A 55,769-nucleotide genomic window follows, 5' to 3' on the forward strand; every position below is an offset into this window, starting at 1 on the left:
CTCTCATCTTCGGTGTCTGGTGTCTGGTCGTCGTCGCCGTGGCTCACATGGTACCCGTACCAAGACCGGCCACAGGGGAGTTTTTCAACGGCCTGTTAGGGCTTGCAACGTGGGGTTTTTGGTTTTTCGCAGGCGCGGTCTGTGCAACACCGGATGTGCCGACCGAAGCGGATTTCTTTGGCGAGGTTCCCACCGTTCTGACGGTCAGCCGCCTGGCCCAGCCGTTGCAGGACACGCCCGGCGCGGTGACGGTGCTGGACCGCGAGTGGATCCGTCGTTCCGGGGCGCGCACCCTTGCCGAGTTGCTGCGGCTGGTGCCAGGGTATCTGGTCTCGGGCTACAACGGGGCCAATCCGGTGGCCGCCTATCATGCGCCGGTTGATGAACTGGGCACTCGCAATCTGGTGTTGATCGATGGGCGATCGGTTTACTCTTCCACTTACCTCGGGGGCACCTTGCATGGCATGTACGTGCTATCGCTGGAAGAGATCGAGCGCATCGAGGTGCTGCGAGGATCGAATTCGGCCGCTTTCGGGGCCAATGCCTTGTTCGGTGTCATCAACGTCATCACCCGCCACCCGCAAGACACGATGGGGGGAACGGTCTCACTGACCGCTGGCGAGTATGGGATCCGCGATGTGTATGTCCGGCACGGCTGGGGGGACGCGCAGGCCAGTCACCGGCTGTCGGTGGCACAGCGGCACGATCACGGCTATCGATTCGTCAACGATGATACCCGTCTCAACACCGTCAAGTGGCGCAGCGACTGGCGGCTCAGCGCCGAGCACGACCTCATGTTGGCAGCCGGGTACGCCGACAGCCGAACCGGAGATGGGGTGCCGGCGGATTTCGACAATCCTGAGCGCGATGTGCAGCGGCGTTCGGCCTACCTGCTGGCGCGCTGGGTGTTCCAACCCTCGATCGATGAGTCTTGGCAGGGCACGTTCAGTTGGAGCGAGGAGCGCGCCACCGACCGCTTCATCTATCAGCGACCGGGTTTGCAGGGCGTGGTCATCGATTTCGGCAATCAGGAGCGGCGCCTGCATGCAGAGATTCAGCACCAGTTCCGGGCGGGCCAGCACTGGCGCTGGGTCTGGGGGGTGGGCCTCAACGAAGACAGTGCCCTATCGCCGCCCCTGTTTTTCCGCGATTCGCGCCTGGCACAGCGGGATTGGCGTCTGTTTGTGAACGCCGAATGGGCGTTGGCCCCAGACTGGGTGCTCAATGCCGGCTTGTTCACCGGGCGGCACAGCCATACCGGCAGCTATGCCACGCCGCGGTTCATGATCAATCACCACATCACGCCGGACCATACGGTGCGTTTCGGACTGGCCTCTGCACAACGGGCCCCCACGCTGTTTGAGCAGTTTGCGGATGTGCGCTACTTCCGCCCCGATGGCTCTTTCCTGACACGCACTTTCGTCTCCAGCGGGCAGGTGCGCCCTGAACGACTCGTCAGTCGTGAAATCAGCTACTTGGGGCGTTTCCCTGCCCTCAACCTCGTGTGGGACGCACGCCTGTACGACGAGCGTTTCGACCGCGAGATTGACTCCTTTTCGCTGGGTGGTCTGCAGCGCGACTTCATCAATGGCCAAGGTTTTCGCACACAAGGCCTGGAATATCAGCTGCGCTGGCAACCCATGGCGGGTACCCATTTGTTGTGGAATCACAACCTGAACCGCTTTCGCTGGGACGACCCAGCCAAGGTCGGCCAGCGCACGCCGCCCCGGCAGTTCTGGACGCTGGGGTGGATGCAGGAATTGCCACACGACTGGTCATTGGCATTGTGGGCCTACGGGCGGGACGAAATGGCCTGGCGTCGCGCCAACAGTGCACTGGACGCGGATTACCGCATCGATCTTCGCATTGCCCGCGCCTTGCGCTGGGGCACGACACGTGCCGAATGGTCCTTGACGGTGCAATCGCTCAATGGCGACCGGCAGGAGTTCTTGTCCTCGCGCCCTTCGACGTTTCCGCGGCGTGCGTTCACACCTTGCATGTGGAGTTCTGAGGTGCCTCGACTGAGCCGACGTCGCTGGCTGGCTTGGCCGCTGGCGGGAGGTCTGCTCTTGGGCGGGCCCGCGGTGGGATGGGGGCAGCCCGCGCGGGTGCGGGTGTGGGCGGCTGAGCGCACAGGGGCCACGGGTGAGGTGCTGGAACACCTGGGGCGGCTGTGGGATGGGGGGCAGCCTTGGGAGGTGTCCACCGACAGCCCCACGCCTTTGCCGGCAGGGGAGGTGCGCCTGCACCTGACGCTGGGGGTTCGCCCACTGGCGGAACTGGCTGTGCAGGTGCAGCGCCAGCCCACTGCCTGGTCTGTGCCTGTGCTGGCCGCCCTATTGCCTGAGGCGGCCTATGTGGCCGTGGGACGCTCCTTGCCTGTCGGTTCTTCGGCCATCTGGCTCGATCAACCGCCCGAGCGCTTTCTGGCTCTGATTCAGCGCGTCATGCCACGCCGCCGCCGGGTTGGCGTGCTGTTGGGGCCAGCCTCGGCACCGCTCGAACCGGCGCTGGACCGAGCAGCAGCCGAACGTCAGCTGGTCCTGGTCAAGGCACGTGTGCAAGAAGAAGCCGCGAACTTGTTCCCGTTGCTGCGCAACGTGCTGTCCGAATCCGAAGTGTTGTTGGCCTTGCCCGATCCGATGATTTACAACGCGGCCACTTTGCAAAACATCTTGATCGCCACCTATCGGCAGCGTATTCCGATGGTCAGCTATGCCGAATCCCACGTCCGGGCTGGTGCCACTTTCAGTCTGCACACCACCCCGCTGCAGGTGGCTCGCCAGGTGGCCGCTGCCGTTCAGGGGTGGTGGGCGCAAGGCCAGTTGCCAGCGCCCGCCCGCGCAGCCAGCGGCGCGGTCGCAGTCAACGATCAGGTGGCCAGATCCCTGGGCCTTGATGTGCCCGATGTCGAGGCCCTGCAGCGGGCCCTGGCAGGAGAGATCCGATGAAACGTTTGCCGCAGGCGCTGGGCATACGGGCACGGCTGTGGTTGGCAGCGGCCCTGCCGGCCGTGCTGGTCACGCTCGCCTTGCTCTGGCTGTTCATGGACCGTCATGAGCGTAACTTGGCTGAAGCGGTCGCGGACCGGGTCCGCGCCAATGCCCTGCAGATGGCCAGTGCAGCTGAGTTCGGCCTGTTCGTGGGAGATCGCCAGAACCTGCAGCGGCAGGTCAATCAGCTGTTCGAGTCCGCGCCCGAACTGTTGGGGGTGGCGGTGATCCCGGCCGATGGCCAGTACCGGGTCGTGGCCGGGAAATTGCCGGCCCAACTGCCGCCCTTCAGCGACGAGGTGATCACCGAATTCGGGGATGTGTTGACCGTTTCCGTGCCCGTGCATTACACGGCCATCCAGATGGACGACCCCTTTGCCCTGACGCCTGCTTTGCGTGCTGGCATGGCGCCAAGGGGCTTGGCCGGGCAGGTGGTGGTGATCTATGACCTGGACAAATTGCGCGGGCAGCGGCGGGACCTCCTGATCTGGGCCGTGCTGGTCACTGCGGGCGCATTGGGGCTGGCCTCGATCCTGTCTGCCTTGATGGCGTCCAGCGTCACTCGGCCCATGGCGAGCGTGTCCAAAGTGGTCGAGCAGATCGGGTTGGGTCATCTGCACGAGCGTGCCGACGTGGAGGCGGCGGGGCCTCTGGCCTCCTTGTCCCGGGGCATCAATGCCATGGCCTCGCGGATAGCGATGACACAGGAAGACCTACGCCAGCAGGTGGCCGCTGCCACCCGGGAACTGCGCCTGCAGAAAGAAGCCGCTGAGCAAGCTGCCCGCATCGATGCATTGACGGGCGTGGCCAGCCGTCGCGCATTCACGGAACGCGCTGAGCTGGAGATTCAGCGTGCGCTGCGATACAGCCAGCCCCTGTCGGTGGTGATGGTGGACTTGGACCGCTTCAAGCGTGTCAACGACACCTATGGCCATGCCGTGGGTGATGCGGTACTGGTGAGTTTTGCCCAGGCGCTGATGCACGAGGTGCGGGAAGTGGACATGGTGGGGCGGCTGGGGGGCGAAGAATTTGCCGTCCTGCTGCCGGGGATTGAGGGGCAGGAGGCGGTCCGGGTGGCCGAACGCATGCGGCAAGCGGTGGAGGCGCGGGCGTTGACCGTAGGCGGGCAGGCATTGCATTTCACCGCCAGTTTCGGGGTGGCGGACTTCGATGGGGTGGACGTGAATCTGCCCGGCTTGCTGGCGCGTGCCGACAGCGCCCTCTATCAGGCCAAGCACACCGGACGCAACCGCGTGGTGTACGCCGACGACACCCTGCCCGCGTTCGAGGATACCCGGCCGGCCTGACGCCGCTCCTGCGGTTCAGGAGGTTCAACCCAGACGGGCGCGGTGGCGCTCGATCTGCGCCTGCACCTGGGCCGGCGCGGTGCCGCCCAGGGTGTTGCGGGCCTGCAGCGAGCCGCGCAGGCTCAGCACGTCGTACACGTCTTTCTCGATCAGGGGGTGGAAGCCCTGCAGCACCGCCAGCGGCAGCTCCGACAGGTCGCAGGCATGGCTGGTGGCGGCCTTGACGGCGTGGGCCACCGTCTCGTGCGCGTCGCGGAACGGCACACCCTTCTTGACCAGGTAGTCGGCCAGGTCGGTGGCGGTGGCGTAGCCGCGCCGCGCCGCGGCCTCCATCGCCTCGCGGTTTACCGTCAGGCCCCCCGAGCGCTGCCCGGTGGCCGGGTCGCGCTCGCCGCCGATCATGTCGGTGAAGATGCGCAGCGTGTCCTTGAGCGTGTCCGCCGTGTCGAACAGCGGCTCCTTGTCTTCCTGGTTGTCTTTGTTGTAGGCCAGCGGCTGGCCCTTCATCAGCGTCAGCAGCCCCATCAGGTGGCCGACGACGCGGCCGGTCTTGCCGCGCGCCAGCTCCGGCACGTCGGGGTTCTTCTTTTGCGGCATGATGGAGCTGCCGGTGGTGAAGCGGTCGGCGATGCGGATGAAGCCGAAGTTCTGGCTCATCCACAGGATCAGCTCCTCGCTCAGGCGGCTGACGTGCACCATGATCAGCGCGGCAGCGGCGCTGAATTCGATGGCGAAGTCGCGGTCGCTGACCGCATCCAGGCTGTTGAGGCACAGCTGCGGCTCGCCGCGCTCATCGACCATGCCGAGCGTGCGCGCCACGCGCGCGCGGTCCAGCGGGTAGGTGGTGCCGGCCAGCGCCGCGCTGCCCAGCGGCAGGCGGTTGGTGCGGCGGCGCACGTCGGCCAGCCGCTCCTCGTCGCGCGCGAACATTTCCACATACGCCAGCAGGTGGTGCGCGAAGCTGACCGGCTGCGCCACCTGCAGGTGCGTGAAGCCCGGCAGGATCACGTCCACGTGCCGCGCGGCCACCTCCACCAGCGCCGTCTGCAGCTCGCGCAGCAGGGCGGCGATGGCGTCGATCTCGTCGCGCAGCCACAGGCGCACGTCGGTGGCGACCTGGTCGTTGCGGCTGCGGCCGGTGTGCAGCCGCTTGCCGGCGTCGCCGACCAGCTGCGTCAGCCGCGCCTCGATGTTGAGGTGCACGTCCTCCAGATCGAGTTTCCACTCGAACTGGCCGGACTCGATCTCCGCGCGAATCTGCGCCATGCCGCGCTGGATGTCGGCCCAGTCCTGCGCGCTGATGATGCCCTGCGCCGCGAGCATCTCGGCGTGCGCCAGACTGCCCTGGATGTCGGCCTGCCACAGTCGCTGGTCGAAGAAGACGCTGGCGGTGTAGCGCTTGACCAGCTCGCTCATCGGCTCGGAAAACAGGGCGGACCAGGCTTGGGATTTGGTGTCGAGTTGGTTCGATGACATGGGAGCGGGCGCGACAGCGACGCGAAAATTTGGAAGAATGCCAAAAGGCGCCACATTTTACGTGGCCGCCTTCTGGAAGGCGGGAGTGAAGACGATGCGGATTCTGCTGGTGGATGACGAGCCCTTGGCCCGGGCCCGGCTGCGCAGTCTGCTGGACGAATGCGACTGGCCCGCGCCGGCCCGTCCTCAGGTGGAGGAGGCCGCGCACGCCGTGCAGGCCATGGAGCGCTTGCAGCACGGGCACTGGGATGTGCTGCTGCTGGATATCCACATGCCGGGTGTGGATGGCCTGAGCCTGGCCCGCCTGCTGCGCCAACACGACGATCCGCCTGCCGTGGTGTTCGTGACGGCGCATGCCGAGCACGCCCTGGAGGCCTTCGACGTGGAGGCGGTGGACTATCTCACCAAGCCGGTGCGCCGCGAGCGCTTGCAGCAGGCGCTGGAAAAAGTGGCGCGGCGCCGCTTGCCGCCCGCTGCGGATGCGGCACCCACCCCAGCGCCCGACTTTCTGCTGATCCACGACCGTGGCCGCACCGAGCGCGTCCCGCTGGATGCCATCATTTACCTCAAGGCCGAACTCAAGTACGTGACCGTGCGCACGCGTGAGCGCACCTACATCTACGACGGCTCTTTGCACGAGCTGGAGCAGGCGCACCCCCAACGTTGGCTGCGCATCCACCGCAACGCACTGGTGGCGCGCCGCTGCATCCGCTCCCTGGAAAAAGGGCATGACGCGGGTGACGATCCGGAAGGCTGGCGCTTGCGGCTCGACGGCGTGGAAGAGGCGCTGGCCGTCTCGCGCCGGCAACTGCCCCTGGTGCGTGAGGCGCTGGCCGGGGGGGCATGCTAGCATCAATGGTTTTCTCGATCGATGCGTCGCCGCTGGCGGCGCTCTGCCCATCGCATGTCTGAACCGTCTACGCGCCTCTTCCAGCCCCCCCTGACCATCGCCACCCGCGAAAGCCGCCTGGCCCTCTGGCAGGCCGAGCACGTGAAGGCGTTGCTGCAGGCACGGGGGCATGCCGTGAGCCTGCTGGGCATGACCACCCGGGGCGATCAAATCCTGGACCGCACCCTCAGCAAGGTGGGCGGCAAAGGGTTGTTCGTCAAGGAACTGGAGGTGGCGCTGGAGGAAGGCCGCGCCGATCTGGCGGTTCATTCGCTCAAAGACGTGCCGATGGAACTGCCCCCCGGCTTCGTGCTGGCGTGCGTGATGCCGCGTGAAGATCCACGGGACGCCTGGGTGTCGCCCCGTTGCGCCGACCTGGCGGCGTTGCCGCCCGAGGCGGTGGTGGGCACGTCCAGCCTGCGCCGCATGGTGCTGCTGCGTGAGGCGCTGGACCGGCTGGACCGCCAGGATGTGCGCATTGAGCCTTTGCGCGGCAACCTCGATACCCGCCTGCGCAAGCTCGACGAAGGCCAGTATCACGCCATCGTGCTGGCGGCCGCCGGGCTCAAGCGCCTAAAGCTGGAGGGGCGCATCCGCAAAATCTTTTCGCCCCAGGAAATGCTGCCGGCTGCCGGGCAAGGCGCCTTGGGCATCGAGGTGCGCGCCGAGCGGGCCGAGGTGATCGAAGCCTTGGCGCCGCTGGCCGACCGGGCCACCTGGTGGGCCGTGGCGGCCGAGCGCGCTGTCTCGCGCGCCATGGGCGGCAGTTGCTCCATGCCATTGGCGGCGTTTGCCACCTGGGTGGAGGCGCCCGACGGTGGCAGCGGCGTCCTGCGGCTCGATGCCGCTTGGGGGCACCCCGAGGGCCGCGGGCCGGTGCTGCGGGCCGATGGGCAGGCGCCGGTGGCCTCGCTGGACGATGCGGATGCCTTGGGCACCGCCGTCGCCCACGCCTTGCAACGGGCCGGGGCCCCGGAGGGCGGCCTGTCTGCATGACGCCGACGGTCATCGTCACCCGGCCGGCCCGGGAAGCTTCTCCATGGGTGGCCGCGCTGCAGGCGGCGGGCTGGGCCGTGGCGGCTTTGCCTTTGATCGAGATCGCTGCGGCGCCCGATCCACAGGCGTTGCGTCGCGCCCAGGCTTCGGCCGGGCAGCACGACGCCTGGATGTTCGTCAGCGCGCAGGCCGTTCATGCGTTCCTCACCCCGGCCTTGGCCCGGCTGGCGCCCCGGTGCTGGGCCCCGGGGCCGGGCACGGCCAAAGCATTGCGCGAAGCGGGTGTGCCGCCCGAGCGCATCGATCAACCCGATGCGGCGGCCGAGCAGTTCGACTCCGAAGCGCTGTGGCAGGCCGTCGCGCCTCAAGTGCAGCCCGGCCATCGCCTACTGATCGTCCGAGGGCAGTCGGCCGATGGACAGACCGGTCGCGACTGGCTGTCCGCCCGTTGCCAGGCGGCAGGTGGCCAGATCGAAACCTGCATCGCCTACCGGCGCCAACCCCCGGTGTGGGACGCGGCCACCCGAGGGCGCGTGGCCACGTGGGCCATGGAAGGCGCGGTCTGGCTGCTCAGCAGCAGCGAAGCCGTCGCGCATTTGGACGCCCTGTGCCCGGGCCAGTCTTGGGGCCGTGCCCGTGCGCTCGTGACGCATCCTCGCATCGAAATGTCAGCCCGCCGCATGGGATTTGGCGAAATAATCACCACACGGCCTGCGCTTGCCGATGTGCTGCGGGCCCTTGAAACCTATCGCTGATCATGTCCGAACCGGAAAAAGACCTCGCCTCCTCTTCTGCGCCCGTGGCCTCCGGCGGTGGTGCGCCAGCGGCTGCTGATGCGCCGCCGGTTGCCGCCACCGGCGAGCCGGCGCGCCGCCCGGCCCGGTGGTTGGCTTGGGCCGTCTGGCTGGCGCTGGCGCTGGCGGTCGTGGCGCTGGCATGGACGGCCTCGGTGGCGCAGCGCCTGAGCAAGACCCAGGAGGAGATGGCCCGGCGCAGCGCCGATACCCTGGCCGAGGCCGCCGCCGCGCGCACCTTGGCCCAGCATGCCGAGTCCCTGTCCAAAGAGCTCGTTGCCCGTCTGGGCGTGGCCGAACTGCGTCTGTCGGAGGTGTCGCTGCAGCGCAGCCAACTGGAAGAGTTGATGCTGTCGGTCTCGCGCTCGCGCGACGACAGCCTGGTGCAGGATCTGGAAGCGGCGCTGCGCTTGGCTGTGCAGCAAAGCCAATTGACCGGCAGCGCCCAGCCGTTGATTTCGGCCCTCCAAGGCGCGGAGCAGCGCATCGAACGCGCCGCCCAGCCCCGCCTCAATCCGGTGCAACGCGCGATCGCGCGCGACATCGAACGCCTGCGTGCGGCCGAGTTGGCCGATGTGCCGGCTTTGGCCCTGCGGCTCGACGAACTGCTGCGCCAGGTCGATGAGTGGCCGCTGCGCAATGCGCCTTTGGTGTTGAGCGAGCCGGCCTCCACCCGCGCTGAACCGCCTGCTCCTGCAGAGGCGCCGTCACCCGCCGCTGAAGCCAAATCCACGCCCGCCGAACCCGAAGCCCCCGGCGGCATGCTGGCGCGTGGCTGGCAGCGTTTCGACGCCTGGCGCAGGGCGGCCTGGGACAGATGGTGGGCCCATGTGCGCGAGGGCACGGCCGATCTCATCCGCGTCAGCCGGATCGACCAGCCCGAAGCGGCGTTGCTGGCGCCCGAACAGTCTTTCTTCCTGCGCGAGAACCTCAAACTCACCCTGCTCAATGCCCGGCTGGCCTTGCTGGGGCGCCAGTTCGAGACCGCGCGCGCCGATGTCCGCAAAGCCAGCGAGTTGGTGCGGCGTTACTTCGATGAGCAGGCCGTCTCGACCCGGTTGGCCTTGCAAACACTCGCCCAGCTCGAAGCCGACATGCGCCAGGACACGCTGCCCCGGCCCGACGAAACCCTGGCCGCGCTGGCGGTGGCGGCCAGCGGACGCTGAAGGAAAGCGCTCCCATGAGAACCGTGTTCTGGTTTTTGTTTCTGGCCGCGCTGGCGGTGGCCCTGGCCTTGCTGGTCGGTGACAACGCCGCCACCGTCACCGTGTTTTGGCACCCCTGGCGGCTCGACATGTCGCTCAATCTGGTGCTGTTTGCCATCGTGGCCGGCTTTGCCCTCATGTACCTCACCCTGCGCGGGCTGGCGCTGCTGCGCGGGCTGCCCCAGCAGGCCCAGCGCTGGCGCGCGCACCAGCAGGAGCGGGCCGTGTATGTGTCCTTGCTCGATGCGGTGACTTACCAGCTTGCCGGCCGTTTCGTGCGGGCGCAGGCCGCTGCCCGGCACGCCCTGCAGGTGCTCGAAGGGCTGCCGGCCGACGGTGGTATGCCCCGGCGTGCCCAGTGGCTGGTGTTGGCCCGGCTGCTGCAGGCTGAAAGCGCTCAGGCCCTGGGCAACCCCGCGCAGCGCGACCAGGCCATCGAGGCCTTGGTCGCGGTCCAGGACGCTGACGCCGCCGCTGCCCGAGAAGGGGCCATGTTGCGTGCCGCGGCTTGGGCCATCAAAGGCCGTGATGCAGCCGCCGCCCGGCAATGGTTGGAGCAACTGCCACAGGGGGCTGCCCGGCGCATACAGGCCGTGCGTCTGCGCCTGAAGCTGGCCCAGCTGGAGCACAATGCCCGCGACGCCATCGACATGGTGCGCCTGCTGACCAAGCACAAGGCGTTTTCGCCGGCCGTGGCCGACAGCTTGCTCAAAGGCCTGCTCAGTGATGCCCTGCAGCAAGCCCATGATCTGGACCAGCTCAGCGCAGTGTGGCGCTCGCTCGATGCGCGTGAGCGCCAGGAGCCCCGGTTGGCCTTGCAGTTCTTACAGCGTTGGCAGGCCCTGGAGCCTGTGACCCCGCCCGACAGCGCGGTTTCGCCCGCCGATGCCGCGGACGAGGCGGGCGCCGATCCGCAAGTGACCGCCGCGCCGCTGGACAAGCCCGTGACCGAGGCTTTGGAGGCGGTCTGGCAAGGCTATGCCGGGCTGTCGGACCGGCAGCGCCGCGCCTGCTTGCTGCTGCTGGAGGCCTACCTGCCTCGGCTGGACGCCCCATGGCTGCCGCGGATCGAAGCCGCCCAGCAAGCCCAGCCCACAGACGCCGGGCTGCAATATCTGGCGGGGCAGGCCTTCATGCAGCGCCAGCTCTGGGGCAAGGCCGCCCGGTTGCTGGCGCAGGCCACTTCGGGGCTGCACGACGCGGAACTGCGGCGCCGCGCTTGGTGCTCGCTGGCCCAGTTGGCCGAGCAGCGGGGTGACGAGCAGGCCGCCCAACAGGCCTGGAAGCGCGCGGCACAGAGCTGATGGCAGGCCGTCGGGTGACGGCGCTCTTCTCAGCGGGGATTGCGCATCTTTTCCAGTCGGCGCCTGCGCTCCCAGCGCACCCGCAGCATCCACAACCCGTGGATCAGGAAATACGCCAGCACACCCGCCACCGTGGCCACGATGGCCAACCCGACGATCAGCGGTTTGCCGACTTTGCCCAACTGGTGCCACGCGTACTGGATCCGGTCCACCATGCTGAACTCACCTGCCAGTTGCTTGTCGCGCGCTTTCTTTTCAATCAGCCGCTCGATCTCGTCCGCCGTGGGTTCTTCCTCCAGCAGCACGAATTTGCCCAGCCGGTAGGCCCCGTAATAGACGGGCCCGAAAGTCACCGGGTTCGTGACCAGGGTGCTGGCCACCGCCACCGGCAAATTGGCCCGCAGAATCACGGCCATGGTGGCTGAAAACGGGATTTGTGCCACCGGGATCAGCAGCCCGAAAAACACCCCCAGCGCCAGCCCCATGGCAATGCCCTTGCGGCTCATGTGCCACAGCCGCGGGTGGTTCAGCCAAGGGCCCAGCCAGCGCAGCCAGCGGTTGCTGTGCAGGCTGTCTTTGGTGGGCAGGAGTTTTTTCAACCGTTCGAGCATGATGTCCGTCGCAGACGCTTCGCGCACGGGTATTCATGCGCAACCCTCAATTGTCGCCGATCGGTGCCTTGCCAACGGGGGACTGTGGCGCCGTAGCCGCTATGCTTGACGCCATGCAGTTGCCAGACATTTTGTTTACACAGGGCTTCGGTACGCGGCGCGTATGCCTCGGGCTGGTGCAGCAGGGGCGGGTCAGCGTCGGCGGGCCCGCTCAGGTGTGCGCCGATCCCTCGGCCGTTTTCGAGCCCGAGGGGCTGGTGTTTTACGTGGAGGGGCAGCGTTGGGAGTATCGGCATCGCGCCTATTTGATGCTGTACAAGCCCGCGGGTTTCGAGTGTTCGCAGCGGCCCAGCGCCTGGCCCAGCGTCTACACCTTATTGCCCGCGCCGTTGCGCCAGCGGCCGGGGGGCGCGGCCAGTGGCGTGCAGGCGGTCGGCCGACTCGATCAGGACACCACCGGCTTGTTGCTGCTGTCCGACGACGGCGCTTTCATCCACCGGCTGTCCTCGCCTCGGCACCATGTGCCCAAGGTGTATGAGGTGACGTGCCGACACCCGGTCAGCGAACCCCAGGTGCAGCGGTTGTTGGCCGGGGTGGTGCTGGATGACGATCCCCGGCCGGTGCGGGCCGATGCCTGCGAGGCGGTGGGCAGCCACGGTCTGCGGCTGACGCTCACGCAGGGCAAATATCACCAGGTCAAGCGCATGGTGGCGGCCGTGAGCAACCGGGTGGAGGCGCTGCACCGCAGCCGAATCGGGCCCATCACCCTGCCGGCCGATCTGGCGCCTGGGCAATGGCGCTGGCTGGAGCCGGAGCAAGTCCAGGCGCTCATGGCAAAGGGCTGAGGAAGCGGGCCAGGGCTTCGGTGAGGGCGGTGGGTTGATCCCGATGCGGGCTGTGACCGCAGTCGTCCAGCACGAGCCGCTGGGCGTGGGGCGCAGCCGCTTCGATGGCGTCGAGCTGAGCGAGCGTGCCGTATTCGTCCTGCAATCCTTGCACGAGCAGCAAAGGCGCGGTGATGGCGCGGCATTCGGGGCGAATGTCGAAAGCGCGAAATGCAGCCGACAGCCACACGTCATTCCACTGCCAGAAGGCGCAGTCCACCGCTTCATGGTGGCGCGCCAAGCGCTCGCGCAGCCCGCCGTGCAGGTAGGCCTGCCGGGCTTGTTCGATGGAGCGGATGGCAACCTCTTCCACGAACACATGGGGCGCCATCGCCACGCAGGCCGTCACCGGGTGCCGGGCGGCATGCAGCAAGGCGATGGTGGCGCCATCGGAATGGCCGATGAGCACGGGGCGCTGGACGCCCAGGGCATCGAGCAGCGCGGGCAGGGTGTGCTGGGCTTCGCGGTGCATGTAGTCCGGCCCGTGCCGGCCGCTGCCACGCACGTCGGCAATGGGCGCGGAGCGGCCATAGCCACGCCGCGCATACACCCAGCCCGCGCGTCCGGTGGCCCGGCACAACTCGGCCGGCCAGTAGCGCTGTCGCTGCCCCCACATCGACACCGATCCCAGCCCCTCGTGCAGAAAGACCAGAGGTGCCAGATCGGCGGCGCCCGGCAGGCGCAGCACCTCCAGCGCTTGGCCGTGAACCGTGACGTGGGTGCTGGCAGGCAAGTCGTCCATGTGCCGATGTTACGACGCTTGTCTTGCCAAACCTGTATCCTTGGCGTCATGCGAAGGCTTGTCGATTCCTCATGGCGGGCGGTGGCTTACTGTCTCCATCCCAAAGTGGTGGCGCTGTCTGTGCTGCCGCTGGTGCTGATGGTGGCCGCGTCGTTCTTGCTGGGCTACTTGTTCTGGGACGCCGCCGTCAGCGCCATGCTGCGCTGGCTGGAGGGCTGGGCCCCTTTCGTCTGGGCCATGCAGTGGATGACCACCCTGGGCTTGCCCGAGGTCAAGACCCTGCTGGCGCCGCTGTTCGTGCTGGTGCTCGTCACGCCCTTGATCGTGTTGCTGGCCCTGCTGTTGGTGGCGTTGCTGATGACGCCCGCCATCGTCGATCTGGTGGCCCAGCGACGCTTTCCCGATCTGCAGCGGCTGCGTGGGGGCAACTTCTGGGGCAGTGTGGTTTGGTCGCTGTGGTCCACCGTGCTGGCGTTGCTGGCGCTCGTGGCCTCCATCCCGTTGTGGCTCATCCCGCCGCTGGTGCTGATTCTGCCGCCGCTGATCTGGGGTTGGCTGACCTATCGCGTGTTTGCCTTCGATGCCCTGGCCGAGCATGCCAGCGTGGCCGAACGCCGCGAACTGATCGGGCAACACCGCTGGGCGTTGCTGGGCATGGGGGTGCTGTGTGGTTATCTGGGCGCGGCGCCGAGCCTGCTGTGGGCGTCCGGGGCGGTGTTCATTGCCCTGGCGCCTTTGCTGGTGCCGCTGGCGGTGTGGATTTATGCGCTGATGTTTGCGTTTGCCGCTTTGTGGTTTACCCACTACCTGTTGGCCGCGTTGGCAGATTTGCGCCGCCAGCGTCAGACCGACGAGACCGTTGTCCCGCCCCCTGAGCCAGCGCCGCCACGGGCCGTGCCGGGCGAAGTCATCGATGTGACTGCCAAAGAAATTCCATGACCAACCAGACTTCCATGCCACGTTTTGGCCTCCTCATCGTCGGTGACGAGATCCTGTCGGGCAAGCGGCAGGACAAGCACATGCCCAAAGTCATCGAACTGCTCGGCCAGCGCGGGCTGGCGCTGTCGTGGGCCCGCTACGTGGGCGATGACCGTGCCGCCATCACCGCCGCCTTGCGCGAAGCGTTTGCCGGAGGCGACGTGGTGTTTTCGTGCGGTGGCATCGGCGCCACGCCCGACGACCACACCCGCCAGTGCGCGGCGGCGGCCTTGGGCGTGGAACTGGCGCTGCACCCGCAGGCGCGTCAGCTCATCGAAGAACGCATGCAAGACGTGGCCCGCGAGCAGGGGCAGGTCTATGACCCGCAGCGCCCCGATAACGTGCACCGCTTGAACATGGGCGTGTTCCCGGTGGGCGCGCGCATCATTCCCAACCCTTATAACAAGATACCCGGCTTTTCCTGTGATGGGCCAGGCGGCGGCACGGTCCATTTCGTTCCCGGCTTTCCGGTGATGGCCTGGCCAATGATCGAATGGGTGCTGGACACGGGTTATGCCGCACACTTCCGCCGTGTGGACTGGAAGGAACGATCGGTCATTGTGTTTGGCGCCATGGAAGCGGCGTTGACGCCCCTGATGGAACGCATCGAGTCCGGCCATCCCGGGGTCAAGGTGTTCAGCCTGCCCAGCGTCGATCATCCGACCTACGGCCGTCACATCGAACTCGGCGTCAAAGGGGAGGATGCCTTGGTGCAGCCCGCCTACGCGGCCTTGCTGGAGGGCTTGCGTGCCCAACAAGCCTCCCTGGGCCCTGAATTGGTGCGCTGAAGCTTTTTCGACCAATATGCACCAATAAAGTGCAATTTGGTGCCATTTTGGGGCATCATGGTGGTGCGTGCTGGGCCCTTCCTTGGGGAGTCGGGCTGGCACGGTTGCTGCTACAAATCAGCCGTCCGATTTTTTACCCCCTCGACACAGGAGATTCCAGATGGCCAAAACCGTCGCCGACGTGATGAACATGGTGAAAGAAAACGACGTCAAGTTCGTCGATTTCCGCTTCACCGATACCCGTGGCAAAGAGCAGCACGTGACCGTTCCCGTGTCTGCATTCAGCGAAGACAAGTTCACCTCCGGTCACGCCTTCGATGGTTCCTCGATCGCTGGCTGGAAAGGCATCGAGGCCTCGGACATGCTGCTGATGCCCGACCCAGCCACGGCCAACATCGACCCGTTCTTCGAGGAAACGACCATCTTCATCCAGTGCGATGTGGTCGAGCCCAGCGACGGCAAGGCCTACGACCGCGATCCGCGCTCGATCGCCAAGCGCGCCGAGGCCTACCTGAAGTCTTCCGGACTGGGCGACACCGCCTACTTCGGCCCCGAGCCGGAGTTCTTCCTGTTCGACGGTGTGCGCTGGAGCACCGAGCCGGGCCGTGGCTTCTACGAGATCGAGGAATACGAAGCCCCTTGGAACAGTGGTGCCAAGTTTGAAAACGGCAACCGCGGCCACCGTCCGCGCACCAAGGGTGGCTACTTCCCCGTGCCCCCGGTGGACAGCACGCACGACATGCGCGCCGAGATGGTGCTGATCCTGGAGTCGCTGGGCATCCCGGTGGAGGTGTTCCACCACGAGGTCGCCGGCGCCGGCCAGTGCGAGATCGGCACCAAGTTCAGCACGCTGGTCGAGCGTGCCGACTGGACGCAGGTGCTCAAGTACGTCATCTGGAACGTGGCCAACAGCTACGGCAAGACGGCCACCTTCATGCCCAAGCCCTACCACGGCGACAACGGCAGCGGCATGCACGTGCACCAGTCGGTCTGGAAGGACGGCAAGAACCTGTTCGCCGGTGACGGCTACGCGGGCCTGAGCGATTTCGCCCTGTACTACATCGGCGGCATCATCAAGCACGCCCGCGCGCTCAACGCCATCACCAACCCGACCACCAACAGCTACAAGCGCCTGGTGCCGCACTTCGAGGCCCCGGTCAAGCTCGCCTACTCGGCCAAGAACCGCTCGGCGTCCATCCGCATCCCGTACGTGGCCAATCCGAAGGCGCGCCGCGTCGAGGCCCGCTTCCCGGACCCGATGGCCAACCCGTACCTGTGCTTCGCGGCGCTGCTGATGGCCGGTCTGGACGGCGTGGAGAACAAGATCCACCCGGGCGAGGCCGCCACCAAGGACCTCTACCACCTGCCGCCGGAGGAGGACAAGCTGGTGCCCACCGTGTGCCACAGCCTCGACCAAGCGCTGGATTACCTGGACAAAGACCGCGCCTTCCTGACCAAGGGCGGCGTCTTCACCGATTCGATGATCGACGCTTACATCGATCTGAAGATGCAGGAAGTCACCCGCGCCCGCATCGAGGTCACGCCGACCGAGTTCGACATGTACTTCAGCCTCTGATCTGCCCAGGGGGATGTCATCCAAGGACGGCCGGCGTGCCGTCCTTTTTTTCTTGGCTTACCCGACGGGCTTTTCGGCGATACTGGATGTTCCTGACCGTTGAATCATCCCGTATTTAGTCAGCGATGCCACGCATGTCATTTCCTCTCCTGCTGTCCTGGTTGGCGTCCGTTGCCGTGATGCTGGGGGTTGGATCCGCCCATGCTCAGGGAACGATTTGGCGCTGTGGCAACGAGTACACCAACCACCCGGGCCCACAGCCCGAAGCGCGAGGGTGCCGGGTCGTGGAAGGGGGCAACCTCACGGTGGTGGAAAGCGGTCGTGCGGCTGGCAATGCCGCATCGCCCTCGACGGTGCGGCCATCGGCCAGCTCGCCGTCGGCCAGTGCCACCGGGGCACGCAACGGCAATGAGCGCGTGGGCCGGGCTGAGCAGCAGGCCCGGGATCGCGATGCCCGCCTGATTCTGGAAACCGAATTGCGTCGTGCTCGCGAAAGGCTGGCCGAACTGGAGGTCGAATACAACCAGGGTCAACCGGTTCGGCTTTCCAGCGAACGGGGCGACGAGGCGCGTTACCGCGACCGGACCGATGAGTTGCAGCGCCGCGTGGAACGGGCGCGGGGCGATGTGGCCGCCATCGAGCGGGAACTGGAACGCCTGCCGGCGCCGCGTTGAGGGAACAGCCGGTGATGGTGCGCAGGTCAACGGGTGCGACACAGCAACGCTTCCAGGCGCTGGACATGCTGGCCACGCTGGTTTCGGTGGTCGATGACGACGGTCGCCTGTTGTTTGCCAACAATGCGCTGGAAGACGCCATCGGTCTGTCGCGCCGCAGCCTGCTCGGCGTGCCGCTGACCGACTGGTTCACGGCCCCCGAGCTGTTGCAGAACGCGCTGCAGGGCTCGCATGGCCACGAGTACGCGGTGATCCGCTACGACGCTTTCCTCAAGCGCCTGAACAACGAGCCCTTGCCGGTTCATGTGGTGGTGGCCAAGAGCGATGCGCCGGGTGAGGTGGTGGTGGAGATGCTGCCGCTGGAGCAGCAGACCCGCCAGGAGCGCGAAGAGCGCCTGATCGATCAGGCCCAGGCCAACAAAGAGTTGATTCGCAATCTGGCGCACGAGATCAAAAACCCGCTGGGCGGGATTCGCGGGGCCGCGCAGTTGCTGCAGATGGAGCTGGAATCGCGCGAGTTGGTGGAATTCGCCCAAGTCATCATCCACGAGGCGGATCGGCTGCAATCGCTGGTCGATCGCCTGCTGGCGCCGCACCGGCGGGCACAGGTGGTGGGCGACGTGAACATCCACGAAGTCTGCGAGCGCGTGCGCTCGCTCATCCTGGCCGAATTTCCCAAGGGCCTGAAGGTGGTGCGCGATTACGACATCTCCATCCCCGAATTTCGGGGGGATCGCGAGCAACTCATCCAGGCCGTGCTCAACATTGCCCACAACGCGGCTCAGGCCCTCAAGGAGCGCATTGCGGCGGGAGACGCCGAAATCGTTTTCCGTACCCGGGTGCTGCGGCAGGTGACGTTTGGGCGCCAGCGTTACCGGCTGGCACTGGAATTGCATGTGATCGACAACGGGCCCGGCGTGCCCGAAGAGATCAAGGACCGCATCTTTTACCCGCTGGTGTCGGGGCGCGATGGCGGTTCCGGCCTGGGGCTGACTTTGGCGCAGACCTTCGTGCAGCAGCACCACGGCCTGATCGAATGCGACAGCGTGCCGGGCCGAACCGACTTCAAGCTCTTGATCCCGTTGCCTTGAGACGTGGCGGCGGGCGGGGGAGACGTCACAAGGAAAGAGGAAACGCTCGCATGAAACCCATCTGGATCGTGGATGATGACCAGTCCATCCGGTTCGTCCTGGAAAAAGCCCTGTTGCGCGAGAGTTTGCCCACCCGCAGCTTCACCAACCCGCGCGAAGTGCTCGACGCCCTGGCCGACGCCAGCGACGAAGGCCCCCAAGTGCTGGTCAGCGACATCCGCATGCCGGGCGGCTCGGGGCTGGAACTGCTGGAGAAGGTCAAGAAGCAGATGCCGGGGTTGCCCGTCATCATCATGACGGCGTTTTCCGACTTGGACAGCGCCGTGGCCGCCTTTCAGGGCGGGGCGTTCGAGTACCTGCCCAAGCCGTTCGATTTGCCCAAGGCGGTGGAACTGATCCGGCGCGCGGTGGAAGAGAGCCAGCGCGAGGAGGTGGCCGAGGAACGGTTGAGCGCCGCGCCCGAAATTCTGGGGCAAGCGCCGGCCATGCAAGATGTGTTTCGCGCCATCGGCCGCTTGAGCCAGAGCAATGTGACGGTGCTCATCACGGGCGAGAGCGGCTCGGGCAAAGAACTGGTGGCCCGGGCGCTGCACAAGCACTCGCCCCGGGCCAAGGGACCGTTCGTGGCCATCAACACCGCCGCCATCCCGAAGGATTTGCTGGAATCCGAACTGTTCGGGCATGAGCGGGGGGCCTTCACCGGGGCCCAGACCATGCGCCGCGGGCGCTTCGAGCAGGCCGAGGGCGGCACGCTGTTTCTCGACGAAATCGGCGACATGCCGTTCGATTTGCAGACGCGGCTGCTGCGTGTGCTCTCCGATGGGCATTTCTACCGCGTGGGGGGGCACAGCGCCGTCAAGGCCAACGTGCGGGTGATCGCCGCCACCCACCAGAACCTGGAGCAGCGCGTCAAGGAGGGGGTGTTCCGCGAGGACTTGTTTCACCGGCTCAACGTGATTCGCCTGCGTCTGCCCGCTTTGCGCGAGCGGCGGGAGGACGTGCCCCTGCTGACCCGGTTTTTCCTGCAACAGAGCGCCAAGCAACTCGACGTGGAGCCCAAGCGCATTTCGGATGCGGCGCTGAAGGTGTTGTGCGCATTCGACTTTCCGGGCAACGTGCGCCAACTGGAGAACATCTGCCATTGGCTGACGGTGATGGCGCCGGCCCAGTCCATCGAAGTGAAGGACTTGCCCCCGGAGGTGCTGGGGGCGCCGGGGGCGGCCGCGAGTGCCAGCGCCGTGGCCCCGGCGCGGGCCGAGACGATGGCTTCGTCCGGCGCGTCATTGGTGTCGGCCATGCCGGTCCAGGTGTCTGGGTTGGCCGCCGAAGCCCCGCCGCCAGCGCCAGCCGGTAGCTGGGAGCAGGCGTTGCGGGCCGAGGCCCTGGCGCTGCTGACCGCTGGCCGCACCGATGTCTGGGACGAGCTCACCCGCCGGTTTGAAACCAGCCTGATTCAGACGGCGCTGGCCTGTACCCGTGGCCGCCGCATCGAGGCCGCGCAGAAGCTGGGTATTGGCCGCAATACCATCACCCGCAAGATCCAGGAGCTGAACCTGGAGTGAGGCGCAGGTTCAGTCCAGGGTCAGCACCACGGGGGCGTGATCGCTGGGCTGGGGGTTCTTGCGCGGGGCGCGGTCGATGGTGCAGGCCGATGCCCGCGCGCGCAGCGCATCGCTGATGAGGATGTGGTCGATGCGCAGCCCGCGGTTCTTCTGAAAACCCAGCATGCGATAGTCCCACCAACTGAAGGTCTTGGGCGGCTGGGGGAACAGGCGGTGGGCGTCGTGCAGCCCCAGCGCGATGAGGGCTTGCAAGTGGGCGCGCTCCTCGCTCGTGCAATGGATGGTTTCGCGCAGGCCCTCCGGGTCCCAGACGTCGGCGTCGTCGAATGTGATGTTGAAGTCACCCATGAGCGCCAGCCGCGGATGGCGGCGCAGTTCATCGGCCAGCCAGCCGCGCAGGGCGTCGAGCCAGCGCATCTTGTAAGCGAATTTGTCGCTGCCCGGGGCCTGGCCGTTGGGGAAGTAGGCCCCGATCACGCGCAGCGCTGTCTCGCCTTCGCCGTAGGTGGCCGCAATCAAGCGGGCCTGCTCGTCGGCGAAGCCGGGGATGTTGCGCACCACGTCTTGGGCCGGGGTGCGCGAGACCAGCGCCACGCCGTTGTAGGTTTTCTGGCCGAACCAGGTGGCATGGTAGCCGGCCTGTTCGAATGCCGCCGCGGGGAATTTGTCGTCGGTGAGCTTGAGCTCTTGCAGGGCGAGTACGTCCACCGGGCCGTCTTGCGCCTGTCGGTCCAGCCACGCCAGGACTTGGGGCAGCCGCACGCCGAGTGAATTGATGTTCCAGGTTGCCAGTTTCATGCGCACAATGTAAGCGATTCCTCATTCGCCTTGGTTGGCCCCGTCACGCTGCTTCCCATTGACCATGCCATCGCCTCAAACCGTGCTGCCTGATTTCCGCAACCTGGGGGTGCTGCTGCGGGTGCTGCTGTTGGCCGAAGGGCTGCGGCTGCTGGTGTGGTGGATACAGGCGCCGGGTGGGTCTGTGGGGTGGAGCGGCTATCTGGAGCAGGCCCTGCTTTACGAGCCCGCCTTGTTGAGCACGGTGCTGTTGCTCTTTGTGCTGCAGCCTTGGCTGGCCCGCGTGTCGTATGGGCGCGGGGTGGTGGCCGTGCTCGCGCTGGCGGCTTTGTCGGCCGTGGCCTGGCAAGGCGTGCTGGCCTGGAGCCTGGGGGAGCGCCTGGGGCCGGCGGCGTGGCACAGCGCGACGGTTGCAGCCATCGTGGCGGCTGCCGTGCTGTTTTATTTCAACTGGCGCCACCATCGCCTCTCGCCCGCGCTGGCCGAGGCCCGGGTGACGGCGCTGCAATCCCGCATTCGGCCCCACTTCCTGTTCAACAGCCTCAACAGCGCGATGGCCCTGCTGCGCACCCAGCCGCGCCAGGCCGAGGCGGTGCTGCAGGATTTGGCCGACTTGTATCGCGCTTTGTTGTCGGACGCCCGGGCGCTGGTGCCACTGGCTCAGGAGTTGCAACTGGCCAAAGCGTATGTGGACATCGAGGCCGTGCGCCTGGGCAGCCGGCTGCGGATGCATTGGTTGATCGCCCACGCGCCCCAGGATGCGCTGGTGCCGCCACTGCTCTTGCAGCCGCTGCTGGAAAACGCCGTGCGCTACGGCGTGGAGCCTGCCGCCGACGGGGCGGACGTGACGCTGGAGATTTACGCCGAAGACGACCGACTCGTGATTTTCGTGCGCAACGATCTGCCGCCCGAGCACAGCCCGCCCGTCCCCAACGGCAACCACATGGCGCTGAGCAACATCCGCGAACGGCTGGAACTGCATTTCGATGCCGAAGCGCAACTCAAGCGCCACACCACCGAGCGCGAGCATGTGGTGACGGTGCGGCTGCCGCGTCGAAAGGCGTGAGGGCGCCGGCGGTTCAGGCCGCCGTGCGTTCTTCGACCACCACCTCCCCGCGCAGCGAGTGCGGCAGGGCCTGGGTGATGCGCACGTCCAGCATCTGGCCGATCAGGCGGGCGCCGTGGGGGCCGCCGTCGAAGTTGACGATGCGGTTGCATTCGGTGCGGCCCATGAGTTCCTGCGGGTTTTTCTTCGAGGGCCCGGTGACCAGGATGCGCTGCACCGTGCCGACACGGGTGGCGCTGATGCGTTGCACGTTCTCCTCGATGGTGGCTTGCAGGTGCTGCAGGCGCTGCAGCTTGACCTCGTGCGGGGTGTCGTCGTGCAGGTTGGCGGCGGGGGTGCCGGGCCGCGGGCTGAAAATGAAGCTGAACGAGGCGTCGTAGCCCACGTCGGTCACCAGCTTCATGAGTTTTTGGAAGTCTTCGTCCGTCTCGCCCGGGAAGCCGACGATGAAATCGCTGCTCAGCGAGAGCTCGGGCCGGATGGCGCGCAGCTTGCGGATGGTGCTTTTGTATTCCATCGCTGTGTAGCCGCGCTTCATGGCCATGAGGATTTTGTCGCTGCCGTGCTGCACCGGCAGATGCAGGTGGCTGACCAGCTTGGGGATCTTGGCGTAGGCTTCGATCAGGCGCGGGGTGAATTCGTTGGGGTGGCTGGTGGTGTAGCGGATGCGCTCGATGCCGGGGATGTCGCCCACGTATTCGAGCAGCAGGGCGAAGTCGGCGATCTCGTCGGAGTCGCCCATCTTGCCGCGGTAGGCATTGACGTTCTGGCCCAGCAGCGTGACTTCCTTGACGCCCTGGTCGGCCAGGCCGGCCACTTCCACCAGCACGTCCTCGAACGGGCGGCTGAATTCCTCGCCACGGGTGTAGGGCACCACACAGTAGCTGCAATATTTGCTGCAGCCTTCCATGATGGACACGAAGGCGCTGGCGCCCTCCACCTTGGCCGGGGGCAGGTGGTCGAACTTTTCGATTTCGGGGAAGCGGATGTCCACCTGCGGGCGGGCCTGGCGCTGGCGTTCTTCCAGCAGCTGCGGCAGGCGGTGCAGGGTTTGCGGGCCGAACACCACGTCCACGAACGGGGCGCGCTTGATGATTTCTTCGCCTTCCTGGCTGGCCACGCAGCCGCCCACGCCGATGAGCACGCCTTTTTGTTTCAGGTGCTTGACGCGTCCCAGGTCGCTGAACACCTTTTCCTGGGCTTTTTCGCGCACCGAGCAGGTGTTGAACAGGATGAGGTCGGCTTGCTCGGGGTCGTCGGTGGGTTCGTAGCCTTGCGCGGCTGCCAGGACGTCGGCCATTTTGTCCGAGTCGTACTCGTTCATCTGGCAGCCGAAGGTTTTGATGAAGACTTTTTTGCTCATGGGGTGCAGCGGTGCTGGTGTAAAGCCAGGGGCTGTGGGGAAGTGGAAAACCTTTGATTTTAAAGGGTTGGCTGGTTGGGTGGGGCTGCTCTACACTTGTCAGATATCCATGCATCACAGGGAGAACATCATGACCGCACTGGCCGCCATGAAACGCTTCATCACGCCCCAGGAATACCTGGAAGGCGAACTGCGCAGCGAAGTCCGCCATGAGTATGTGGACGGGCAGGTGTACGCCATGGTGGGGGCGAGTGACCGGCATGGGCTGATCGTGAACGCGGTGGCTTTTGCCCTGACGCCCAAAGCGCGACAGCACGGCTGCCAGCTGTTCACGTCGGACATGAAGGTGCGCTTGGACTTTGCCGGGCAGGAGGTGTACTACTACCCCGACTTGCTGCTGTGTTGCGATGACACAGACCGCGCGACCTACTTTCGCGAACGCCCCTGCCTGATCGTGGAGGTGTTGTCGGAAAGTACCGAACGCATCGACCGGCGGGAAAAGTGGCTGGCCTACCAGCAGTTGCCCAGCCTGCAGGCTTACCTGTTGGTGGCGCAGGACCGGCGGCAGGTCGAAGTGTTTCGCCGCGCGAGCGGCTGGCGCCACGAGCTGCACACCGAAGGCGCCATTGGGCTGCCCTGTGTGGATGCCGCTTTGTCGTTGGACGAGATCTACATCGACGTGTCGGACTGAGCGTGCTTGGGGCGCCGCGGCCTCAGGCGATCTGCAGGGACAGGGTGCGCGCGATGTGCGCGGCCAGCCGGGCACCGGTGCGGGCGGTTTGGCCGTCCCGGTCCAGCGCCGGATTGAGCTCTGCGATGTCGGCTGCCACCACTTTGCCGCTCATGAGCACCGTGTCCATCAGCGGGATCAGCCAGGGCAGGGGCACGCCCAGCGTCGCCGGGGCGCTCACGCCCGGGGCTTGGTGCGCCGGCAGTACGTCCAGGCAGATGGTGAGATAGACCGCATCGCACGCGGCCAAGTCCGCTTGCATCGCTGCGCGGGCGGCGGCCACATCGGTCTCGGTTTGCAAGGCTTCGTCCAGCCGGTAGCGCACTCCCAGCGCGTGCGCCCGGTCGAACAGCGCTTGGGTGTTGGCGTAGCGGCTGATGCCCAGCACGTGGTAGTCAAAAGGGCGGCCCTGGGCTTGGCACCATTGCGCGATTTGCCGAAACGGCGTGCCTGAGTTGGCCTGGGCCGCGTGACGCAGGTCGAAGTGCGCGTCGAAATTGACGATGAGCAGTCGCTGCCGCTTGAGCTCGGCCTGCACGATGCCCTGGAACGTGCCCCACGCCACCTCATGCCCGCCGCCCAGCACCAGGGGGAAGGCGCCTTGCGCCAGCACCTCGGCCACCCGGGCGGCCAGGGTGGCTTGGGCCGCTTCCAGCGCTCGTCCTTCGCACGTCACGTCGCCGCTGTCCCACAGCGTGGGCTCGCCCAGCACGGGCAGGTTGGCCAGCGCCTGCCGCAGGGCAGTCGGCCCCTGGGCCGCGCCGGGGCGTCCGCCGTTGCGCCGCACCCCTTCGTCGCAGGCAAAGCCCAGCAGCGCCACGCCGCCGCGGGCTTGCGCATGCCAGGGGCGCACGTGTTGGTGCCAGCGGGTGGTGACGCCGGTTTCTTCGGCATCGATGCGGCCTTGCCACACCAAGGGCTGGCCGGGGGCGGGCGCGTTCATGCCGGGGCCTCCGAGGTCATGCGCCGGCCGCCGACGACCACGCCTTGGCAGGCGTCGTGGCCGAACCAGTAGGTCAGCTCGTTGGGGTGCTGCAGGTTCCATGCCGCCAGATCCGCGCGTTGGCCCACGGCCAGGGTGCCGCGGTCGCGCAGGCCGAGGGCCCGTGCCGCGTGGACGGTGATGCCGCGCACGGCCTCCAACGGCGTGAGGCGGAAGAAGCTACAGGCCATGTGCGCCATCAGCGGCAGCGACAGGGCCGGCGACGTGCCGGGGTTGTGGTCGGTGGCAATCGCCATGGGCACACCGGCTTCGCGCAGGGCGGCGATGGGCGGCAGCTGCGTTTCACGCAGCATGTAAAACGCCCCGGGCAGCAGCATGGCCACCGTGCCCGCCGCCTGCATGGCCGCCACGCCAGCAGGGCTGAGGTGTTCCAGATGGTCGCAAGAGAGGGCGCCAAAGCTGGCCGCCAGCGCCGCGCCGCCTTGGTCGGAGAGCTGCTCGGCGTGCAGCTTCACCGGCAGCCCCAGGCGCTGAGCAGTTTCGAACACGCGCCGGGTTTGCGCTGGGGTAAAGCCGATGTGCTCGCAGAACGCGTCCACCGCATCGACCAAGCCTTGCGCGTGCCACTCGGGCAGCCAGGCGCACACCGCGTCGATGTAGTCGTCGGCCCGGCCGTGGAATTCGGCGGGCACGGCGTGCGCCGCCAGGCAGGTGACCTGCACCCCGATGCCCAGGGTCTGCCCCAGGCGGCGGGCCACGCGCAGGCAGCGGGCTTCGTCGGCCAGCGACAGGCCGTAGCCGGACTTGATTTCCACCGTGGTCACGCCCGAGCGCATGAGGGCGCGGGCGCGGCGCAGCGCCTGGGCCAGCAGGCTTTTTTCGCTTGCGGCCCGGGTGGCCGCTACCGTGGCGCGGATGCCGCCACCGGCGCGGGCGATGGCTTCGTAGCTGGCGCCATTGAGGCGTTGCTCGGCTTCATCGGCGCGGTGGCCGCCATAGACCAAATGGGTGTGGCCGTCGATCAAACCCGGGGTCAGCAAAGCGCCTTGCAGGTCATATTCCTCGTCCACCTGCAGTGCAGCGGGCAGGTCGGCCTGCCGGCCCAGCCAGGCGATGCGCTCGCCTTCGGCCAGCAGGGCGCCGTCTTCGATCAGGCCCCAGCCGGGGCCGCTCATGGTCGCCAGCCGGACGTTGCGCCATAGGCGGCGCGGGGTATGGTCGGTATTCATGCCCCGTCGTCCCAAAGCAGGCCCAGCACATCGGCATTGCCCTCGGCGGCGCGGCCTTGCATCACCAGGGTTTTGGCCGCTTCGATGTCGGGGGCGAACAGCCGGTCGTGCGCGTAAAACGGCACCTGCGCCCGCAGCACCGCATGGGCTTTTTGCAGTCGCTGCGAAGTCAGCAGGGGGCGGTGAAAATCCACCCCTTGCGCTGCGGCCAGCCACTCGATGCCCAGGATGGTGGCGGTGTTGTCGGCCATCTCGGCCAGGCGCCGGCCGGCGTAGGTGGCCATGCTCACATGGTCTTCTTGGTTGGCGCTGGTGGGCAGGCTGTCCACGCTGGCCGGGTGGGCGTGGGATTTGTTCTCCGAGGCCAGCGCGGCGGCGGTGACGTGGGCGATCATGAAGCCACTGTTCAGCCCCGGGTTGTTCACCAGGAACGGCGGCAGCCCGGAGAGCGTGCTGTCGATCAGCAGCGCGATGCGCCGCTCGGCAATCGCCCCGATTTCGCTGATGGCCAGCGCCAGCGTGTCGGCGGCAAACGCCACTGGCTCGGCGTGGAAGTTGCCGCCCGAGAGCACCTCGCCGGTATCGGTGAAGACGAGCGGGTTGTCGGTGACGGCGTTGGCCTCGATCAGCAGCGTTCGGGCGGCCTGGGCGATGAGGTCGCGGCAGGCGCCCATCACCTGGGGCTGGCAGCGCAGGCTGTAGGGGTCCTGCACGCGTTCGTCGTTGTCTAGGTGGGACAGGCGGATCTGACTGCCCTGCAACAGCGTCCGCGTGACGGCGGCGCTGGCGATCTGCCCTGGTTGGCCCCGCACCGCGTGGATGCGCGGGTCAAAGGGGGCATCGCTGCCCTTGGCGGCATCGACGGACAACGCGCCAATCACCGTGCCGGCTTCCAGCAAGCGCTCGGCCATGAACAGGCCGTGCAAGGCCAGCGCGGTGGACACTTGGGTGCCGTTGATGAGCGCCAGCCCTTCCTTGGCCGCCAGCGTCAGCGGGGCGATGCCTGCGGCGCGCAAGGCTTGCGCGGCCGGTTGCCATTGGCCCTGATACCAGACTTCGCCTTCGCCCATCAGCGCCAGCGTCATGTGCGACAGCGGGGCCAAATCGCCGGAGGCGCCCACCGAGCCCTTGACCGGGATGCGTGGCACGATGCCGGCGTTGAGCACAGCCAGCAGCGTGTCCACCACCACCGGGCGCACGCCCGAGTAGCCGCGCGCCAGGCTGGCGGCCTTCATCACCATCACCAGCCGCACGGTGGCCGCGCTCATCGGCTCGCCGCTGCCCACCGAGTGCGACAGGATCAGGTTGCGCTGCAGCGCCTCCAATTGATCGTCGGGAATGCGCGTCTTGGCCAGCTTGCCAAACCCGGTGTTGATGCCGTAGGCCGCATCGCCCTGGTCCACGATGGACTGGATGGCCGCGCTCGATGCGCGCATGGCCTCGTAAGCCTCGGCAGGCAGTGACGCTTGCACCGGGCTCAGCCAGACGGTGCGCAGGTCGGCCAGGGTCATCTGGCCGGGTTGAATCAGCAAGGAATGGATCATGGTCGTCATCATGCACGCAGCATGGGCAAGTGCAAGCCCTGTTTCTTGGCGGTTTCGATGGCCAGTTCGTAACCCGCGTCGGCATGGCGCATCACGCCCGAGCCGCAGTCGTTGACCAGCACGCGCGCCAGGCGCTCGGCGGCGGCGTCGGTGCCGTCGGCCACGATGACCATGCCTGCGTGCTGGGAATATCCCATGCCCACGCCACCACCATGGTGCAGGCTGACCCAGGTGGCGCCGCCGGCGGTGTTGAGCAAGGCGTTGAGCAGCGGCCAGTCGCTGACGGCGTCGGTGCCGTCCTTCATCCCTTCGGTCTCGCGGTTGGGGCTGGCCACCGAGCCGGTGTCGAGGTGGTCGCGTCCGATGACGATCGGCGCCTTGAGTTCCCCCTTGCGCACCATTTCGTTGAAGGCCAGGCCCGCGCGGTGGCGCTCGCCCAAGCCCAGCCAGCAGATACGCGCGGGCAGGCCCTGAAAGGCGATGCGCTCGCGCGCCATGTCCAGCCAGCGGTGGGTGTGGTGGTTGTCGGGGAAGAGCTCCTTGATCTTGGCGTCGGTTTTGTAGATGTCTTCCGGGTCGCCAGACAGCGCCACCCAGCGGAACGGGCCCTTGCCCTCGCAGAACAGCGGGCGAATGTAGGCGGGCACGAAACCGGGGAAGTCGAAGGCGTTTTTCACGCCCTGATCGAAGGCCACCTGGCGGATGTTGTTGCCGTAGTCCACGGTGGGCACGCCCATCGCGTGGAAGTCGAGCATGGCCTGCACGTGCACGGCGCAGCTCTTGGCGGCGGCCTCCTTCAGGGCGGCGTGTTGCGACGGGTCTTGCTGCGCCGCCTTCCACTGCGCCACGGTCCAGCCCATGGGCAGGTAGCCGTGGATGAGGTCGTGGGCTGAAGTCTGGTCGGTGACGATGTCGGGACGCGGGCCACCGGCCTGGGCGCGCTTGACGAGTTCGGGCAGGATTTCGGCGGCATTGCCCAGCAAGGCGATCGAGACGGCTTCTTTCTTGGCCGTGTGTTCCCGGATCAGTTCCAGCGCGTGGTCGATGTCGCGGGCTTGCTTGTCCACATAGCGCGTGCGCAGGCGGAAGTCGATGCTGCTTTGCTGGCACTCGATGTTGAGTGAGCAGGCGCCCGCGAGCGTGGCGGCCAGGGGCTGGGCGCCGCCCATGCCGCCCAGGCCAGCCGTGAGGATCCATCTGCCCGAGAGGTCACCGCCATAGTGCTGGCGCCCGGCCTCGACAAAGGTCTCGAACGTGCCCTGCACGATGCCCTGGCTGCCGATGTAGATCCAGCTGCCGGCGGTCATCTGGCCGTACATGAACAGGCCCTTGCGGTCGAGTTCGTTGAAGTGTTCCCAGGTGGCCCACTTGGGCACCAAGTTGGAGTTGGCGATCAGCACGCGCGGGGCGTTGGGGTGGGTTTTGAACACACCCACGGGCTTGCCCGACTGGATCAGCAGCGACTCATCCTCGTTGAGTTCGCGCAGCGTGGCCAGGATCTGGTCGAAGCAGGCCCAGTCGCGGGCCGCGCGCCCGATGCCGCCATAGACCACCAAGGCCTGCGGGTTTTCGGCCACGTCGGGGTCCAGGTTGTTCTGGATCATCCGGTAGGCCGCTTCGGTCAGCCAGTTCTTGCAGTGCAGTTCCGTGCCGCGCGGTGCGCGGACGACGCGGGAGGGATCGATGCGTGGGTCGGGAGAGCGGTTCATATCAGGGCTCCAGTGAGGCAGAAAAGAGGAAGGTCAGGAAGCGGGCAGCCAACCCACGGACATGGCCAGTGCAATGACCGCGGCCGCCAACACGATGCTCAATACCGTGCGCAGCAGCCAGATGATCAAGAGGTGGGACACCCGCAGCGGGATGCCGGTGGCCAGGATGCAGGGAATGCAGCCCGACAGGAACAGCACCATGCTCACCGACACGATCGCGGCCAGGGCGCGCACGGCAAACTCCGCGTCTTTGAGCAGGATGGCGGGCAGGAACATTTCGGCCAGGCCGGAGGCAAAGGCACCGCTGGCTGTACTGGCGCCAGTGGTCCCAAGAAAAGCGTCGGCCAGCATCAAGGCAGGTTTGAGCAACAGACCCACCCACTCGAATATAGGGGTGAATTTGGCCAGGCACAGACCAGCGAAGCCCACAGCCAGAATGCTGGCCACCACCGTCGCCGACATGCGCAGCCCATCGAGCAGATTGCCCCACAGCATGCGATGCAGCGGCTCGCGGCTGGTGTAGCGTTCGATGCCTGCATCCAATGCGCGGCTCAGGCGGCTGCGCGTGCTCGGGGCTTCGGGAGCCACATCCTGGTGCGGCAAGCCAGAGATGGGCGGCAGATAGGCCGTGATGGCGGTCACGGCAAAGGTGACGAACAGCGTTGCCCAGAAATAGAAGGTCCAGTATTCCATCAGCCCCAGTGTGCGGGCCACCACCACCATGAACGTGGCCGAGACGGTGGAGAAGCCCGTGGCAATCACCGCCGCATCCCGCACCGAATAGCGGCCTTGCGCATACATCTTGCTCGTGACCAGCAGACCCACCGAGTAGCTGCCCACGAATGAGGCGACTGCATCCAGGGCCGAGTGCCCCGGTGTGCGGAACAGCGGCCGCATGACGCGCTGCAGCAGCACGCCAATGATTTCCAGCAGCCCGAAGCCCAGCAGAAACGTCAAAGCCAATGCACCGATCGGGATCAGCACCCCAACGGACAGGGCCAGTCGTTCGAACAGGAAGGGCAGCATGTCGCGCTGGTTGGCCCACTCAGGCGTCAGACCGGACAGATGCACGACGGCCAGCCCAAGCCCAGCCCACTTGATGGCGGTGAACAGCGCCGTCCCCGCGCTGCGCCGCCAGGAGCCGTCCCAGAGCGGGCGCACGGCCGCCCACGCCATCAGCGCCATGATGAACACCACAGCCAGCAGGCGCTGCTCGCGCACGATATAGCTGCTGAGGTGGTCCACCGGAATGGTACGGCGCCCACCAAGCTCGATCTGGGCGAAGAACAAGAACACGCCCAAGCCGCTGAACAGCAACAGCTTGATCAGGTTGAGGGCGCGACCGCTGCGCAGCGGGCTGGAGTCCAGCGACAGGTCTTTCATGGGGTCTCCTCGTTTAATCTATACAAATCAACTCGTTTAAATACAAGTTGTATATACATTATCGATGTGATGGACCCATCGCGTCAATACAATAGAGGCTCATCGCCCTCCGTACAAACCCGCATTGCTCAACCATGCCTGCCGCCGTTCCGGCCTACCAACAGATCAAGGACCATGTGCTGGCGCAGATTCACGCCGGTGTGTGGAAGGAAGGCGATGCCATTCCTGGCGAGGAGGCGCTGGCGCGGCAGTTTGGCGTCTCGCGCATGACGGTCAACCGCGCCATCCGCGAACTCAGTGATGAGCAGATCGTCGAGCGGGTGCAGGGCTCGGGCACCTATGTGGCGCAGCAGAAATACCAGTCCACGCTGGTGGAGATCCGCAACATCGCCGACGAGATCGCGGCACGCGGGCATCGGCACCGCAGCGAGTTGCACCGGCTCGAACGCCTCAAGGCCAGTCCCGTACTGGCCCGGCGTTTTGGGTTGACGGGGGGCGGGACCTTGTTTCATTCCGTGGTGGTGCACTTCGAAAACGATCAGCCGATTCAGGTGGAAGACCGCTACGTCAATCCGCAGGTGGCTCCGGACTATCTGACGCAGGATTTCGCCACCCAGACGCCCAACGCCTACCTCATGCGCGTGGCGCCGCTACAGGCCGTCAGCTTCGAGATCGAGGCCCGCCTCCCGCCCCCCGAGGTGGCCGAACTGCTGCACATGCCGGCGCACGACCCTTGTCTCGTCTTGCACCGGCAGACGCATTCCCAGGGGCAGGTGGCCTCCTATGCCACGATGTGGCACCCGGCATCGCGCTATCGGTTCACCGGTCGTTTCTGACCGGCAGAAGGAGCGCTGTCAACGAACCACCAGCCGCAGGCCGTCGTTGCCCACGGCGTCGATACGACCGATGTCGGCGGCTTGCTCGAAACCGTGGCGCCGGAAGACGGCCAGCACCTCGTCCACGCTGTCGGGGGCGCACGCCACCAGCAGCCCGCCGCTGGTCTGAGGGTCGGTCAGCAGGGCTTGATCGATGGGGTCGAGGCCCGCGTCCAGCCGGACTTCGTGCCCGAAGGCGGCCCAGTTGCGGCCCGAGGCGCCCGTGACCATGCCCCGGGTCGCCAGGTCGCGCACGCCCTCGATCAACGGCACCCGGGCCATGTCGAGATGGATGCAGGCGTCGGCGCCGCGGGCCATTGCCAGGGCATGGCCGGCCAAGCCGAATCCGGTGACATCGGTCAGGGCATGCACGCCGGGCAACGCGGCCAGCTCCGGGCCGGGGGTGTTGAGTTTCGTGGTGTGGGCGATCATCTGCGCGTAGCCATCGGGGCTGAGCGCGTCTTTTTTCAGGGCGGCCGACAGCACGCCCACCCCCAGGGGCTTGCCCAGCACCAGTCGGTCGCCCACCTGGGCATCGGCGTTGCGCTTGACGCGGTTGGGGTGGACCAACCCGAGGGCCACCAGGCCATAAATCGGCTCCACCGAGTCGATGGTGTGGCCGCCAGCAATCGGGATGCCTGCTGCCCGGCAGACCGATTGCCCACCTTCCAGAATTTGACCGATGGTCTGGACCGGCAACACATTCACCGGCATACCTACCAGCGCCAGCGCCATGATGGGCGTGCCGCCCATGGCATACACGTCGCTGATGGCGTTGGTGGCGGCGATGCGGCCGAAGTCGAACGGGTCGTCCACGATGGGCATGAAGAAATCGGTCGTGGCGATCAGCGCCTGTTCGTCATTGAGCCGATACACGGCCGCATCGTCGGCGGTTTCGATGCCCACCATCAGCTCCGGTGGGATGGGCATGGCCGAGGTGCCGCGCAAAATCTCGCTGAGCACGCCCGGCGCGATCTTGCAGCCGCAGCCCCCGCCGTGCGAGAGGCTGGTCAAGCGGGGCGTGGAGGAGGGAGATGAGGCATTCATGGGGCGCGGGATTCGGAAACAGGACAGAAAAACAAATGGGTTTCAGGCGCGGATGGGCGAGTCGTTCAACGCGGCGCAGAGCACGCGCCGCAGGGCTTGCGTCTCGGTCGCTGGCGCGAACAGGGGCGCCCTCAGCGCACATTGTGCGCGCAAATGGCTCCACCCTGTGCCGGCGGAGGCCAACCCCATGCGTTGCTGCTCGGTCCGACACCGGCGCAGCCAGGCACAGGCCGTCGGCACGTCGCCAGCGGGAAAATAGCCTGCATAGTCTTGCCCCAGCATGCCGATGTTGCCCGGCACTTTAGACGCCAACACGGGGGTGCCGCTGGTCACGGCCTCCATCACCACATGGGCGCCGCCCTCCATCTGGCTGGGGTGCAGCAACAGGTGCGCGCGCTGGATGCGCCGTCGGGCCGCTTCATGCGGCACGCTCCCGAGCCAGCGGTAGTGAGGGCAGGCTGCCGCGGTGGCCTGGGCTTGCACGCCCAGTTCCGCATCCAGCGCATGGCCCAGGTGATCGATGCGGATGCCCTCATCGGACGAGAGCTGGCGAGCGATCTCGAACACCGTCTGGGGCGACTTTTCCGGGCGCAAGTGGCCCACCACCACCACACGCAGGTGTCGATCGGTGCGGGGCAACGCTGCGCGCGGCGTGCAAGATTGGTACACCACGTGGGCTTTGGCCCGATGGGCCGCCGGCAACGCCAGCGGGGCCTGGTCTTGCAGCACGATGAGCCGATGCGCCAACGCCAAAGCGCGCTGGGCGCTGGCGTCTTGCGCAATGTCGCGGTACAAATCGGTACCTGTCAGCGCCAGCACCAAGGGCCGATCGGGGTGGTGCTCGGCCCAGGCCACGATCGAGGCGGCGGATCGCCTGGCATGCAAGGCCAGCAGCAGGTCGGTGTCGTCGGCATCGGCCACGACGCCATCGGGCCAATGCCGGGCCAGCCGCACCCGGTACACTGGGCGCAGCATCCGCGCCCAGCGCCGGGCGGTCTGCCAGTTGCCGTTGTTGGCGTCGGCCAGCGCGGGCGTGACGATGCACACGGATGGGGGCAGAGACACGGTGGACACCATGGCAAGCATTGTGACCGATTCGGCCATCAGCGCGCAGGCTTGGATTGCACGCTGCGGTGGCCGTGCCGAACTGGCCCAGGCTTTGCGAGAAAGCCGAGAGCGCACGCTGCAAGGGTTGCAGGCGTGGGCGCAGGCGCTGGGGCCAGATTGCCGCGTGCCCTATGCGCCCGAGCTCAATCCCCCGCTGTGGGAGGCCGGTCATGTGGGGTGGTTTGCCGATTGGTGGGTTGCCCGCTACTCCCAGCGGCATTGGGGTGTGGAGGCCGATCCAGACGCTCCCCGGGCGGCTGCGCGACAGTCGGCCCGTGGGGTGGATGCCGATGCCCTCTACGATTCCAGCCGCGTGGCGCATGCACAGCGCTGGCAGTTGCCGCTGCCGGACTGCAAGGCCGTGCAGGAGGATTTGCTGGCCAGTCTTGAAGACACGCTGCAGGCGCTCGATGCGGCTGTCGCCGATGACCGTGGCCTCTATGTGTTCCGGCTGGCGCTGTTTCACGAGGACATGCATGCCGAGGCCGCGGCTTACATGGCCCAGACCCTGGGCGTGGACTGGCCCCTACCTACACACATGCCGCCTGACGGCGCTGCCGCGCCTGCGCAGACGGAGTTGTTCGTGCCCGGGCAGTCGGTGCAGCTCGCCTGGCAGGGGTCAGGCTTTGCCTTCGACAATGAATTGGCCGATGCCGTGCAGAGGATGCCGCCTTTCCGCATCGATGCCGGCGCGGTCAGTTGCGGACGCTTTCTTCCTTTCGTCGAAACCGGTGGCTACCGCGAACGCCGCTACTGGAGTGAAGCCGGTTGGGCTTGGGTGCAGGCCCAGGGCCGCCATGCGCCACGAGACTGGCGCCGCCATGCCGGGCAATGGCAGGTGCGTCTGGGCTCGACTTGGCAAGCGCTGGACCCCCAGGCCGCCGCCAGCCATCTCAGCCGGCACGAAGCCGAGGCGTGGTGCCGCTGGGCTGGCCGGCGTTTGCCCACCGAAGCCGAATGGGTGTGCGCCGCCTTGGCGCTGCCGGACACTTTCGTTTGGGGCCAGGTGTGGGAGTGGACCGCCAGCCCCTTCATGCCCTTCGATGGTTTCGTCCCCCACCCTTATCGGGACTATTCCCGGCCTTGGTTCGATGGGCGGCCGGTGCTCAAGGGGGCCAGCCGAGCCACGCACCCCCGGCTGCGGCACCCGCTGTACCGCAACTATTTCACTCCGGAACGCTGCGACGTGTTCGCGGGCTTTCGCAGCGTGGCGTCAGCCGATTGAGCCCGCGCCCAGAACACGCTGAACCACTGTTGCGCATCACTCCAGTGGGCGCGGGGATCGAAGCCGGCCGATTGCAGCAGTTTCGCAAAGCCGGCGGGCGTCCACTTGTACGCATTTTCGGTGTGGATGCGCTCGCCATTGGCAAAGTGGCGTTCTCCGCCCGGCCAGCGCACGCTCTGTGCCGCCGTGCTTTCCAAATGCATTTCAATGCGCGACGCCTGCTCGTCGAACACGGCCACGTGCCGCCATTGCCTGGGCGCAAAGTCCGATCCAATGAGCCGATTCACATGCCGCAGCAGGTTGCGATTGAACGCCGCGGTCACGCCCAGCGCGTCATCGTAGGCCGCCAGAAGCAGATCCACCGGCTTGAGTCGGTCCACCCCGATGAGCAAGCCCCCACCCGGTCCGCCCAACTGGCAGACCGCATGCGCCTGCCTCAACAGGCGCAGCGCCTCCTCGGGCGTGAAATTGCCGATGCTCGACCCGGGGTAGAAAATCAACCGGGGCCGATCGGTCAAGCCCTGGGCTTGCAGCCATGCCGTGGCCTCATCCGGCCAAGCCAATGAGGTGGAAAAGTCCAGCCCCAGCCCCAGCATGGGCAAAGACGGGTGGCGTTGCTGAAGGCTGCTTAGGGCCTCGCGAACGAACGCCACCGATATGTCCACCGCCACATAGCCGGCTGGGCGTAGCACGGGGAAAAGACGCGCTGCCTTGGTACAGCAGCCGGCGCCCAGGTCGATGAGCACGGCCTGGGGAGGCACTTGCATGGCGATGTCGGCCGCTGCAGACGTGAAGATGGCGGCCTCGGTCCGGGTGGGATAGTACTCTGGCAGTGCCGTGATCGCGCTGAACAGGCGCGAGCCGAGCTCATCGTAGAAAAATTTGGGCGCGATATGGGCCGGGGATTGTCGCAGCCCATCGACGATTTCGTGCCGCACGGCGGCATCATCGGCATGGTGGCGCTGCAGGAAGGTGGGTTGCGGATGGCTCATGGGCTTGCAATGACTATGCACAGTGTATGCCCATGACACCGCTGGACAGCGGTTTTCCGGTCTAATTCAGATGTTTTCATTTTTTTGAGGGCAGGACATGAGCCAGACAGGGACTCGCGTCAAGGTCACCCGCCGTTGGCTGGTGGGGGTGGGTGTGGGAGCGTGGTTGTGGAGTGCGGCCGGCTGGGCCCAGGCGCAGGCCGTGCTGCGCGTGACCACCATCCCCGAAGAAGCGGCCACCGAGCAGGTGCGCAAGTTCACACCGCTGGCCGCTTACCTGGAGCGACAACTGGGCATGAAGGTGGAGTTCAACCCGGTCAACGACTACCCCGCCGCGGTGGAAGCGCTGGTCAACAAGCGGGTGGATCTGGTGTGGTTTGGCGGCTTCACCCATGTGCAGGCCAACCGCCGTTCGGGCGGCAAAATCGTGCCATTGGCGCAGCGCGAGGAAGACACGCGCTTTCAGTCGGTGTTCATCGCCAAGACGGATTCAGGCATCCGCACTCTGGCCGATCTCAAGGGCAAGCAAGTGTCTTTCGGCTCGGCCAGCAGCACCTCGGGGCACCTGATGCCGCGCAGCTTCCTGCTGCAAGCCGGCATCGACCCCGAGCGGGATTTCCGTCGCGTGGCTTTCAGTGGGGCGCACGATGCCACCATCGCCTCGGTCGTCAGCGGCAGGGTCGATGCCGCGGCGCTCGACATCACAGTGTGGCGCAAGTTCGTGCAGGAAAACAAGGTGGATACGCGCGCGGTCGATGTGTTCTACACCACGCCGCCGTTCTTCAATTACAACTGGTCGGTGCATGCCGACATGCCCGTGGAACTGCAGCAGCGCATCAAAAACGCGCTGCTGGCGCTCGATCCGGCCATCCCGGAGCATGCGGAAATCTTGCGCCTGAACCGGGCCACGCGCTACGTGCCCACCCGCCCCGAAAACTACCAGGGCCTCGAAGCCGCCGCACGCAGCGCCGGGCTGCTTTGAGCGACCAGGCAGAGCCGCTTGAAGCTGGAACTCGACGATCTCACGGCGGGGCATCCGGCCGCCCGCTCCACCGCGCAGCCCGCCTTGCGCCGCATCGCCTTGCAGGTGGCGGCTGGCGAGCAGGTTGCCGTCATCGGCCCATCGGGAGCGGGCAAGACCACGCTGCTGCAGGTGCTGGCCTGCAGCCTGCCGCCCCGGCAGGGGCGGTTGCGGCTCGACGGGCAGGAGCCTTGGCGCCTGTCGCGCCGGGCGTTGCAGCGCCTGCGCGGCACGCTCTTTCTGGCCCCGCAAGTGCCGCCGCTGCCGCCGCGCCAGCGTGTGGTCACCGCGGTGCTGGCGGCACGCCTGCCGGCCATGGGCCTGTGGGACAGCATCCGTTCGCTGTTCTATCCCATCGACATTCCGGCGGCATTCGACGCCCTGGACCGCTTCGATTTGGGCGATAAGCTCTTTGAGCGGGTGGATCGGCTCTCGGGCGGGGAGCGCCAGCGCGTGGGGCTGGCTCGTGCCTTGCTGGCCCCGGCGCGGCTCTGGCTGGTGGACGAGCCCCTGTCGGCGCTGGACCCAACTCGTGCCCGCCAGGCCGTGCAGACGCTTACTGAAGGCGCGCGTGACCGTGGCGCCACTCTGGTGGCCACGCTGCACCAGGTGGACGTGGCGCTGGCGCATTTTCCGCGCATCGTCGGCATGCGCGACGGCGCGTTGGCCTTCGATCTGCCGGCCGGCGAAGTCACGCGCGAGCGCTTGGCCCATCTGTACGCCCAGCATGAGCACGAATTGCGTGGCGAAGTGCCTGATCCGTCGCACCATGCGGCAGCGCCCGCGCCGGTGACGCTGCATTGCCGATGAAGCCGCCCCAGCAGACCCACGCCACCCGGCGTCTTCCCCCCGCACGGGATCCGGCCTGGCTCGGGCGCCTGTTCTGGCTGGGGGCCGCGCTCGTGGTGCTGTGGCCGTTGCTGCTGGCCACCGAGTTTCGGCCCTGGGTGTTTTTCGAGCCCGAGAACATGCGCGTCAGCGCCCAGTTCATCGGCAGTTTCTGGCCGCTGGCGCACGATGCCGAGTTCCTGCGCATGGTTTGGCGCGAGACCTGGCGCACGGTGGCCATGGCCACGGCCGGCGTCACGCTGGCGCTGCTGGTCGCCATCCCCCTGACGTTGCTCAGCACCCATGTGCTTTCGGTCTCTGCCCTGTCCGGGCGCATGGCGTGGGGGCCGTTCTGGCTGCGCCAAGGGGTGCGATGGCTGCTCATCGTGCTGCGCAGCATTCCTGAACTGGTGTGGGCACTCGTTTTCGTGCGCGTGGTGGGCCTGGGCCCCACGGCCGGGGTGCTGGCCATCGCGCTGACCTACGGCGGCATGCTGGGCAAGGTGTATGGGGAAATTCTGGAGAGCGGCGAAACCCATGCCACCGCCACCCTGTTGCGCAATGGCAGCTCCCGCTTGCAGGCGTTTTTCTACGGCCTGCTGCCCACCAACGCCGCCGAGCTCACCAGCTATACCGTTTACCGTTGGGAGTGCGCCATCCGGTCTTCTGTGGTGCTGGGCTTCGTTGGCGCTGGGGGTTTGGGGCAACAGCTCGACAATTCGATGAAGATGTTCGAGGGGGGTGAAGTGGCCACCCTGCTGCTGGTGTTCATTTTGCTGGTGGCGCTGGCCGATCGCCTCAGCAGCGAACTGCGCAAGGCATTGGGGTGAGTGGATGGACAAGCCCCGAGCCGCCAATCCGCCGTATCGCTTGCCGCCGCGCCTGTTTGACGCGCGCTGCCGGGCCTGCTGGTTCGCGGCCGCTGTGCTGGCGTTGGTGGTGGCCAGTTTCTGGTCGCTGGACTTGCAGTGGCGCCAGTTCTTCTCTTGGGAGGCCCTGCGCAGCATGGGCCGATTCGCGAGCGAGTTCTTCCCGCCCGACCTGTCGCCGGCCTTTGCGCGCCGGGTGGCCCTGGCGGCGTGGGAGACGTTGGCCATGTCGGTGGTGGGCACTGGGCTGGCGGCACTGGCTGGCCTGGCGCTGGCTTTGCCCGGCAGCCGCTTGCATCCAGGGGATCGGGCCTGGGCGCGCGGCCTGACCCGCTGGCTGCTCAACGCCCTGCGTTCCATTCCCGAACTGGTGTGGGCGGCCTTGCTGCTCATCTCGGCGGGGCTGGGGCCATTGGCCGGCACGCTGGCGCTGGCCATGCACACCACGGGCGTGCTGGGCCGGCTGTTTGCCGAAGCCATCGAAAACGCCCCGGCCGGCCCTGGCGATGCCCTGCGCGTGCAGGGGATGGGCAACGACCGGGTGTTCCTGTATGCCACCTTGCCGCAAGTGCTACCGCAGCTGTTGAGCTACACGCTCTATCGCTGGGAAAACAACATCCGTGCTGCAGCCATTCTGGGGGTGGTGGGGGCTGGTGGTCTGGGGCAGCTGCTGGCCTTCCACATGGGGCTGTTTCAGATCGACAAAACGGCCACCGTGCTGGCGGCCATGTTGCTCATGGTGGCGGCGGTGGATGCCGCGAGCCACGGCATCCGCCGTGCGCTGACCCGTTGAGCAGGGCGTGGCGCGGCTTTACTCGCGCTGTTGTGCCATGGCCTGTGCCTGCCGGTCCAGGCTCGCGCCCACGCCGCGCAGGAAATACACCAGCCGTTCGGCCGCGCCCGTGCTTTGCAGGCACGCCGCGGCCTGCCAGGCGTCTCGGGCCTGGCCGATGCGGGTTTGCCAGTCGGTGGCCTCGCCGGCCCAGCGGCTGGCTTGCCGCTGGCGCTTGCGCGACATGGCGCCGGCCAGGGCCTCGCTGCCATAGCGCAGCCGTTTGGCCAGCAGCCGGGCTTCGTGCAGGCTGGCCAGATCAATGGCGCCATGTTCCGCGCTGTCGAGCAGGCGATGCAGTTGGCGGTGCCAGCGCTGCAGCCGCTGGCGGGCGGCTTGCCGGCCAAAGCCCTGTCCACCGGCGCCCATGCGCCACAGCGCTTCGGCCAATTGCAGCAGCCCGAGTCCGGTGGCGGGGGTGGCGAGCTGCGCGCGCACGGCCCGGCGCTGCGCTTGGCACGCTTGCGCCAGGCGGTCGATGGCGGCCTGCCATTCGCTGGCCGCGCCTGGCCAGGCGTCGGCCCAGGCCGGCAGGGTTTCGGTGCGCGCCACGTCCAGATTGCGCTGCTCGCCCAGCGCTTGCAGCAGAGGCCGCAGGGGCGCATGATCGATGGGCCATGGCCACCAGGGCCGCAGCAGCTTTTCCATGCTGCGCCAGCGCCGCCAGCCGACGCGGGCCTGGTGCACCAGTTCCGGGGCATCGGCGTGCCACAGGGCTTCGAGGTTGCGGGTGAACTGTTCCAGCATGTCAGCCATGGCCCGTTGGGCCAGCGCCCAGGGCGTCTCGCCGTCCCGCGGTAGCAGGCGGGCGGCCTTGGTCACGCCGTGCAGGGTGCCGTCGGCCAGTGCCTGGGCGCGTTCGGCCTTGCTGCGGCTCGATGGCAGGCAGGGAACGCGAGCGGCCAACTCCCGTGCCAGATCGAACAGCGCCGCCGGGTCGCCCTGGATCAACTCCAGCTCCAGCTCGGCAAAGGCGTCCATGCGCCCGCTGGCTTTGGCCACGCCCGCGTCGAAGGCCACTTCCACCACGCTGCCATCGCGTCGGCGTACCCGCCAGGTGGTGCGCTCGCAGCGCGTCTCGAAGCTCGGCTGCAACCGCTCAAACCATTGATCTGCCGGGTCCAGCGTCTCCCAGGCCGTTCCTTGCAGGGCAGCGCGCTGCAACTGACCGTCCGGCACATCGGTTTCCCACTCGCCCCGCTGGCTCAAGCCGCCCTGGGCGAGCCCAGCGGTTTTGAGGGTCTGCTTCCATGGGCCGGCCGCGCCGTCGCCGGGCGGGGCGTCGAGCGTTTGGCGCAGCCGCAAAGCGCAGCGGTGTTGGCGCAGTTGCTGATCGGGCGTGTCGAAGTAGCGGTTGACCAGCCAGCGGCGCAGAGCCCGCCGCCGCGCCAGACTCGGGCTGCGGGCGATGCGCTGACGCGCCTCGTCGGGCGGCAAGCCCAACACCAGCAATTTGAGCTCGACTTCCACGGGATGGGGTGCTGCCGGGCTGGCGGCAGGGGTATGCGACGGTTTTGGAGCCATGGCGTGTTTGTACCCGGTTTGCGGCACAATTTGAACCAACCCATCCCTCATTGGCCATCATGACCCACACCCCCCGCGACACCTCCCACATCCAGCCGCGTGACCGCGCCGAAATCCTGGCCCAGGCGCTGCCCTACATCCGCAAGTACCACGGCAAGACCATGGTCATCAAATACGGCGGCAATGCCATGACCGACCCCGAGTTGCAGGCCGCCTTTGCCGAGGACGTGGTGCTGCTCAAGCTGGTGGGCATCAACCCGGTGGTGGTGCACGGTGGCGGCCCGCAGATCGAAGGGCTGCTCAAGCGCCTGGGCAAGCAGGGGCAATTCATCCAGGGCATGCGCGTGACCGACGCGGAAACCATGGAAGTGGTCGAATGGGTGCTGGCGGGCGAGGTGCAGCAGGACATTGTGGGCCTGATCAACCGCGCTGGTGGCAAAGCCGTGGGCCTGACCGGCCGCGACGGGGCCATGATCCATGCCCGCAAGCTGCGCATGGTCGACCAAGCCGACCCGACCAAGGAGCACGACGTGGGGCAGGTCGGCGACATCGTCGGCATCGACCCCAGCGTGGTCAAAGCCTTGCAGGAAGACCAGTTCATTCCCGTGGTCAGCCCGATTGGCTTTGGTGAGCAGAACGAAAGCTACAACATCAATGCCGATGTGGTGGCTGCCAAGCTCGCCACGGTATTGCAAGCGGAAAAACTGCTCATGCTGACCAACATTCCCGGCGTGCTGGACAAGCAGGGCCAGTTGCTGCCGACGCTGACCATGCGCCAGATCGACGAACTCATGGCCGACGGCACCATCAGCGGCGGCATGATTCCCAAGCTGGCTGGCGCCATCGATGCGGCGCGCAGTGGGGTGAATGCGGTGCACATCATCGATGGGCGCGTGCCTCATGCCATGTTGCTCGAAATCCTGAGCGACCAGGCCTTCGGCACGATGATCCGCTCTCACTGAGCCGCCATGAGCACGCCGCGGCCTCAGCCCGGAGAGCGGCGCTTGCAGATTTTGCAAGCCCTGGCCGACATGCTGCAGGCCCCGGGTGGCGAGCGGGTCACGACCGCGGCGCTGGCGGCGCGGCTCGGCGTCAGCGAAGCGGCGCTCTACCGCCATTTCGCCAGCAAGGCGCAGATGTTCGATGCCCTCATCGAGTTCATCGAAACCAGCGTCTTTGGCCTCATCCAGCAGGTGACCGATCGCGAGCCACAGCCCCAGGCCCAGACCCGTCTCATCGTCACCCTGCTGTTTCAGTTCGCCGAAAAAAATCCCGGGATGGCGCGTGTCATGGCGGGCGACGCGCTGGTGCTGGAGCACGAGCGCCTCATGGCACGCATGGAGCTGTTCTGGGACAAGTTCGAATCCGCGCTCAAGCAGCGACTGCGCGAAGCGCAACACCCGCAGGCGGTGGCCCTGGCGGGCGTTTTGTCAGCCCTGGCGCAGTCACGCTTGCAGCGTTATGCGCGCAGTGGGTGGCGGCGCCCGCCCAGCGAACGCCTGTCTGAAGTCTGGCCGCTCTTTTTCGACAATCTAGGGTAAACCCTAGTGTTGGGCGGACGCCCATGTCTTGACGCTGTCACAGTCCTGTCTAAAATAGAACGATCGTTCGTTTTATTTTTTGACATGACCGCTGTCGTCCGCCGCCGTACCGCCGCCCCTGCCCGCGCTGCGCACAAAGGCCAGCAGACCAAGGCCGCCATCATCGATGCCGCCTTGGCGCTGGCCTCGCAAGTCGGGCTGGAGGGGCTGAGCATCGGCGCCATTGCCGAAGTCATGCAAATGAGCAAGTCTGGCGTGTTTGCCCACTTCGGCTCGCGCGAGGAATTGCAAATCTCCGTGGTCCGCGAGTATCACGACCGTTTTGAGCGCGAAGTGTTCTATCCCGCGCTTCAAGAGCCCCGTGGGCTGCCCCGCTTGCGCAAGCTGTTCGACAACTGGATGCGCCAGACCTCGGCCGAGATCGACTCGGGCTGCATCTACATCAGCGGAGCCGTCGAATTCGACGACCGGCCTGGCCCGGTGCGGGACGCGCTGGTCGAGACGGTCAACACCTGGCAGGCCGCCATACACCGCGCGGTGCAGCTGGCCATCGCCGAAAAGCATCTCAAGGCCGACGCCGACGCCGCCCAGATCGCCTTCGAAATCCACGGCCTCATCCTGGCCCTGCACTACGAAGCCCGTTTCCTGCGCAACCCCATGGGGTTGCAACGCGCCCGCCAGGGGTTTGACAACATCCTGGCGCGCAACCTTCCCTGAGTCATCCCTTCGCCACCTTCCACCTAGGAGACCACCATGCCTACCTACACCCCTCCGCTGCGCGACATGCAATTCGTGCTGCACGAAGTGTTCAACGTCGTCGAAGAACTCAAGGTGTGCCCGCCGCATGCCGAGGTGGACGCCGACACCATCAATGCCGTGTTGGAAGAGGGCGGAAAATTTGCCGCCGAGGTGGCTTTCCCGCTCAACCTCAGCGGCGACCAGGAAGGCTGCACGCTGGACAAAGCCACCCATGAGGTCAAGGCCCCCAAGGGCTTCAAAGAGGCCTACAAGACTTACATCGAGGGTGGCTGGCCTGCGCTGAGCTGCGATCCCGAGTACGGCGGCCAGGGCCTGCCCTTCGTGGTGAACCAGGCCTTCTACGAGATGCTCAACAGCGCCAACCAGGCCTGGACCATGTACCCCGGCCTGAGCCATGGCGCTTACGAGTGTCTGCACGCCCACGGCACCGAGGCACAGAAAAAACTGTATCTGCCCAAGCTGGTCAGCGGAGAGTGGACCGGCACCATGTGCCTGACCGAGCCCCATTGCGGTACCGACCTGGGCCTGCTGCGCACCAAGGCCGAGCCGCAGCCCGATGGCACCTACAAGCTCACCGGGCAAAAGATTTTCATCTCCGCCGGCGAGCACGACCTGGCCGAGAATATTGTCCACTTGGTGCTGGCCCGCCTGCCCGATGCGCCCCAAGGCAGCAAAGGCATCAGCCTCTTCTTGGTGCCCAAGTTCCACGTCAAGGCCGACGGCTCGCTGGGCGAGCGCAATGGCATCTACTGCGGCGGCATCGAGCACAAAATGGGCATCCACGGCAACGCCACCTGCCAGATGATCCTGGACGGGGCCGTCGGCACCCTGGTGGGCCAACCCAACAAGGGGCTGCAGGCCATGTTCGTGATGATGAACGCCGCCCGCCTGGGCGTGGGCAACCAGTCCGTGGGCCTGACCGAAGTCGCGTTTCAGAATGCGTTGGCCTACGCCAAGGACCGCATCCAAATGCGCAGCTTGAGCGGCGCCAAGGCCAAGGACAAGCCGGCCGACCCCATCATCGTGCACCCGGACGTGCGCAAGATGCTGCTGACGGCCAAAGCCTACGCCGAAGGCGGCCGTGCGCTGCTGACTTTCTGCGCCCTGCTGCTCGACAAAGAGCTGCACCATCCCGATGAGAAAGTGCGCCAAGACAGCGCCGACCTGCTGGCCCTGCTCACCCCCATTGCCAAGGCCTTCCTGACCGACAACGGCTTCGAGGCCACCAACCACTGCCTGCAAGTCTTTGGCGGCCACGGCTACATCAAGGAATGGGGCATGGAGCAGTACGTGCGCGATGCCCGCATCAACATGATCTACGAAGGCACCAACACCGTGCAGAGCCTGGACCTGCTGGGCCGCAAGGTGCTGGCCAACAACGGCGCCACGTTGAAGAAATTCGGCAAGTTGGTCGCCGCGCTGGTGGAAGAAGAAGGCGTCAACGAGAAGATGGCCGAGTTCATCAATCCGCTGGCCTACCTGGGCGAGCAGATGACCAAGTTCACCACTGAAATCGGCTTCCGCGGGTTCCAGAATCCCGACGAGGTCGGCGCTGCGGCGGTTCCCTACCTGCGGGTGGCCGGGCACCTGGTGTTTGGCTACTTCTTTGCCCGCATGGCCTCGGTGGCGCTCAAGGCTATCGCCGCCGGCAGCACCGATCCCTTCTACACCGCCAAGCTGCAGACGGCCCGCTTCTATTTCGCCAAGCTCTTCCCCGAGACGGCGACCCTCATGCGCGTGGCCCGCGCTGGCAGCCAAGTCCTCATGGACACCGACGCCGCCCTGGCTTGAACCTTCACCCATCCACCTAGGAGACGCACATGAAGCTGCTGCACGCGAAATCTGCCCTGGCCTTGCTGGCCGGCTGGACCCTGTCGGCCTGTGCTTGGGCGCAGCTCACCCCGGTGGGCACCTGGCACTCGATCGATGACAAGACCAAGGAAATCAAGTCCGAGATCGTGATCAGTGAACAGCAGGGGCAGCTGACGGGCCGCATCACCAAGCTGCTGCGTGCCGGCGCCGACCAGAACGCCCGCTGCACCGAGTGCACCGACGACCGCAAGGACCAGCCCCTGATTGGCCTGGAAATCATCCGCGGCGCCAAGCAGGTCGAGGGCAAGGCGGTGTGGGAAGGTGGCCGCATCCTCGATCCCGAAAACGGCAAGACCTACAACCTGCGCCTGACCCCGGTCGAAGGTGGCCAGAAACTGGAAGTCCGGGGCTCCATCGGCCCCTTCGGCCGAACCCAGACCTGGGTGCGCGTGCAGTGACGCGGCTGGCTCCGCACAATCCCAAGGAATCGATATGAACCGCTTCAGCGTGAAACAAGTCGCCGTGCTCGGTGCCGGCGTGATGGGGGCGCAGATCGCGGCGCACCTCGTCAACTGCAAGGTGCCCGTCATCCTGTTCGACCTTCCGGCCAAAGAGGGTGACAAAAACGGCATCGTCACCAAAGCCATTGCCAACCTGAAAAAGCTCAAGCCCAGCCCGCTGGGCGTGGCCGATGACGCCGACCTGATCCAAGCCGCCAACTACGAGGAACACTTGGACCGGCTGCGCGGCTGCGACCTCGTCATCGAGGCGATTGCCGAGCGCATGGACTGGAAGCGCGACCTCTACCAAAAAATCGCGCCCTTCGTGGCCGAGCACGCCTTGCTGGCTTCCAACACCTCGGGCCTGTCCATCGGGGCCTTGTCCGAGGCGCTGCCCGAGGCGCTGCGCCCGCGCTTCTGTGGCATCCACTTCTTCAACCCGCCGCGCTACATGCCCCTGGTGGAGCTGATCGCCACCCCGCTGACCCAGCCCCAGGTGCTGGACCAGTTGGAGGCCTTCGTCACCACCGGGCTGGGCAAGAGCGTGGTGCGCGCCAAGGACACGCCCAACTTCATCGCCAACCGCATCGGCATTGCCGGCATGCTGTCCACCATGAAAGAGGCCGATCGCTTTGGCCTGACTTTCGATGTGGTGGACGACCTCACCGGCAAGCGCCTGGGCCGCGCCAGCAGCGGCACCTTCCGCACGGCTGACGTGGTGGGGCTGGACACCATGGCCCACGTCATCAAGACGCTGCAAGACACCCTCAGCCCCGAGACCGACCCGTTCTACGACAGCTTCGGCACGCCCGAAGTGCTCAAGGCCCTCATCGAGATGGGCCACCTGGGCCAGAAAACCAAAGCCGGTTTCTACAAAAAGGTCGGGCGCGACATCATGCGCTTCGAGCTGGAGAGCAAAGACTACGTGCCGGCAGGCCAGAAGGCCGACGAGGTGTACGGCCGCATGCTCAAGAAGCCGGCCGCCGAGCGCTTGAAGCTGCTGCGCAACGCCGAAGGGCCGCAGGGCCAATTCCTGTGGGCCATTCTGCGCAACGGCTTCCATTACGCCGCGGTGCATCTGGCCTCGATCGCCGAGACGGCGCGCGACGTGGACCAGGCCATGCGCTGGGGCTTTGGCATGAAGCAGGGCCCGTTCGAGCTGTGGCAGGAAGCGGGCTGGCTGGAAGTCGCCGAGATGATCCAGGCAGACATCGACGCCGGCAAGGCGCTGTGCAAGGCTCCGTTGCCCGAGTGGGTGTTCAAAGGCCCCGTGGCCGAGCGCGGTGGCGTGCACCAGCCCGAAGGCTCCTGGAACCCCGCGACCGGCCAGTTCCAGCCCAAGCGCGATTTGCCGGTGTACCAGCGGCAGATCTTCCGCGAGCAGTTGCTCGGTGAAAACGCCCCGGTGTTCGAGACGGCGGGCACGACCATCCACGAAGACGCCGACATCCGCCTGTGGACGCTGGACGACGAAGTGCTGATCGCCAGCATCAAGAGCAAGATGCACGCCATCGGCCCGGGTGTGACCGAAGGCTTGAGCCGCGCCGTCGATCTGGCCGAGGCCCAATACCAGGGGCTGGTGGTGTGGTCGGGCGACGAGCCCTTCAGCGTCGGCGCCGATCTGCAGGCCGTGATGCCCGCGTTCATCGCCGCCGGCGTGGCCGCCATCGAGGACGTGGAAGCCGAGCTGCAACGGGTGATGCTCAAGCTGCGCTATGCCCAGGTGCCCACCATCGCCGCCGTGCGCGGCATGGCGCTGGGCGGCGGCTGCGAACTGGCCGTGCACTGCGCCAAGCGCGTGGCGCACATGGAAAGCTACATCGGGCTGGTGGAGGTGGGCGTCGGCCTCATCCCCGGCGCCGGTGGCCTGACCTACATCGCCCGCCGCGCGGCCGAGAATGCCAAAGCCTCCACCGGTACCGACCTGCTGCCCTTCCTCACCGAAGGCTTCAAGGCCGCCGCCATGGCAACAGTCGGCACCAGTGCGCTCGAAAGCCGCAAGCTGGGCTATCTGCTGGACAGCGACATCGTCGTCCCGCACAAGGACGAACTCCTCTACGTGGCCATCGCAGAAGCCAAAGCCCTGTTCAACGCCGGCTACCGCCCCCCGCTCAAGCGCCTGTTCCCGGTGGCGGGGCGTTCGGCCAAGGCCACCATCCTGGGCTCGCTGGTCAACATGCGCGACGGCGGCTACATCAGCCAGCACGACTTCCACATCGCCAGCCTGATTGCCCACGTGCTGACGGGCGGCGACGTCGAAGCCGGCACCTTGGTGAGCGAGGAATACCTCATGAAGCTGGAGCGCCAAGCCTTCTGCAGCCTCATTGTGAATCCCAAGACGCAAGCGCGCATCCTGGGCATGCTGTCCACCGGCAAGCCCCTGCGCAACTGAAGCGGAGACCCGAGATGAAACACCTTCAAGACGCCTACATCGTCGCGGCCACCCGCACCCCCATTGGCAAGTCGCACAAAGGCTACTTCAAACACACCCGCCCCGACGACCTGCTGGCGCACGTGCTGCGCGCCGCACTTGCCCAAGTGCCCAACCTGGACCCGGCCACTATCGAAGACGTGATCTGCGGCTGCGCCATTCCCGAAGCCCAGCAGGGCCTCAACGTGGCGCGCATCGGCGCGGTGCTGGCGGGGCTGCCCAAGAGCGTGGGCGGCATCACCGTCAACCGTTTCTGCGCCTCTGGCCTGAGCGCGGTGCAGATGGCGGCCGACCGCATCCGTGTGGGCGAGTCCGACGTGATGATCGCCGCCGGCGTGGAAAGCATGAGCATGGTGCCGATGATGGGCAACTCGCCCAGCCTTTCGCCCTCCATCTTCGCCGACACCAACAACGTGGACGATTACGGCATCGCCTACGGCATGGGCTTGACCGCCGAGAAAGTGGCCCAGCAGTGGAAGGTGACGCGCGAAGCGCAAGACGCCTTTGCCCTGCAGTCGCACCAGCGGGCCCTCAAGGCACAGGCCGCCGGCGAGTTCACCGACGAAATCACGCCGGTGGAAGTCACCCAGCGCGAGTTGGACCTGGCCAGTGGCGAGGTACGCGTCAGCACCCGCACCGTCACCCTCGACGAAGGGGCCCGGCCCGACACCTCCATGGAAGGGCTGGCCAAGCTCAAGCCGGCCTTCGCCATCCCGCGCCGCGCCGACGGCACGCCCACCGGCCTGGGCAGCGTCACGGCGGGCAACAGCTCGCAGACGTCGGACGGCGCTGGCGCCCTGATTTTGGCCAGCGAAGCCGCCGTCAAGCGCTTTGGTCTGACGCCGCTGGCCCGCTTCGTCAGCTACGCCTCGCGCGGCGTGCCGCCCCACATCATGGGCATCGGCCCAGTGGAGGCCATCCCGGCCGCGCTCAAGGCCGCCGGCATCCGGCAGGACGATCTGGACTGGATCGAGCTCAACGAAGCCTTTGCCGCCCAGTCGCTCGCGGTGATGAACACCCTGGGGCTGGACCCGGCCAAGGTCAACCCCATCGGCGGGGCCATCGCGCTGGGCCATCCGCTGGGCGCCACCGGCGCTATCCGCTCTGCGACAGTGGTGCACGCCTTGCGCCGCCACAATAAGCGCTATGGCATGGTCACCATGTGCGTGGGCATGGGGCAGGGTGCTGCTGGCATTTTCGAGCGCGTTTGAGGAACAGCCGCTCGCTCTAAGCCTGCTTGCAAGCCCGGCCCCGCCGGGCTTTTTCACGATAATCGTTCGCACCACCGGAGACTTCCCGCATGTCCGACATCCTCATTCACACCGAAGACGGCGTCACCACGCTGACCCTCAACCGCCTGGCCCGCAAAAACTCCCTGACGGCCGCCATGTACGCCACCTTGGCCGATGCCCTGGAACAGGCCGCCACGGACACCGCCGTCCGCGTGGTGGTGCTGCAAGGCGATGAAACCGTGTTCAGCGCCGGCAACGACCTGGGCGACTTCATGCACCAGCCCCCAGCCGGTGAAGACGCGCCGGTTTTCCGTTTTTTGCGCGCCATTGCCACCTTTCCCAAACCCCTGCTGGCGGCGGTCTGCGGCCCGGCCGTGGGCATTGGCACCACGATGCTGTTCCATTGCGACCTGGTGTATGCCGGCGACAACGCCGCCTTCTCCATGCCCTTCGTCAACCTGGGCCTGTGCGCGGAAGGGGCTTCCAGCTTGCTGGCGCCGCAGATGTTTGGCTACCACCGCGCCGCCGAAGCGCTGCTGCTGGGCGAACCCTTCTATGCCGAAGCGGCGCTGGAAGTTGGCCTCGTCAACAAAGTGCTGCCACCGGCCGAAACCAACGCCTACGCGGCCCAGGTGGCTCGCAAACTGGCCGCCAAGCCGCTGAGTTCGCTCGTGGAAACCAAACGCCTGATGAAAAAAGGCCAGCAGGCATTGGTGTTGCAGGTGATGGCGGAAGAAGGGGCGGTGTTTGGCCGCATGTTGCGCGAGCCGGCCGCCAAAGAAGCTTTTGCCGCTTTCATGGAAAAACGCGCTCCGCGCTTTGCGTAAGAAAGCGCGTTTTGCCCCTTTAGCCAGCAGCCCGCATCGCGGGTATTGCGCGAACACCCTGGAGGGTTTTCCCAGTCATGAGCAAAGTCATCGTTCACCCGCCCGTGCAGCCGGTCGTCTTCGAACCCGAGTTCATCGAAGGCGTGCGCCAGATCTTCGAGGAGAAGATCGTGTTCAACACCGTGTTGGGCCTGAAGATCACCAACATCACCCCGGAACGGGTGGCGGCCCGCATCGACATGCGCCCAGAGTTGGTGGGGCACTTCGCCTACAACCGCATCCACGGGGGCGTCATCAGCGCGGGGCTGGATGCCATGGGCGGGCTGGCCGTCATGGCCGCCATCGGTGCCCGCCACATGGACGAAGCGCCCGAGCAGCGCCTGCACCGCTTTGCCAAGCTGGGCACCATCGATCTGCGCATCGACTACCTGCGCCCCGGCATTGGCGAAGGGTTCGAACTGCAGGCCGAGGTGCTGCGCCTGGGCTCCCGCGTGGCATCAACGCGCATGGGCTTTTACGGTGCCGACGGCAAGCTGCTGTCCACCGGGGCGGGGGCGTATATCGTGTCTTGAGGCCTAGGTCTTGGCAGACTGAGCAAGGTTCTTCCAGCTGCTAGAGACAGTGGTCCTGCTGTGCGGTTATCGCCTGGGCTGCCGTTTGTGTCTGCGATTGCCTCGGTTCGATCATTCGATCGAGCCAAGCATGGGAAAAATCATCCGTGCCGATCCATCCGTGGCGATCCGAGGTGATGCATCAAATCATTCGGCGGAAAAAACGTGTCGGCATCAGCGCATCAATGCCAGCGGCCAGCCATCCCAGCCACTTGATCCATTGCTGTTTTTGAAAAAGAAGCCCGAAAATCAGCAGTGCCAGTGGCGCAGCCACGATTGTTTTGAGGGCGCCGAGCACCCGTTGGTCAGGGCCGATATAGGCGCCCATCATGTACAGCCGTGACCACCGGCCGTGGTAGGCCTTGCGCAACAGGACGCGGAAGGTGGCGGGCGACGAGGCTCCCCCCAAATGCACAGCCCGCGCACCTGTGTGGGTGACGATTGAGTAGCCGCGCGCCAAGGCACGCAGCGAGATATCGTCTTCCTCGCAATACATGAACAGATCAGGGTTGAACGCCCCCATGTCGGCAAATTTCTGGCGGTCTACCAGCAGGCAGGCGCCGTCCACGCAGGTGTGCGGCAGGTAGGTCGGTATATCAGGTGTCAAGGGGATGGTGTCCACCGCCTCGTGCTGGTAGCCCAGGCGGTAATTTCGCTGTCGCACGCCGTGGCCTTGTCCTTGCGCATCTACCACCACGGGGCAGGCTATCACGGCCTGAGGGTGATCGAGTAGGGTCTGCAGCAGTTGCCGCACCGACGTTTCCGAGATTTTGCAGTCGGGGTTGAGAAAAAGCACCCAGGCGCAATCGGCGCTGGCTGCGCGAAATCCCACGTTGTTGGCCGACCCAAACCCCAAGTTTTCATTTTGGGCCAGTATTTGGGCGTGTGGCACATGCTCCTGAAAGGCGGCCACTGTACCGTCGCTGCTGTGGTTGTCTATCACATACACATGCCGGAACAGTTGGCTCGTTTCGGCAAAGAAGCCAGCCAGCCGTTCCGATTCGTATGTGACTGTGACGAGTGCTATGCGTTCAAACACAAAATGGGTGCGCATGTTCAGGAGAGAGTTATTTGTGGCACACCCCCGTGGCGGGATCTGAAGGGGTAGGTGTTGTACTTGATGATAGATTCCGCTCTTTTCAGCGTCTGACGGTGTTGCTCAGCCTGTTTTTGTCATATCGGAGGGCTGCGTATCTAAAGAAGCATTCCAATGAGATGAAAAACGCATACAGAAAGCCAGGCCCACCGGATAAAAAGCTGCCTCGAAGCACGTACAGCCTGAAAAACATGGGCAAAGCGGATGCCAAGCCGCGCAAGACACCGCCTGTCTTGCCTTTCTCCGCACGCTTTGCAGCGCCCAGCATTGAGTACTGAGTCAATTTCCGTAAACTGTCGTGAACAGTTTCGCGCGAGTAGTGGAGCAAAGCCGATTTGAATGTCTGTCGTGGAAGCGCGTCGTTGAGCAGTACCGCATGCTCATGGACTACACCTTCGAATCGAAGCAAGTAGGACTTAGGGAATAAGCGGGCCAAGCTTTTTTTTCCCATCAGATTAAAAATGGGTTTGCCAAACGCCACTTCCTGCCAGTATGTTTCCCAGACCTTGGGCATCGGGAATTTGATGGCTGCCTCAATTTCTGCTTGAAGCGCAGGCGTGATCTCTTCGTCCGCATCCAAGAAAAAGACGTAATCGGTTTTGACGTGAGCCAATAACCGATTGCGTTGCGTGGCGAAGCCTTCCCACTGGTCGTACACGTACACTTCAGCGCCCATGGATTGGGCAATGTCGCGGGTGCGATCCGTGCTGCCGCTATCGACGACGACGATTTGATCGGCAAAAGCCGCGCTGCGCAAGCAGCCTTCGATGCGGCGCTCTTCGTTGAGCGTGAGGACGCCGATGCACAGGGTGGGCCGATGGCCATCGGTCATGGGCATGGATGCCCACCTCAGTGCCCGTGGGCCACGGTCTCGCCGGCTTTGAGCCGGTACACCGTGCCGCAGTAGGGGCACTTGGCTTGGCCGGTCTTGGCCACGTCCAGGTACACCTTGGGATGGCTGTTCCACAGCTTCATATCGGCCAGTGGGCTGGGGCAGAACACGCCGCCGTGGGCGTTGAGGTCTTTGGCGGCGACTTCGATGGTAGCGGGTGCGGAATGCATGGTGGGCATCAGACCTGGGTCAGCCAGTGGGCATACTTGGGGTTGCGGCCGTTGACGATGTCAAAGAACGCCGTCTGGACTTTTTCGGTGATGGGGCCTCGGGCGCCGCAGCCGATTTCGATGCGGTCGAGCTCGCGAATCGGCGTGACCTCGGCGGCGGTGCCGGTGAAGAAGGCCTCATCGGCGATGTAGACCTCGTCGCGGGTGATGCGCTTCTGCACGATGTCCAGACCCAAGTCCTTGGCGATGTGGAACACCGTGTTGCGGGTGATGCCGTTGAGCGCTCCGGCCGACAGGTCGGGGGTGTAGATCACGCCGTTCTTGATCACGAAAATGTTTTCGCCCGCACCCTCGCTCACGAAGCCGGCGCTGTCGAGCAACAGGGCCTCGTCATAGCCCTCGTCGGTGGCTTCCATGTTGGCCAGGATGGAGTTGGTGTAGTTGCTCACCGCCTTGGCCTGCGTCATGGTGATGTTGACGTGGTGCCGGGTATAACTGCTGGTCTTGACGCGGATGCCTCGCTTGAGCCCTTCCTCGCCCAGGTAAGCGCCCCAGGCCCAGGCGGCCACCATCAGGTGGACGGTGTTGCCTTTGGGGCTGACGCCGAGCTTTTTGTCGCCGATCCAGGTCAGCGGCCGGATGTAGCCGCTGCGCAGGCCGTTTTCGCGGATGACGGCTTTTTGCGCCTCGTTGACTTGCTCGGGCGTGAAGGGGATCTTCATGCGCAGGATCTTGGCGCTGTTGAACAGGCGCTCGGTATGCTCCTGCAGCCGGAAAATCGCCGGGCCGTTGGCGGTGTCGTAAGCGCGCACCCCTTCAAAAGCGCCGCAGCCGTAGTGCAGGGTGTGGGTCAGGACGTGGATCTTGGCTTCGCGCCAGTCCACCATTTCGCCATCCAGCCAGATTTTGCCGTCGCGGTCGGCCATGGAAGGGGTCACGGTCATGGTTTGCCTCGGAGGGGTGATCAGATGAACAATGGGGTGTCGAGGTGTTTTTTCGACGTATCGCGATTCTACGGCCTGGCTTACCCTGAAAAATTTTTTCTTCGGGGGCTAAAGTTCGGCTCAAAAAGGCCGAAAAGGGGGTGAAAGCGGGAATCCCGCCTGCAGATTGCTCTGCCGAGGAGTTCGCCATGTTGACCATTTCTTCTGTAGCCGTATCACCGGTGCCGCCCCAGGCGCCGACGGTGGCGCGCGTGCAGCCGACGACGCCCGTCAAGGTCAGCGACAACGTGGCGCCGGAAAACCAAGGCGTCACCGCCCCGGTCACGCCGGCGGGCGAAGGCTCGCGGGCACAGGTCGTTTATGCCCCTTCTGCATTGCCGCCGGTCAACCCCACGGGCGAAGTCCCCTTGGTCAACAATTTCAATAATCCAGCCGTGCCAGAGCGCATGGGATTGCCACCTGCCCAGCCGGAGCTCCAGCGGCCAACCGGCCAGCCGGGGGGAGGCAGGGCCGAGGCAGGTGGCGAAGAGGCGCAGGCCGCTGAGGCTGCTCAGGTGCGCCAGCCGGACGCTGAACGGGCGTCGCCAGGTTCGGCGTATGGCAATGAGGAGGCTGAGACCGGCGCCGCCAATGGTCAGCCCACCTTGGCCCAGCGGGCCGCAGAGGCCGAGCAGCGCCGTGCCGAACGGGGCCCGGAGGTGAAAAACCCGGCCTTGGAGGCCATGGACACCCAGATCAAGGAGCTGCTGCCCAACATGTGGAAAGCCAGCCGTGCGGCGGTGGACATGCTCATCGGCGAGGAAGCCCGTGCCGCTGCAGCAGCGCGGGCAGAGCTGCTGGTGCCGCCCAAGGTCGCTTCGCCGCCCGATCGCGCAGCGGCCGAAGCCGCCGAGAGCTACGTCCGCACGGCCAGCGCACCCGATCGCCCCGCCGCGGGTGGCAATCTCGATCGGCTGGTCTGACGAGCCATCTGCCAACCCAGGCGTCAGATCCGGTGGCGCACGCCGCCAGCGCTGCTGACCTTCTCCATCAACGCTTTGGCAATGCTTTTCAGCGGCAGGACTTCGTGCACGGCCCCGGCCTGGATGGCCATTTTGGGCATGCCAAAGACGATGCAGCTTGCTTCGTCCTGGGCGAAGTTGTAGCTGCCTGCATCGCGCATTTCCTTCATGGCCGTGGCGCCATCGGCGCCCATGCCCGTCAGCATCACGCCGATCGCGTTGGGGCCGAGCACCCGGGCGCAAGATTTGAACAGTACTTCGACCGAGGGTTTGTGGCGGTTCACGGGGGGCGAGTCGTCCACCACCGCCACATAGTTGGCGCCGCTGCGGGCGATGTGGAACTGCTTGCCCCCGGGAGCGATGTAGGCGTGACCGGGCAGAATGCGCTGGCCGTCGCTGGCTTCACAGACGCGGATCTTGCACAGCGAATCCAGCCGCGCGGCAAAGCTCGTGGTAAAGCCGGCCGGCATGTGCTGGGTGATGACGATGGCGGGCGAATCGGCCGGCAGCTCGACCAGGATTTCCTTGATGGCCTCGGTCCCCCCCGTAGAAGCGCCGATGCAGATCACCTTCTCCGTGGACAGGCGCATGCCGATGGGGCGTGCCGGTGGCTGCTGGCTGTCGTCACGCGGCACGGTGGGTGATGGGGGTGGGGCCACCAGCCGCGAGACACGCGCCTTGCTGGCGATGCGGATCTTCTCGACGATTTCGTCGCCCAGGGCTTGCAGGCCGCTGGCCACGCCGATGCGGGGCTTGGCGACGAAATCCACCGCGCCCATCTCCAGGGCCCGCAGCGTGGTGTCGGCGCCTTGTTCGGTCAGGGTGGAGACCATCACCACCGGCATGGGGCGCAGGCGCATCAGCCGCGAGAGGAATTCCAGCCCGTCCATTTTGGGCATTTCCACGTCCAGCGTGATGACGTCGGGGTTGAGTTCGCGAATCATCTCGCGGGCTTGCAACGGATCGTTGGCCGTGCCGATGCACTCCATGTCGGGTTG

General features: G+C 66.1%; 51 protein-coding genes (1 of these 51 running past the window's edge). 32 read left to right on the forward strand and 19 right to left on the reverse strand.

Features of this window, described 5'->3' with window-relative positions:
• The first annotated feature begins 155 nt into the window (after positions 1–155).
• Positions 156–2,951 (forward strand): TonB-dependent receptor domain-containing protein, encoded by a 2,796-nt coding sequence (locus DFR43_RS10045; RefSeq protein ID WP_164499729.1) that lies wholly within the window; start codon positions 156–158, stop codon positions 2,949–2,951.
• Positions 2,948–4,300 carry a GGDEF domain-containing protein gene (locus tag DFR43_RS10050; protein WP_133598244.1) on the forward strand — a complete coding sequence of 451 codons (1,353 nt, stop codon included), beginning with the start codon at positions 2,948–2,950 and terminating at the stop codon, positions 4,298–4,300. Before DFR43_RS10045 ends, DFR43_RS10050 begins: the two co-directional genes overlap by 4 nt.
• Positions 4,301–4,324: 24 nt before the next feature.
• On the opposite strand, the gene argH is transcribed toward DFR43_RS10050, so the two are convergent.
• The gene (gene argH / locus DFR43_RS10055) at positions 4,325–5,776 is read right to left on the reverse strand and encodes an argininosuccinate lyase (RefSeq protein WP_133598246.1); all 1,452 of its coding nucleotides are present in this window, start codon (positions 5,774–5,776) and stop codon (positions 4,325–4,327) included.
• Between the two features lie 94 nt (positions 5,777–5,870).
• Here argH and DFR43_RS10060 point away from each other — a divergent pair, with 94 nt between their 5' ends.
• From DFR43_RS10060 to DFR43_RS10080, 5 genes are read left to right on the forward strand one after another with little or no spacing between them, the layout of a single operon-like run.
• Complete coding sequence (locus tag DFR43_RS10060) at positions 5,871–6,626, forward strand: LytR/AlgR family response regulator transcription factor (RefSeq protein WP_133598248.1); 756 nt, start codon at positions 5,871–5,873, stop codon at positions 6,624–6,626.
• A 54-nt stretch (positions 6,627–6,680) separates the two neighbouring features.
• Complete coding sequence (gene hemC, locus DFR43_RS10065) at positions 6,681–7,661, forward strand: hydroxymethylbilane synthase (protein WP_133598250.1); 981 nt, start codon at positions 6,681–6,683, stop codon at positions 7,659–7,661.
• Positions 7,658–8,416 carry a uroporphyrinogen-III synthase gene (locus DFR43_RS10070; protein ID WP_133598252.1) on the forward strand — a complete coding sequence of 253 codons (759 nt, stop codon included), beginning with the start codon at positions 7,658–7,660 and terminating at the stop codon, positions 8,414–8,416. The genes hemC and DFR43_RS10070 overlap by 4 nt, the downstream gene beginning before the upstream one ends.
• A gap of 2 nt (positions 8,417–8,418) precedes the next feature.
• Positions 8,419–9,621: a uroporphyrinogen-III C-methyltransferase gene (locus DFR43_RS10075; RefSeq protein WP_133598254.1), complete on the forward strand. Its 1,203-nt coding sequence runs from the start codon at positions 8,419–8,421 to the stop codon at positions 9,619–9,621.
• A 14-nt stretch (positions 9,622–9,635) separates the two neighbouring features.
• Positions 9,636–10,964, forward strand: coding sequence for a heme biosynthesis HemY N-terminal domain-containing protein (locus DFR43_RS10080; protein WP_133598256.1), 1,329 nt, complete (start codon positions 9,636–9,638; stop codon positions 10,962–10,964).
• 29 nt (positions 10,965–10,993) lie between these two features.
• Here DFR43_RS10080 and DFR43_RS10085 read toward each other — a convergent pair whose 3' ends face one another.
• Positions 10,994–11,575 carry a DUF2062 domain-containing protein gene (locus DFR43_RS10085; RefSeq protein WP_133598259.1) on the reverse strand — a complete coding sequence of 194 codons (582 nt, stop codon included), beginning with the start codon at positions 11,573–11,575 and terminating at the stop codon, positions 10,994–10,996.
• A 113-nt stretch (positions 11,576–11,688) separates the two neighbouring features.
• Between DFR43_RS10085 and DFR43_RS10090 the strand changes: the two genes are divergently transcribed.
• Positions 11,689–12,420, forward strand: coding sequence for a 16S rRNA pseudouridine(516) synthase (locus DFR43_RS10090; RefSeq protein ID WP_133598261.1), 732 nt, complete (start codon positions 11,689–11,691; stop codon positions 12,418–12,420).
• On the opposite strand, the gene DFR43_RS10095 is transcribed toward DFR43_RS10090, so the two are convergent.
• Positions 12,404–13,201: an alpha/beta fold hydrolase gene (locus tag DFR43_RS10095; protein ID WP_133598263.1), complete on the reverse strand. Its 798-nt coding sequence runs from the start codon at positions 13,199–13,201 to the stop codon at positions 12,404–12,406. The genes DFR43_RS10090 and DFR43_RS10095 overlap by 17 nt on opposite strands.
• Positions 13,202–13,282: 81 nt before the next feature.
• Between DFR43_RS10095 and DFR43_RS10100 the strand changes: the two genes are divergently transcribed.
• The 6 genes from DFR43_RS10100 (at position 13,283) to ntrC (ending at position 19,870) form a co-directional block, all read left to right on the forward strand.
• Complete coding sequence (locus DFR43_RS10100) at positions 13,283–14,140, forward strand: EI24 domain-containing protein (RefSeq protein ID WP_245988898.1); 858 nt, start codon at positions 13,283–13,285, stop codon at positions 14,138–14,140.
• The gene (locus DFR43_RS10105; protein WP_133598267.1) at positions 14,137–14,967 is read left to right on the forward strand and encodes a competence/damage-inducible protein A; all 831 of its coding nucleotides are present in this window, start codon (positions 14,137–14,139) and stop codon (positions 14,965–14,967) included. The genes DFR43_RS10100 and DFR43_RS10105 overlap by 4 nt, the downstream gene beginning before the upstream one ends.
• A gap of 160 nt (positions 14,968–15,127) precedes the next feature.
• Positions 15,128–16,543 carry a type I glutamate--ammonia ligase gene (gene glnA / locus DFR43_RS10110; protein WP_133598270.1) on the forward strand — a complete coding sequence of 472 codons (1,416 nt, stop codon included), beginning with the start codon at positions 15,128–15,130 and terminating at the stop codon, positions 16,541–16,543.
• Positions 16,544–16,677: 134 nt separating this feature from the next.
• The gene (locus DFR43_RS10115) at positions 16,678–17,217 is read left to right on the forward strand and encodes a coiled-coil domain-containing protein (RefSeq protein ID WP_245988899.1); all 540 of its coding nucleotides are present in this window, start codon (positions 16,678–16,680) and stop codon (positions 17,215–17,217) included.
• Between the two features lie 14 nt (positions 17,218–17,231).
• Positions 17,232–18,308 (forward strand): nitrogen regulation protein NR(II), encoded by a 1,077-nt coding sequence (gene glnL, locus DFR43_RS10120; protein WP_133598272.1) that lies wholly within the window; start codon positions 17,232–17,234, stop codon positions 18,306–18,308.
• Positions 18,309–18,358: 50 nt separating this feature from the next.
• Positions 18,359–19,870 carry a nitrogen regulation protein NR(I) gene (ntrC, locus tag DFR43_RS10125; RefSeq protein WP_133598274.1) on the forward strand — a complete coding sequence of 504 codons (1,512 nt, stop codon included), beginning with the start codon at positions 18,359–18,361 and terminating at the stop codon, positions 19,868–19,870.
• 9 nt (positions 19,871–19,879) lie between these two features.
• Here ntrC and DFR43_RS10130 read toward each other — a convergent pair whose 3' ends face one another.
• Positions 19,880–20,668, reverse strand: a complete 789-nt coding sequence (locus tag DFR43_RS10130) for an exodeoxyribonuclease III (protein ID WP_133598276.1) — start codon at positions 20,666–20,668, stop codon at positions 19,880–19,882.
• A gap of 64 nt (positions 20,669–20,732) precedes the next feature.
• On the opposite strand from DFR43_RS10130, the gene DFR43_RS10135 reads away from it, so the two are divergent.
• The gene (locus DFR43_RS10135; RefSeq protein ID WP_133598278.1) at positions 20,733–21,734 is read left to right on the forward strand and encodes a sensor histidine kinase; all 1,002 of its coding nucleotides are present in this window, start codon (positions 20,733–20,735) and stop codon (positions 21,732–21,734) included.
• A gap of 13 nt (positions 21,735–21,747) precedes the next feature.
• On the opposite strand, the gene miaB is transcribed toward DFR43_RS10135, so the two are convergent.
• Positions 21,748–23,097 (reverse strand): tRNA (N6-isopentenyl adenosine(37)-C2)-methylthiotransferase MiaB, encoded by a 1,350-nt coding sequence (gene miaB, locus DFR43_RS10140; protein ID WP_133598280.1) that lies wholly within the window; start codon positions 23,095–23,097, stop codon positions 21,748–21,750.
• Positions 23,098–23,227: 130 nt separating this feature from the next.
• Between miaB and DFR43_RS10145 the strand changes: the two genes are divergently transcribed.
• On the forward strand, positions 23,228–23,788 hold the full coding sequence (locus DFR43_RS10145; protein WP_133598283.1) for a Uma2 family endonuclease: 561 nt from the start codon (positions 23,228–23,230) through the stop codon (positions 23,786–23,788).
• A 22-nt stretch (positions 23,789–23,810) separates the two neighbouring features.
• Here the strand turns inward: DFR43_RS10145 and hutG are convergent, their stop codons facing one another.
• From hutG to DFR43_RS10170, 5 genes are read right to left on the reverse strand one after another with little or no spacing between them, the layout of a single operon-like run.
• Positions 23,811–24,770 carry a formimidoylglutamase gene (gene hutG, locus DFR43_RS10150; protein ID WP_133598285.1) on the reverse strand — a complete coding sequence of 320 codons (960 nt, stop codon included), beginning with the start codon at positions 24,768–24,770 and terminating at the stop codon, positions 23,811–23,813.
• Positions 24,767–25,999: an imidazolonepropionase gene (gene hutI / locus DFR43_RS10155; RefSeq protein WP_133598287.1), complete on the reverse strand. Its 1,233-nt coding sequence runs from the start codon at positions 25,997–25,999 to the stop codon at positions 24,767–24,769. Before hutI ends, hutG begins: the two co-directional genes overlap by 4 nt.
• Positions 25,996–27,543 carry a histidine ammonia-lyase gene (hutH, locus tag DFR43_RS10160; protein WP_133598289.1) on the reverse strand — a complete coding sequence of 516 codons (1,548 nt, stop codon included), beginning with the start codon at positions 27,541–27,543 and terminating at the stop codon, positions 25,996–25,998. The genes hutI and hutH overlap by 4 nt, the downstream gene beginning before the upstream one ends.
• A gap of 8 nt (positions 27,544–27,551) precedes the next feature.
• Positions 27,552–29,252, reverse strand: coding sequence for a urocanate hydratase (hutU, locus tag DFR43_RS10165; RefSeq protein ID WP_133598291.1), 1,701 nt, complete (start codon positions 29,250–29,252; stop codon positions 27,552–27,554).
• A 33-nt stretch (positions 29,253–29,285) separates the two neighbouring features.
• Positions 29,286–30,635, reverse strand: a complete 1,350-nt coding sequence (locus tag DFR43_RS10170; protein ID WP_133598293.1) for a YjiH family protein — start codon at positions 30,633–30,635, stop codon at positions 29,286–29,288.
• Positions 30,636–30,769: 134 nt separating this feature from the next.
• Between DFR43_RS10170 and hutC the strand changes: the two genes are divergently transcribed.
• Complete coding sequence (gene hutC, locus DFR43_RS10175; protein WP_133598295.1) at positions 30,770–31,471, forward strand: histidine utilization transcriptional repressor HutC; 702 nt, start codon at positions 30,770–30,772, stop codon at positions 31,469–31,471.
• Positions 31,472–31,489: 18 nt separating this feature from the next.
• Here hutC and selD read toward each other — a convergent pair whose 3' ends face one another.
• Together selD and senB are read right to left on the reverse strand one after the other, a co-directional pair.
• A complete protein-coding gene (gene selD / locus DFR43_RS10180; RefSeq protein WP_133598297.1) occupies positions 31,490–32,557 on the reverse strand; it encodes a selenide, water dikinase SelD in 1,068 nt (355 codons plus the stop codon).
• Positions 32,558–32,599: 42 nt separating this feature from the next.
• Complete coding sequence (gene senB / locus DFR43_RS10185) at positions 32,600–33,634, reverse strand: selenoneine biosynthesis selenosugar synthase SenB (RefSeq protein ID WP_133598299.1); 1,035 nt, start codon at positions 33,632–33,634, stop codon at positions 32,600–32,602.
• Between senB and senA the strand changes: the two genes are divergently transcribed.
• A complete protein-coding gene (gene senA / locus DFR43_RS10190) occupies positions 33,633–34,889 on the forward strand; it encodes a selenoneine synthase SenA (protein WP_133598301.1) in 1,257 nt (418 codons plus the stop codon). The genes senB and senA overlap by 2 nt on opposite strands.
• Here senA and egtD read toward each other — a convergent pair.
• Entirely contained in the window at positions 34,826–35,881 is a 1,056-nt protein-coding gene (gene egtD / locus DFR43_RS10195) for an L-histidine N(alpha)-methyltransferase (protein ID WP_133598303.1), read from the reverse strand. The genes senA and egtD overlap by 64 nt on opposite strands.
• A gap of 97 nt (positions 35,882–35,978) precedes the next feature.
• Between egtD and DFR43_RS10200 the strand changes: the two genes are divergently transcribed.
• From DFR43_RS10200 to phnE, 4 genes are read left to right on the forward strand one after another with little or no spacing between them, the layout of a single operon-like run.
• A complete protein-coding gene (locus DFR43_RS10200; RefSeq protein ID WP_133598305.1) occupies positions 35,979–36,863 on the forward strand; it encodes a putative selenate ABC transporter substrate-binding protein in 885 nt (294 codons plus the stop codon).
• An 18-nt stretch (positions 36,864–36,881) separates the two neighbouring features.
• Positions 36,882–37,712, forward strand: a complete 831-nt coding sequence (locus DFR43_RS10205; RefSeq protein WP_133598307.1) for a phosphonate ABC transporter ATP-binding protein — start codon at positions 36,882–36,884, stop codon at positions 37,710–37,712.
• Positions 37,709–38,560, forward strand: a complete 852-nt coding sequence (locus tag DFR43_RS10210; protein ID WP_133598309.1) for a PhnE/PtxC family ABC transporter permease — start codon at positions 37,709–37,711, stop codon at positions 38,558–38,560. Before DFR43_RS10205 ends, DFR43_RS10210 begins: the two co-directional genes overlap by 4 nt.
• Before the next feature lie 4 nt (positions 38,561–38,564).
• Complete coding sequence (phnE, locus tag DFR43_RS10215) at positions 38,565–39,392, forward strand: phosphonate ABC transporter, permease protein PhnE (RefSeq protein ID WP_133598311.1); 828 nt, start codon at positions 38,565–38,567, stop codon at positions 39,390–39,392.
• 18 nt (positions 39,393–39,410) lie between these two features.
• Here phnE and DFR43_RS10220 read toward each other — a convergent pair whose 3' ends face one another.
• A complete protein-coding gene (locus DFR43_RS10220) occupies positions 39,411–40,955 on the reverse strand; it encodes a CYTH and CHAD domain-containing protein (protein ID WP_164499730.1) in 1,545 nt (514 codons plus the stop codon).
• Between the two features lie 59 nt (positions 40,956–41,014).
• Between DFR43_RS10220 and argB the strand changes: the two genes are divergently transcribed.
• From argB to DFR43_RS10265, 9 genes are all read left to right on the forward strand, one after another.
• Positions 41,015–41,917 carry an acetylglutamate kinase gene (argB, locus tag DFR43_RS10225; RefSeq protein ID WP_133598315.1) on the forward strand — a complete coding sequence of 301 codons (903 nt, stop codon included), beginning with the start codon at positions 41,015–41,017 and terminating at the stop codon, positions 41,915–41,917.
• Positions 41,918–41,923: 6 nt separating this feature from the next.
• A complete protein-coding gene (gene slmA, locus DFR43_RS10230) occupies positions 41,924–42,496 on the forward strand; it encodes a nucleoid occlusion factor SlmA (protein WP_133598317.1) in 573 nt (190 codons plus the stop codon).
• Between the two features lie 84 nt (positions 42,497–42,580).
• Positions 42,581–43,213, forward strand: a complete 633-nt coding sequence (locus DFR43_RS10235; protein WP_133598319.1) for a TetR/AcrR family transcriptional regulator — start codon at positions 42,581–42,583, stop codon at positions 43,211–43,213.
• Positions 43,214–43,249: 36 nt separating this feature from the next.
• Complete coding sequence (locus DFR43_RS10240; RefSeq protein ID WP_133598321.1) at positions 43,250–45,046, forward strand: acyl-CoA dehydrogenase C-terminal domain-containing protein; 1,797 nt, start codon at positions 43,250–43,252, stop codon at positions 45,044–45,046.
• A 29-nt stretch (positions 45,047–45,075) separates the two neighbouring features.
• Positions 45,076–45,525: a DUF2147 domain-containing protein gene (locus DFR43_RS10245; RefSeq protein ID WP_133598323.1), complete on the forward strand. Its 450-nt coding sequence runs from the start codon at positions 45,076–45,078 to the stop codon at positions 45,523–45,525.
• A gap of 34 nt (positions 45,526–45,559) precedes the next feature.
• Positions 45,560–47,959, forward strand: a complete 2,400-nt coding sequence (locus DFR43_RS10250) for a 3-hydroxyacyl-CoA dehydrogenase/enoyl-CoA hydratase family protein (RefSeq protein ID WP_133598325.1) — start codon at positions 45,560–45,562, stop codon at positions 47,957–47,959.
• Between the two features lie 14 nt (positions 47,960–47,973).
• The gene (locus DFR43_RS10255; RefSeq protein ID WP_133598327.1) at positions 47,974–49,209 is read left to right on the forward strand and encodes an acetyl-CoA C-acyltransferase; all 1,236 of its coding nucleotides are present in this window, start codon (positions 47,974–47,976) and stop codon (positions 49,207–49,209) included.
• Between the two features lie 89 nt (positions 49,210–49,298).
• A complete protein-coding gene (locus DFR43_RS10260; RefSeq protein ID WP_133598329.1) occupies positions 49,299–50,057 on the forward strand; it encodes an enoyl-CoA hydratase in 759 nt (252 codons plus the stop codon).
• A gap of 77 nt (positions 50,058–50,134) precedes the next feature.
• Positions 50,135–50,629 carry a thioesterase family protein gene (locus DFR43_RS10265; protein ID WP_133598331.1) on the forward strand — a complete coding sequence of 165 codons (495 nt, stop codon included), beginning with the start codon at positions 50,135–50,137 and terminating at the stop codon, positions 50,627–50,629.
• Between the two features lie 181 nt (positions 50,630–50,810).
• Here DFR43_RS10265 and DFR43_RS10270 read toward each other — a convergent pair whose 3' ends face one another.
• The 4 genes from DFR43_RS10270 to DFR43_RS10285 form a co-directional block, all read right to left on the reverse strand.
• Complete coding sequence (locus DFR43_RS10270) at positions 50,811–51,722, reverse strand: glycosyltransferase family 2 protein (RefSeq protein WP_133598333.1); 912 nt, start codon at positions 51,720–51,722, stop codon at positions 50,811–50,813.
• A gap of 85 nt (positions 51,723–51,807) precedes the next feature.
• Complete coding sequence (locus tag DFR43_RS10275; protein ID WP_133598335.1) at positions 51,808–52,602, reverse strand: glycosyltransferase family 2 protein; 795 nt, start codon at positions 52,600–52,602, stop codon at positions 51,808–51,810.
• A gap of 11 nt (positions 52,603–52,613) precedes the next feature.
• Positions 52,614–52,826 (reverse strand): zinc-finger domain-containing protein, encoded by a 213-nt coding sequence (locus tag DFR43_RS10280; protein ID WP_133598337.1) that lies wholly within the window; start codon positions 52,824–52,826, stop codon positions 52,614–52,616.
• Between the two features lie 8 nt (positions 52,827–52,834).
• On the reverse strand, positions 52,835–53,770 hold the full coding sequence (locus DFR43_RS10285; protein WP_133598339.1) for a branched-chain amino acid transaminase: 936 nt from the start codon (positions 53,768–53,770) through the stop codon (positions 52,835–52,837).
• A gap of 188 nt (positions 53,771–53,958) precedes the next feature.
• On the opposite strand from DFR43_RS10285, the gene DFR43_RS10290 reads away from it, so the two are divergent.
• Complete coding sequence (locus tag DFR43_RS10290; protein WP_133598341.1) at positions 53,959–54,732, forward strand: hypothetical protein; 774 nt, start codon at positions 53,959–53,961, stop codon at positions 54,730–54,732.
• A gap of 23 nt (positions 54,733–54,755) precedes the next feature.
• Here the strand turns inward: DFR43_RS10290 and DFR43_RS10295 are convergent, their stop codons facing one another.
• Positions 54,756–55,769 carry the 3' portion of a protein-glutamate methylesterase/protein-glutamine glutaminase gene (locus tag DFR43_RS10295; protein WP_133598343.1) on the reverse strand. The gene runs 75 nt beyond the window's last position, so 1,014 of the gene's 1,089 nt are visible here — the last part of the coding sequence; the start codon falls outside the window, past its right edge; the stop codon is at positions 54,756–54,758.

Source organism: Tepidicella xavieri (genome assembly GCF_004363315.1).
Taxonomy (GTDB): Bacteria; Pseudomonadota; Gammaproteobacteria; order Burkholderiales; family Burkholderiaceae_C; genus Tepidicella; species Tepidicella xavieri.

Excerpts from the sequence above, each read along its gene's own strand:
- ntrC (WP_133598274.1), top strand. The coding sequence starts at position 18,359 with ATGAAACCCATCTGGATCGTGGATGATGACCAGTCCATCCGGTTCGTC.
- DFR43_RS10245 (WP_133598323.1), top strand. The coding sequence starts at position 45,076 with ATGAAGCTGCTGCACGCGAAATCTGCCCTGGCCTTGCTGGCCGGCTGG.
- DFR43_RS10130 (WP_133598276.1), bottom strand. The coding sequence starts at position 20,668 with ATGAAACTGGCAACCTGGAACATCAATTCACTCGGCGTGCGGCTGCCC.
- senB (WP_133598299.1), bottom strand. The coding sequence starts at position 33,634 with ATGGTGTCCACCGTGTCTCTGCCCCCATCCGTGTGCATCGTCACGCCC.
- phnE (WP_133598311.1), top strand. The coding sequence starts at position 38,565 with ATGGACAAGCCCCGAGCCGCCAATCCGCCGTATCGCTTGCCGCCGCGC.
- DFR43_RS10135 (WP_133598278.1), top strand. The coding sequence starts at position 20,733 with ATGCCATCGCCTCAAACCGTGCTGCCTGATTTCCGCAACCTGGGGGTG.
- hutC (WP_133598295.1), top strand. The coding sequence starts at position 30,770 with ATGCCTGCCGCCGTTCCGGCCTACCAACAGATCAAGGACCATGTGCTG.
- DFR43_RS10210 (WP_133598309.1), top strand. The coding sequence starts at position 37,709 with ATGAAGCCGCCCCAGCAGACCCACGCCACCCGGCGTCTTCCCCCCGCA.
- DFR43_RS10265 (WP_133598331.1), top strand. The coding sequence starts at position 50,135 with ATGAGCAAAGTCATCGTTCACCCGCCCGTGCAGCCGGTCGTCTTCGAA.
- DFR43_RS10115 (WP_245988899.1), top strand. The coding sequence starts at position 16,678 with ATGTCATTTCCTCTCCTGCTGTCCTGGTTGGCGTCCGTTGCCGTGATG.
- egtD (WP_133598303.1), bottom strand. The coding sequence starts at position 35,881 with ATGAGCCATCCGCAACCCACCTTCCTGCAGCGCCACCATGCCGATGAT.
- miaB (WP_133598280.1), bottom strand. The coding sequence starts at position 23,097 with ATGAGCAAAAAAGTCTTCATCAAAACCTTCGGCTGCCAGATGAACGAG.
- argB (WP_133598315.1), top strand. The coding sequence starts at position 41,015 with ATGACCCACACCCCCCGCGACACCTCCCACATCCAGCCGCGTGACCGC.
- hutI (WP_133598287.1), bottom strand. The coding sequence starts at position 25,999 with ATGAATACCGACCATACCCCGCGCCGCCTATGGCGCAACGTCCGGCTG.
- DFR43_RS10235 (WP_133598319.1), top strand. The coding sequence starts at position 42,581 with ATGACCGCTGTCGTCCGCCGCCGTACCGCCGCCCCTGCCCGCGCTGCG.
- DFR43_RS10260 (WP_133598329.1), top strand. The coding sequence starts at position 49,299 with ATGTCCGACATCCTCATTCACACCGAAGACGGCGTCACCACGCTGACC.
- DFR43_RS10255 (WP_133598327.1), top strand. The coding sequence starts at position 47,974 with ATGAAACACCTTCAAGACGCCTACATCGTCGCGGCCACCCGCACCCCC.
- selD (WP_133598297.1), bottom strand. The coding sequence starts at position 32,557 with ATGAATGCCTCATCTCCCTCCTCCACGCCCCGCTTGACCAGCCTCTCG.
- DFR43_RS10240 (WP_133598321.1), top strand. The coding sequence starts at position 43,250 with ATGCCTACCTACACCCCTCCGCTGCGCGACATGCAATTCGTGCTGCAC.
- DFR43_RS10290 (WP_133598341.1), top strand. The coding sequence starts at position 53,959 with ATGTTGACCATTTCTTCTGTAGCCGTATCACCGGTGCCGCCCCAGGCG.
- DFR43_RS10200 (WP_133598305.1), top strand. The coding sequence starts at position 35,979 with ATGAGCCAGACAGGGACTCGCGTCAAGGTCACCCGCCGTTGGCTGGTG.
- slmA (WP_133598317.1), top strand. The coding sequence starts at position 41,924 with ATGAGCACGCCGCGGCCTCAGCCCGGAGAGCGGCGCTTGCAGATTTTG.
- DFR43_RS10145 (WP_133598283.1), top strand. The coding sequence starts at position 23,228 with ATGACCGCACTGGCCGCCATGAAACGCTTCATCACGCCCCAGGAATAC.
- DFR43_RS10095 (WP_133598263.1), bottom strand. The coding sequence starts at position 13,201 with ATGGACGACTTGCCTGCCAGCACCCACGTCACGGTTCACGGCCAAGCG.
- DFR43_RS10270 (WP_133598333.1), bottom strand. The coding sequence starts at position 51,722 with ATGCGCACCCATTTTGTGTTTGAACGCATAGCACTCGTCACAGTCACA.
- hemC (WP_133598250.1), top strand. The coding sequence starts at position 6,681 with ATGTCTGAACCGTCTACGCGCCTCTTCCAGCCCCCCCTGACCATCGCC.
- hutG (WP_133598285.1), bottom strand. The coding sequence starts at position 24,770 with ATGAACGCGCCCGCCCCCGGCCAGCCCTTGGTGTGGCAAGGCCGCATC.
- DFR43_RS10080 (WP_133598256.1), top strand. The coding sequence starts at position 9,636 with ATGAGAACCGTGTTCTGGTTTTTGTTTCTGGCCGCGCTGGCGGTGGCC.
- DFR43_RS10075 (WP_133598254.1), top strand. The coding sequence starts at position 8,419 with ATGTCCGAACCGGAAAAAGACCTCGCCTCCTCTTCTGCGCCCGTGGCC.
- DFR43_RS10285 (WP_133598339.1), bottom strand. The coding sequence starts at position 53,770 with ATGACCGTGACCCCTTCCATGGCCGACCGCGACGGCAAAATCTGGCTG.
- DFR43_RS10220 (WP_164499730.1), bottom strand. The coding sequence starts at position 40,955 with ATGGCTCCAAAACCGTCGCATACCCCTGCCGCCAGCCCGGCAGCACCC.
- DFR43_RS10085 (WP_133598259.1), bottom strand. The coding sequence starts at position 11,575 with ATGCTCGAACGGTTGAAAAAACTCCTGCCCACCAAAGACAGCCTGCAC.
- DFR43_RS10275 (WP_133598335.1), bottom strand. The coding sequence starts at position 52,602 with ATGCCCATGACCGATGGCCATCGGCCCACCCTGTGCATCGGCGTCCTC.
- glnL (WP_133598272.1), top strand. The coding sequence starts at position 17,232 with ATGGTGCGCAGGTCAACGGGTGCGACACAGCAACGCTTCCAGGCGCTG.
- DFR43_RS10170 (WP_133598293.1), bottom strand. The coding sequence starts at position 30,635 with ATGAAAGACCTGTCGCTGGACTCCAGCCCGCTGCGCAGCGGTCGCGCC.
- DFR43_RS10070 (WP_133598252.1), top strand. The coding sequence starts at position 7,658 with ATGACGCCGACGGTCATCGTCACCCGGCCGGCCCGGGAAGCTTCTCCA.
- argH (WP_133598246.1), bottom strand. The coding sequence starts at position 5,776 with ATGTCATCGAACCAACTCGACACCAAATCCCAAGCCTGGTCCGCCCTG.
- DFR43_RS10060 (WP_133598248.1), top strand. The coding sequence starts at position 5,871 with ATGCGGATTCTGCTGGTGGATGACGAGCCCTTGGCCCGGGCCCGGCTG.
- DFR43_RS10090 (WP_133598261.1), top strand. The coding sequence starts at position 11,689 with ATGCAGTTGCCAGACATTTTGTTTACACAGGGCTTCGGTACGCGGCGC.
- DFR43_RS10250 (WP_133598325.1), top strand. The coding sequence starts at position 45,560 with ATGAACCGCTTCAGCGTGAAACAAGTCGCCGTGCTCGGTGCCGGCGTG.
- DFR43_RS10050 (WP_133598244.1), top strand. The coding sequence starts at position 2,948 with ATGAAACGTTTGCCGCAGGCGCTGGGCATACGGGCACGGCTGTGGTTG.
- DFR43_RS10105 (WP_133598267.1), top strand. The coding sequence starts at position 14,137 with ATGACCAACCAGACTTCCATGCCACGTTTTGGCCTCCTCATCGTCGGT.
- hutH (WP_133598289.1), bottom strand. The coding sequence starts at position 27,543 with ATGATCCATTCCTTGCTGATTCAACCCGGCCAGATGACCCTGGCCGAC.
- DFR43_RS10280 (WP_133598337.1), bottom strand. The coding sequence starts at position 52,826 with ATGCATTCCGCACCCGCTACCATCGAAGTCGCCGCCAAAGACCTCAAC.
- senA (WP_133598301.1), top strand. The coding sequence starts at position 33,633 with ATGGCAAGCATTGTGACCGATTCGGCCATCAGCGCGCAGGCTTGGATT.
- hutU (WP_133598291.1), bottom strand. The coding sequence starts at position 29,252 with ATGAACCGCTCTCCCGACCCACGCATCGATCCCTCCCGCGTCGTCCGC.
- glnA (WP_133598270.1), top strand. The coding sequence starts at position 15,128 with ATGGCCAAAACCGTCGCCGACGTGATGAACATGGTGAAAGAAAACGAC.